Here is a 57671-nt window from a genome sequence, read left to right as displayed (position 1 = left end):
ATTGCCGAGTGGTTTTCAATTGTAATGACGCCTTTTTTCGATTCCTTAAGAGCTTTGACAACCCGTTCATCAGTAAATGGTTTTAAAGTAGAAATATGAAGGTGTTTCACATGAACGCCTTTCTCTTTTAATAAATTGACTGCCTTCATTGCCTCTTCTGTACAGATACCACTAGACAATACAGTAATATCATCACCTTCATTTAATATTCTTGCAGTATTAAACTTCAATGGTTCATTTTTCGGAAACAAACGAGCCAAACGTCCGCGTAACATCCGGATGTAGACGGGTCCATTGATATCATCGGTGGCATCTAAGACGGTTTCAACGTCGGTCGCATCACCTGTTTCAAAAATCGTCATATTTGGGACACTTCTTAGGACAGAAATATCCTCGATCGCTTGGTGAGTAACTCCACCTGGTGTCATGATACCCGGAAGGAATCCAACTAAACGCACCTTTAAGTTTGGGTATGCGACCGACATAGATAATTGGTCATATGGCCTTCTATATAAGAAGACAGCAAACGTATGCAGGAATGGAACATAACCTTCCCTCGCCAAACCACCAGCCCAGCTTAGCATGTTTTGTTCAGCCATCCCCATGGAAACAAATTTTTCAGGTAGTTGTTTTTTGAACTCAGCAATCTCTGTTGATCCTGTTAAGTCTCCAGATAAGACAAGAACGTTTTCTCTTTCCTTTCCATATCTCACCATGTTTTGGGAATGTGGATTATTTACAAATTCAACCATAATTACCGAACCCCTTTCTTCATTTTTTCAAGAATCGCTTTAAATTGTTCAACTTCATGGTCGCGAAATCTTACAAAGTGAAGATTTGGCTTTCGATAATCCAACTCTGGTAACCCTTGAGCAGAATTGGTATAACATAAAACGAACAATGGTTTGCCTTCAGTTGGTGCTTGACTCGCCTTCACTAATTCCTTTATATTGTGTCCATCAACAGTGACACAAGTTCCACCAAATGCCTCAATTCGAGAATTGATTGGTTCGATATTCATGACGTCTTTAGTCCAGCCATCGTACTGTTGACCATTAACATCGACATAAACAACAAGATTATCTAATTTATAATGAGCAGCAGCTTGGATCCCTTCCCAAGTTTGCCCTTCCTCTAACTCTCCGTCAGACATGAACAAGAAAACGCGTCCTTCTTCATTCCTCATTTTTCTAGCATGAGCAATTCCTCCTGCCTGGCTTATCGCTTGACCAAACGAACCTGTTGTCAATTCAAAACCAGGGGAATGTTCCGCACCGATTTGTTCGACAATGCTTCCATCCACATTAAATTCTTTCAGTGAGTCTGGCGACAATCTTCCCGATTCAACCAAAGCCGCATAAATCACGACGGCATAGTGTGCAGGTGAAATTAACAAACGATCGTAACCTGGTCCAGTTGGTCCGTTATAAGCGGCACCTGTAACATAGTCTTTATTGCTGTTTCCAGGTATTCCCCCAAAAGCAGGAGCATCAAACGGAGCTTGGCTTTCTCCTAATTTCATTAACCCGCCATATAAAACAGCAACCGTTTCGGCACTAGAAAGAGCTTGACTCAAATAACACCCATTTTTTTCAATGGTTAATTCTAATACCCGTTGGCGAATCCCATGAGCCATTTGTTCCATTTTTTTATATTCATATTGTTCATCCAGTTTTAGCTGCGTGCTTTGTACAACATTTGATCCAACATCCATGTCCTTGCCTCCTTAATGATTTCCATGCTATTTCTGCTGTTGTCGTTCCACATTTCTAATCCAAAAGGTCCATCGTATCCAGCTTCGAAAAGGGTCTCAAACACAGCTTTGAAATCGACGATTCCTTCACCAAATGGAGTTCTTCTAAATACCCCTTCCTTCGTATCTTTAAGATGGATACCAATGATATGATTGATGTTTTCTGCTAGCGACTGTTTGACATTAAAATGATGCGCCGTTAAATTCCCGACATCCGGATACATCTTTAACCAAGGTGATTGAACTTCTTCGACGATTTCTTTTATTTGTTCAAGAGAAATGATGTCTCTGTCGACATTCTCAATACCGAGCATCACCCCTGCTTGACTGGCAAGTTCAGCGGATCGATACATTCCTTCTAAAAACCTTTTCTTTGAATCATCCGTTGTAACTTCATGTTCAAGCGTATAGTAACCGGCAATTTGGATTGTACGAATGCCCATACTTGATGAGAAATCAATCGCCTGTTCCATAATTTGCATTGCTTGTTGTCGAATCTCCACTTCTTTACTTCCGAAAGGAAAATCACGATGGACACTTAGAACCATATTGTAGAAACGGACTCCACTGTTTAAGCTAGCACGAAGCCACGTTGCTTTCTGTTCTGTAGACCACTGAAACCTTGGTAAACGGTCTTTGTCTAAAGCCATTTCAAAAAAAGAATATCCAGCATCAGCTATCGAGTGTAAAACGTCTTCAATATCCTTATTGAGTGGCAACGCCTTCTCATAGATTCCTAGTTTTATTGTTTTCATGAGCAGCTCCTCCATCATCCAAACACATGAATAATTTCATCTTTATATTGTTTTGCTGCTTGAAAAGGTTCAGGGGAATTAGCGATTTTCCTTCCAGCAATAAAGCAATAAACCGGGACATCTTTAAATAGTTTGATTTCGTCAACGGATAATCCGCCAGTAATACTCAACTGAAAGCCTTTGTCAGCTAAATTCTTTAGTTCAAGGATGACTTCTGGGGTCCACTTCACTTCTTCCTCTACCACTTCGCTGGAACGGTGATAAATTAACTGGGTAATCCCTAAAGATCGCCAGTAATCGGTTTGTTCACTTGTGAAAGATTGATTTATTTCTATCTGTACGTCTTTATTTTCGCGTGATTTTACTTCCTTAACTACTGCCTCAATCGTATCATTTGAAGCATCACTCATGACCGTTACCCAATCAGCACCGGAGTCGAAGGCCAATTTGGCCAGTTTTCCCCCAGCTTTAATAATGCGAATATCCGCTAACACGATGTGCTCTGGAAATAGGCTTTTCATGATACGAACCGCCTTCATTCCATTTTCAAAAGCTAGCATCGTGCCTACTTCCATCACATCCACTTGTGATTGAGCTTTTTGAGCAGAAGCTAAAGAATTCGACAAATCATGATTATCTAAAGCTAGCTGTAATTTGGGTCTGCTCATTTTTGCACCTCTACTTTTCCATTTGGTAAACTCTTGCAGGGTTATGAATCATAAACTTATCAAGCACTTCTTGACTGAATCCTTCATCAAGCAATCTTGGTAAGAAACGTTCTTTAATCCAGTTGAATCCTGGGCCATATCCGTATACTTTATGGTGTGATCTTCTTCCCATATCATTGGAAAGCATGATTTGATCTTCGTAACCATCTGCAACTAATTGTTTAAGCAATTCAATTCTCATGCTATCTGGATAATATTTTGCTTTTCCTGGACCATCATAGATGATATTTGCACCCGTCTTTAAAATTTGACGATGGTACCATAAATCAGGAACACGGTCTACGTGGGCAACGATAAATTTACTCATATCAAATCCTTCGTCTAACACAATTTCACATTGCTCAATCCCCATCGTTCCAGCCGTTGTATGAGTGTGGAAACATGTACCGGCTTCTGTCGCTGCACGCGCACCTGCTCTTAACACTTTCTCTTCGTTTGGGGTAATGTGATTATAAGCAGTACCAGCTTTAATCCATCCAGCTTTAACAGTCGTACCATCCATCCCTACCTGGACATCACCTAACATTCTCTCTGCAACATAGTTAGTTGACCATTCATTTAGTTCTGGCTCCATGCCATGCTCTTCACAAATGTACCCTGTACACGCAACAACATGTACGCCTGATTCTTGAGAAGCTGTGACCATTCCTGGAGTATTTCTTCCCCATGATTCTGGAGTTGTTTCAATAATAGCTCCACCACCTATTTCTTTAAATTCTCTTAACATTTGAATTGCCAATGGAACACTGTCTAAATGGTGGTCCAGATTATTTTTTGTTCCTTCCCCCTGTGGATTTGTCAAAATATGTTCATGTGCCATTGTAAAGCCCATTTCTAATGCCTCGATATCTCCTAATACTGTTCTAACTTTTCCTTTTGCCATACAAAAACTCCTCCCATTTTTTGAACAAATGTTCACTCGTTTGAACAGATGTTAAATATAAATCTAATATAACATATAAAAAGCGTTTGCAAAATACCTTTTTTCAAAAAATTTACTTCATTACAAAAGATTAAATATTAATAATATTTAATCTTTATTAACTGCGGATATAGAAGAGTAGAAGTAGTTTTCAGGAAATATAGAAGCTTAGTGTAGGGAGGTAATTAATATAGAGAATAGGAGACCGTAGGACAATAAACATCCATTTATACATCAAAAAACACAACATAAGTGGAAAATATGTTGTGTTTAAATAGTAAATAAATTCTAAAGCCTTTATTATAAATTATAGTTGTCAGGAAATTCGTTGTTCATCATACCTTTAGACGAGTATCACTGAATACATTTAAGTATCCTGCATTATCCGCTCCCCTATTTTTACCGAACCTTGATCTTCCTTCTGCCGTAAAATATTTGCCACTCTCTTCAATAAAACGAATCACTGTATCAGTATCGTCCATTCTGTAATACTTGGGAATATATACATGTTATCCCTCCATCTATCTTAATATATATTTCAAGGGACACCCCCAAACTCAAGCCCACCACATATCAACAGGCCTCTCCCGAATCAACACATCCTTCAAATTCCCAACAGCCGCCTTAAACCCTTCATCCACAGACATCAGCGGATCCTCATGTTCAATACTCACCACATAATCATATCCATATGTCCTTAAAGCACTAATAATATTGGACCATTCCTGCGCGCTATGTCCATAGCCGACACTTCGGAATGTCCAAGCGCGTGTCTGCACATTGGAATATGGCTGCATGTCTGTTAGGCCGTACATGTTTACATTATCCCAATCAATGTAGGTGTCCTTTGCATGGAAATGATGAATCGCATTTTCCTTGCCAAGGATCTTGATCGCTGCAACTGGGTCAATTCCTTGCCACCATAAATGACTCGGATCGAGATTTGCGCCAATAGCATCATTTGTCGCTTCTCTTAATTTAAGCATCGTGTATGGCGTGTGCACAAGAAAACCAGCATGCAGCTCCAGTCCAACTTTTACACCATGGTCTTTTGCAAACTGTCCCTGCTCTTTCCAATATGGAATCAATTTTTTCTCCCATTGCCACTCGAGAATATCCGAATAGGCTGTCGGCCAAGGTGTTACCGGCCAGTTCGGATATCTGGAATCCTCATTGGAACCCGGTGTTCCTGAAAATGTGTTCACAACTGGAACATCCATCAACTCTGCCAAGCGGATGGTTTTTATAAAAATGTCATGTGAATCCTGTGCATGCTTTTTGTCTGGTGACACTGGGTTATCATGGCAGCTGAATGCACTGATCGTTAAACCACGTGAGTGAATCTTATCTAAATATTCCTTCCGCTTATCTTCACTGTTTAAAAGCTCATCAACGTCGCAATGGGCATTTCCTGGGTTGCCGCCAGTGCCAATTTCCACTGCATCCACGCCAGCTTTCTTTACGTAATCGAGCATTTCTTCTAATGGTTTATCTTGAAATAATACGGTGAATACGCCAAGCTTCATACTCTCTCCGCCCTTCTAAAAATTAGTTTTGTCACGGCAGTCAAGGGATGGCCCCTCCGAAAACTGCCTTCTAACATGTCTTATCTAAAATTGACACTTGATCTCGTCTCACTGCTTCTATAAATTGCTTCGATAATTTTGGAAACCTTCATCGCTTCTTCAGGCTTCACAACTAATTCCACCTCACCAAGACAGCTCTCAACAAAATTTTTAGCCTGGGCAAGTCCTGCTGCAGTTTCATCATGCTTCGCTTCAGCAGTGCTTTCCATCATCTTGCCAAGCTTCGGCTGGTACAATTCAAATGGGTACACATTCAAACCACCGTCAGATCCGGATAGGCTGAGATGAATTTTATCTTCTTTTATATTCGCAGCCCATGAACATTCGAATTGAAGGGAAATGCCATTTTCAAACGTCATGTAGGCCGAAACGTGATCATCCACCTCAAATGTTTGATGGTCAAAAATTCCCCAGTCGTTAATTTGGTTCGGGGATTTGCTTAGCCGGTTATATGTCGTTCCCATCAATTCCACAGGCTCCTGTTCACCAAGCAGCCAGATTGCTAAATCAAGCATGTGACAGCCAAAATCAATTAAGCTTCCACCGCCCTGCAGGTCTTTATTTGTAAAAACTCCCCAGCCGGGAACCTTTCGTCTTCTTAATGCCTGAACTCTTACAACAAGTGGATCGCCTATTTCATTATTCATCACTGCTCTTTTGGCAAGCTGACCAGCCTCTGTATAACGGTAGTGATAGCCAATTAAAAGAAGTTTTCCTGCTTTTTTAGAAGCTTCGAGCATCCTTTCACATTCTGCTGTCGTAATTGCCATCGGCTTTTCACATAGTACGTGGACTCCTGCTTCAAGTGCCGCTACGGATATTTCACAATGGAATTTATTTGGCGTACAAATCGCTACTGCATCCACTTCTTTGAATAAATCATGGTAATTCTCGAACACATAAGGAATGTCATATTTTTCGGCAACCTCACTGGCACGCTGCTGATTCATATCATGGACTGCTGTCAGCTCAACCTTGTCCTGTAATTGCAAGAAGGCAGGGATATGTCTGCTTTGAGCAATCCCGCCAGCACCGATGATACCCATTCGTAATTTTTCCATCGTATCACCCCTTCACACTGCTGATTTTCCGAGTTGCACTTGACTCCAAAGCACCTAAAATAACTTCCAAAGACTTCATGCCCTCTTCGCCGTTTATCAATGGCTCGCGATCTTCCAGAATGCTTTCCACGAAGTGATCGATGACATGTGTTGTCGTCTGTCCACCGGACTCATTGGTTTGGATACCGCCAAGTTCATAATTCACCACTTCACCTGTTGCATATTGGACAACCAAGGAATATTTCGGATCATCCTCCAGCCGCAATATGGCTTTTTCCCCGTAGATAATCGTGGAATTATCTTCTTTCGCGTTGTATGCCCAGCTTGCAGCGAGCGTTCCGATAATACCGCTTTGCGTCTTCAGAACACAAACGGCATTATCATCTACATCGGTATCTCCCTTTGCACTTGTTTCAACAAATGCCGCTACCTCGGAAAATTCCTCCCCAAGCAGATACCGCATCAGATCCGCCTTATGTACACCAAGGTCTCCCATTGCACCAATAAAGGCTTTTTCCTTGTCAAAAAACCAGCCTTCTCTCCCATCAGCACTCCATGTTTCAGGTCCGCCATGGCCAAAGGTTGTCCGGAAGCTGTAGATTTTTCCTGTCTCACCGCTTTCAATTAATTGCTTTGCTTTTTGATGGGAAGCAACAAAGCGCTGATTATGTCCAATCATCAATTTTTTACCGTTTTCCTTTGCTGCTTGAATCATATTCTCTGCTTCTTCACTTGATGTTGCCATCGGCTTTTCGCATAAAACATGCTTGCCAGCATTCAGTGCCAGAATGGAAACAGGTGCATGCAGATAATTTGGCAGGCAAATACTTACCGCATCCACATTCTCGGTTTCAAGCAACTGTTTATAGTCTGTATATGCTTTGGCGCCGTACGTTTGCGCCATTTCCTCCGCACGTTCCTCCACGATATCGCAAACCGCTGTGATTTCTACATTCGGATTCGCATCATATTCAATCAAATGTCTCTGTCTCGCAATGCTTCCACAACCAATTACTGCAACCTTTAATTTCGCCATTGCTGTCACCCCTATTTCGATAATTTCTCAAGTGGCTGTCTGTTGCCATATACATGCTTTGGTGTATTGGTATTTGCAGCCCATTTCACGCCATTTTGGATTACCTTCTGAATTTCCTCGTTGTGATAGGTTGGATAGGTTTCATGCCCAGGACGGAAATAAAAGATTTTGCCACGTCCACGTTTGAAGGTTGCCCCACTTCGGAACACCTCGCCACCCTCAAACCAGCTGATAAAAATCAATTCATCAGGCGTTGGAATATCAAAATGTTCCCCATACATTTCTTCTTTTTCCAGCTCGATGTATTCTCCCAGCCCCTCTGTGATTGGATGTGTCGGATCCACAACCCAGAGTCGTTCTTTCTCATCCGCCTCGCGCCATTTCAAATCACAACCAGTACCCATCAGCTTTTTGAACACTTTGGAAAAATGCGCCGAGTGAAGTACGACAAGCCCCATGCCATCCAGCACACGTTGCTTAACTCTCTCCGCAACTTCCTCACTGACTTCTTCATGCACTTTATGCCCCCACCATACGAGCACATCTGTTTCAGCCAGCACTTCTTCTGTCAATCCATGCTCCGGCTCATCGAGTACAGCTGTTTTTGTTTCATGACCAGCTTCTTTTAGAAAGGCTGCAATTGTTTCGTGGATTCCATTCGGATAAACCGCCGCAACTGCAGCGTCCTCCTTCTCATGTCGAAATTCATTCCATACGGTTACTTTCATTTTGTTCACTCCTTGATTTTTATTGTATTCATCTAGTTTCAAGAGATATTTTAATCAAAATATACTGCCTTGCCAGTTCTCGCAGATTCATAGATTGCCTCCAAAATTTGTGTGACAACCAATGCTTCTTTCGGCTTCACAACCGGTTCTGTATCATGCAAAATACATTCAATCCATAAACGCATCTCGAGATCCGCTTCACTTTCAGTTTCTCCTTCAAAAAAAGCGACGCCACCAGGTTCCAGTTCGACATTTGTCGTATATAATTTACCGAAGTCCTCGCCATGTATCCGGAGGCCATCCTTCATATCAGCGCCACCCCTGGTTCCGCTTAAGGAGCACTTCGCCTCATCCACATCAAGTGAATTCAGTGCCCAGCTTGACTCCAGGACAATAGTCGCGCCGTTTTGCATTTTTATAAAACCAAATGCAGAATCCTCTACCGTAAATTCATCGGGATCCCAGGATCCAAAAGCATTTGCAGCGTCTTTTTGTTTCCCAAGCTTATGGAAGACAGAACCCATCACCGATTGCGGCTGATAATTATCCATCATCCATAACGTCAGATCGAGGGCATGGGTCCCAATATCGATAAGCGGGCCGCCTCCCTGCTTTTCTTCATCCAAAAACACACCCCATGTAGGAACAGCTCGTCTTCGGATTGCATGGGCTTTTGCATAATAAATTTCTCCCAAATCTCCACGTGATACGGCTTGATGCAGGTACTGGCTGTCCGGACGGAAACGATTGTTATAGCCGATTGTCAGCTTTTTCCCGCTTCTCTTGGCTGCTGCAAGCATTTGCTCTGCTTCTTCTGACGTCTTTGCCATCGGTTTTTCACACATCACATGCTTTCCAGCTTCAAGCGCAGCTATCGTAATCTCCGCATGGGACACATTTGGTGTGCAAATGTGGACAACATCAAGATTTTTATCCTTTAGCAGCTCCCTGTAATCCGCATAGACTTTTGCATCAGCTGTTCCAAATTCTTTTGCGACTGCCTGTGCTTTTTCAATGTTTCGATTGCAAAAGGCCGTAACCTCAACCTGGCTGATTTTCTGTAGACTCTTGAGATGCTTTTCCACCGCAATTGCTCCACAGCCGATTATTCCAATTTTCAACTTGTCCTTCATATGAAATCAACCTCATTTTCCGTGAACTATTCTTTAACAGATCCAGATGTTAACCCAGAAACAATTCGTTTTTGGAAAAATAATACCAATATAACGATTGGAATCGTCACAATGACCGTTGCTGCCGAAATATCACCCCATGGGATGGAATATTGACTCTGATACATCGAAATCCCAACTGGAACGGTTCTCCATGCATCATCACTGTTAATGGTCAATGCGAATAAATATTCATTCCAGGCTGCAATAAATACAAGGATTCCGGTTGTAAAAATGCCAGGTGCTGCTAATGGCAGGATAATTTTCCGGAATGTCTGGAATGGACTTGCTCCATCCAGCTTGGCAGACTCCTCCAGCTCATATGGAATCTTTTTGAAAAAGGTCGCCAGAATCCAGATTGCTAGTGGAAGACTGATCGTAATATAAGGGATAACGAGTCCCATGTAGCTATTTCGTAAACCAAGATCTGTTACTAGATTGAACATTGGCGAGATAATCGCGATTTGCGGGAACATCGATGCAGCAAGCACCAGTCCCAGGATTAAGCCTTTTCCTTTAATCGGCAATCTCGTAACTGCATATGCCGTAAATGACGCAAATACGAGTGATAAAATGGTCGTTAAAGCAGATACCGCAAAACTATTAATCATATACCGCACCAATGGTCTGTTCGTTAGCGCTGCTTCATAGGAGTCCAATGAAGGGTTGCTTGTGAACCAGCTGAAAGACGAGAATATTTCTCTTGGTGGTTTGATCGATGTTAAAAATACCCAGATGAATGGAAACATCACAAGAAAAACAAAGATGATCAGAAACAGATAAAATCCAATTCCACCGCGTTTATTCATTTATACCCCTCCTCATTTCGTACGGCCATCAAATAAATCAGAACCGATTAATTTCACATAGATTAAACTGATGATCGCCACACTGATAAATACAATGACAGAAAGCACAGAGCCTTCCCCGAAATTCTGCTGGGCGAATAATGTTTTATAGGCATAAACGGAAATCGACTCCGTTGCGTTTGCCGGACCTCCACCTGTCAATACATAGATCAGGTCAAATACTCGGAATGCATCAAGCGTTCTGAACAACAATGCAACGAGGACCGATGACTTCAAAAGTGGCAATGTAATGCTCCAAAATTGCTGAAACTTGTTGGCTCCATCTACACTTGATGCCTCATATAATGATTGTGGGATAGTCTGCAGACCTGCCAATAATAGCAGTGCCATGTATGGTGTTGTTTTCCAGACATCTGCAAGAATAATGGAAAACATGCCGCCATTAGATGTCGTCAATAGCCAAGAGGATCCAGGAATTAAATTAAGCGTTTCCAAATAATGCGCAATAATCCCTGACTGACCGTCATACAGGAACCCCCACATCATCGCTGCTACTGCGGTCGGAATCGCCCACGGGATTAACACAGATGCACGGATAATTCCTCTTCCTTTAAATGCCCGGTTGATCAGGAGAGCAATTGCCAGACCAAGGGCCAGCTCAAATGCCACGGAAATAACTGTGAAAAATACGGTATTCCCCATCGCTTTCCACATCCGCTGATCCTTCATGTACTTTCCGTAGTTATCCAATCCGATAAAGTTTGAGTTTAATATATTGCTTGCTGTCGATGCGAGCAAATCAGAGGATTGCTGGAACTGCTGTCCAGACGGATCATCGTTGCTTGAAGCCGCAATTTCAGCAAGTGCTGCAGCATGAGATTCCAGCACGTTCTGGTACTCTTCAGCAAACGCATTATCGACCTTGGAATATTTCAAGTCCGAATCTCTCACAGGGGTGAAGCTAGCCAATAGATCATCAATTTCCTCTACCTTTTCCCTAATCTCCTCATCGCTGATCAGTTCAGAATGGTAGTTTTCAATGTCCTGTTGGATTTCCTTTACTGCTTCAGCCTCACCTTCATTTTCAGCACTTTCTAGTAAACTATCAAGCTGACCCCCTATGTAAAAATGATTATCCACATATCGCTCCAGGTCAATCGTCGCACTGAGCATGAGCTGAGAACGAGAGGGATCGTTCAGCCTATAGTCAAATAAACTATTGTAAAAGGATTGTGCAACCGGCCAAAGCACCACAACAATAACCAGAACAAGGGACGGGATGACCATGGCATATCCTAGCTGTTTTTCACTTAGTTGAAAGCCGCGCCTTTTCTTGTTTTTCATGTTTAACCTCCTCGTTATAAAGCTAGCTTTCTGACCCTATTACAAGAATAGCAAGATGAGTTTTGCGCCCATCCTGCTATTTTGACTACCTACATTATTCAGCCATTGCTGCTTCAATTTTTTCCTGCATATTCTTCGCAGCTTCTTCTGAACTTTGGTCACCTGTTAATACTTTTGAAATTTCAATTTGCATAATATCGGAAACTTCCGGATAAATAGGCGAAACCGGTCTAGGAACTGCTGACTGCAATACTTCTCTAAATTCAGGGTTTGCGAATAACTCACTTACACCCTGTACTTCTGAATCGTCATATAAAGCATTTAATGTTGGAGCGCGTCCACCCTTCAGGGCACTAATTTTTTGCCCCTCTGGGCCGGAAATGAATTTTACAAATTCCCATGCTGCTTCTGGATGTTCAGAATATCGATTGATCATTGTCATCCATCCGCCAAGTGATGCTGCAGTACCTTCATCACCTGCTGGCAGTCTGGACATTTCTACATTGTCTACGATTTCAGATCTTTCTTCGTCATTTGAAGAAGCCATCATGTACGGCCAGTTTCTAGCAAAAACGGCATTTCCTTCAATCCAGGCATTTTCCGTTTCGATTTCCATGAAGTTCACAATATTCTTAGGCACAAAATCAGATGTTACAATTTCTTTCATCTTATCGAGTGCTTTAATTGTTTCAGGGCTGTCCACGACAACATTATTATTTTCATCCACTACTTCACCGCCATAAGAAGCGATAAATTCAATGGCATTTGTAATCAAGCCTTCATATTGTGCAGCCTGCATGAGGTAGCCATGTGTTGTGCCATTTTCCCCTTTCAGCTCGGTAGCCATTTCAATCAATTCATCCCATGTTGCTGGGGGCTCGTCCACAATGTCTGTACGGTAGTAAAATACACCAGCATCTGTGTACTGCGGCATTGCCCATTGCTTTCCATTAAAGTTCGCTGCTGCAACTGTTCCAGGGAAGTACTCATCCATGTTGATTCCATCCTTTTCAATAAAGCGATCCAGCTCCAGCACGTAGTTAGCCTGAGCAAATTCTGCTGGCCAGATTACATCAGCGTTAAACACGTCTATCTCCGAACTTTGAGAGCTCAAAAGCGTCACATATTGGTCATGGGATTGACCTGTATCTGCTGGCATTTCACGCTGCTCCACTTTTATGTGCGGAAACTTTTCCTCGAATGCTTCGATTACTGCTTCTGTACCTGGTGTTGTATCAACTCCTCGCGCATACACAATGGTAACGGGTTCTTCTTCACTGCCTTCTGACGATTGCTCACCATTTGCATTTGATGTATCCGATTCATCGTTATTGTCTTGATCCGATGAATCTGAATTACAAGCTACTAAAAAGAAAACCAGAGCGATTAACAACATACTGCTAAGTGCTAACTTTGAAAACTTCAATGTAATGCCCCCTTTTTTTAATGTCGATTCCACTCCAAAATATATTTAAGGAATATTCTTGAAAATGAAATCGATTACATTTGGTTATATTATACGATAATTTTTTTTGATGTCAATGCTATTTATAGAATTATTTTTGGGTAGATATTTGTTTGCTAGAATATAGAGTCTGTTCGCGCCAAGAACGTTACTGCCTTAAAAATCCGCCTTCAGAATTGATAACTTGTCCCGTAATCCACGCTGATTCTTCACTTGCCAAAAACGCAATCAGTTTTGCAGCATCCTTCGCTTCTCCTATCCGTCCCAGCGTAAATTTCGGCAATAATGCATGCTTCAATTCTTCTGACATCCAGCCCGTATCGGTTGGTCCAGGATTGACAGCATTAACCGTGATACCAAGCGGCCCCAGCTCCGCAGATAAGGAAAGCGTAAACGCAGAGATAGCCCCTTTTGTCGCTACATAGGCAAGTTCTTCAACCATCGGACCTTGCGCCTGTCCAGAAGTCAAATTAATAATTCTTCCCGCATGATATCCTGCCTGTTTAAACCTCCTTGCAAACGCCACTGAAAGCATCATCGCAGCTCTGATATTGACTGCATAGTGCGCATCCAGCTCTGCCACATCAAGCTTTTCATACCCATCTCTCGTAGAATAGGCGGCATTATTAATTAAAATGGAAGGCACTCCCAGCGACTTTTCGGCACCTTGAAGAATCTGCAGGTATGCCTCAGGTTCGGATAAATCAACTTCAGCGTGGGCACACTTCACCCCCAGCTTCTGAATTTCCTTTGCGAAAGTATCCGGCCACCCACTGTCCGATTGCCAATGGGTAAAAAATATGTCCATCCCTGCTTTTGCAAGCTCCAGACACGTGGCTGCACCAATTCCGTAATCATGGCTTACACCTGTAACAACAGCAATTTGATTTGCCATATTCATACACCTCACTTTTCATTATGTAGACTCCCTAATAATCAATTCATGATCCAATATCAGGCTTTCCACTTCTTTTCCTCTAATTTTATTGATAATCATATTCGCAGAAGTACAGCCCATTTTGTACATCGGCTGGGCAATTGTTGTGAGCGTCGGGTTGGTCATGTTGGAAAAACTAATCTTGTCAAAACCAATCACTGCAATATCATCGGGTACCTTCAAGCCCTGCAGCTGAATTTCTTTCATCGCACCAATCGCAAGCACATCGGAAACCGAAAAAACCGCGTTTGGCTTATCCGCTTCATTCAATAAAGAACGCATCGCCTGCTGTCCGCCTTCAAATCCAAGATGCCCTGTTTCTCGCATCCATTTTGACTCAATCGGCAAATCAAACTCCTGTAAGGCCTTTTCATAGCCCCTCCTGCGTTCACGGGCATACAAGTATTTCTCATCTGTATTAATCAAAGCAACTTTTCTGTTCCCTATTTTAATTAAATGTTTAACGGCCTGATATGCAGCCAGTTCATTATCGATGGTTACGTAGGAAATTTCCCCCTGTTCATCAAACTCACTGCATTGCACGATTGGATGCCTGCTTGCAAGATCATACAGATTCTTCCGATTGACAGTCGGGTCCATTAAAATAATCCCGTCTGCAAGCCTGTTCCGTACCATATTAAAATAAATCGCTTCTCTTTTTGGGTTAGAATCCGTTTCACAAAGGAGAATATTATATCCCTTGCTAATCGCTGTATCCTCAATCCCATTAATAATTTCCGTATAAAATGGATTTGAAATGCTGGGAATCAAAACAAGAAGCAGCCTGCTTTCAGAGTTCCTGAGGTTACGCCCAAGCGCACTGGGCTCATATTTTAATTCCTGGATAGCCTGCTCGACTCGTATTCTTGTTTTTTCTTTAACCGTTTCCCTATTATTGAGCACCCTTGAAACAGTTGCAGTAGAAACACCTGCCTTTTTAGCCACTTCCTGTATGGTTACCATTTGATCACCTACCTTACATTTTATGAAATCGATTACATTTATGTTATATTTTACAGCTTGTTTTGTCAAGATTGTTAAAATTCTTCACGTGAGTCCATATTGAAAAGCAGGAAAACATTTCTGTCTCCCTGCTTGTTATCTGTTCATGTTCATTAATTCAGCTATTTTTACATCTAAAAAACTGTTCGAATTATACATTATCCCCCTCTATTAATTCGACGCGACCGAAGAAGCGGTTGCTTGATCAGCCTTCACACAATCAATTGCGATAACGAGAGCAAGAATGGGCGTCTCCATCTCTTCGTTCCATACTTGTACTTTATAGCTGTCGCCCCAAGTGAACCATTCCTTGCTTACTTTCCCGACGACTTCACCATGCTGGTACACCTCAAAGTTCATGTCCCACCAGTTTCCATGTACTTCAATACCTGCCGCATCAATGGTATAGCGTGCTTTAAAGAAAGATAACTCCTTCTTAATCGTTAACACCTCTCGACCATCTACCTCAACCATAAACTTTGGCAAAAAGCTGAACGTCTTTTTCGTAATAAGTGCAACTTCACTTCCTGCATTGTTAGTAATGGAGAAGGTCTTTGGAATCTTCATAAAACTACCCTCAACAAAATAAACATCCTTTTCCTGCTGATCTTTTACCGTAAACTTACCGCTTAGACTGAATACCTTTTGCTTTATATAAAGTTCTTTCATATCATGACTCCTTCGATAATATGGATTGTTAATATGCAACCTTTATCAGAGATTAATAAGAATGGAACGTTTTTTAGTAGAAGTTCTATTTGTTAAGTAAAGCTATTATCAAAGTATTCAACTTTGCTCCTTCTTTATTCAATCGGCAAAACAAACCCTTGCGCCTCTTCTACATTAAAATATCTAAGATATACAATGACATTCCCATTTGCTTCATCAATTATTGGCCCGGCACCAATTCCATTTCCGAAGGCGTACTGATCTTTTACTTCACCAGTTTGGGAATCAATTACTGTAAGAAAATTGTCACCTTCTCTAGCGACATTTGATTTCTCCGTAAATGCATAAATATGATTATCTGTAATACCTGCAGAGAACCAATAATTATAGTCATCACCTGTTTCAGAACGATCCATTAAATCACCAACAGAAACCGACCATAATGGCTCATGACTATTCATATCATACGTTAAAATCCCATTTTCGACAGTAATGTAAAGATTGTCATGAACTAAATCTAGTTTTATCTCTCCAATATCATACGGTTGTTCTACTTCTGGCGCTTCGATTATCGTTTCTTTTCTTCCTTCTTGATCATCAAATTCCACCACTTTGTAAAGTGAATCTGCAAACACATCAGCTTCATCAACTAGAGCATAGAATGTGCTGCCAGCTACAGCAACATCTCGGAATACTCCTTCTTCTTCAAATAACTTTGTTCCATCATTCAAATCGAATGCTGTTAATCCGTATTGGTCTTCATAAACAAGTGAGTGATCAGTCACATGAAGTTCAGCATACCCCATACTAAGCTCAACATCTCCCGTGGTTTCCCAAATTGTTTCTTTTGTATTTGTATCGAATGCAAATAGCCTATCACTGTTGACAAAATATAAAATGCCATCTTTTTTTACCATGTCCGATGCGCCATCTGTATCTACCAAGTATTCAATTTCTCCGGTCGAGAGATCAACTTGAACAATTTTATTTGTTCCGTCTTCATAGCCTTGAAGATAGTAGTAATGATCGAATAAAAACGGCCACGTACCGCTAGAAGAATTTACAATAGATGATTCTGCTCTTCCTTCCAACCATTCGACATCGGTTTCTAAACTTAATCTATCTCCAGTTTGATAATCAAAAAATACACTATGATTTTCATTTCCCATGACCAATGCTCCACTTGATGCAAATGAATAATAATAATCATTCGGTGCTAGAGCCGATTCAAAGTCTACCACTTCAAATAATGACTCATCAAAGGGCGTTTCTTCTACAGTAAGTAAATCGATATGATGGCTTGGCCCTCCACTTTCTTCAGTATCGTCATCCTTCGTTTCGTCAGAACTATCATTATTTCCTTCGTTATCGATTTCATTTTCATCTGTGTTATTACAACCCGCTACGATTAAAATCATCATTAGTAAAAGTATGGGCAGGTAAAATCGCTTGAACAATCGAATCGCTCCTTTTTTATTTTGTTAATTTTCTTACGATTATCGGTTATAGAAGGTTTCAATTTTCGTGGAAGATAGTTCCAAATGACTAAAAATCGGGTCTATTGGGGTATGAATAAAGGATTAGGGAAGCGCTGAGAACTCAGTGATGATAGACGCTAACTAGATGTTAGCCGCAAAAAATAACTCCATGAGTGGATTTATACTTCAAGCACAATCATATACAAAACGAAATGGAACTACTATCATAACCATAAAGCTGACCCTTAAGGAGGAAAGAAATATGAATCCAAACAATCACGATCTATTTACTCCATATCGTTTTAAAAATGGAGTTGAATTGAAGAACCGAATCGTAATGGCACCAATGACCAACTATTCATCGAATCCCGATGGTACGGTTACAGATGAAGAGATAGCCTACTATGCACGTCGTTCCAAAGGTGTAAGCATGGTCATTACCGCTTGTACATATGTTACGCCAAACGGAAAAGGTTTCCATAATGAATTCGCCGGTGACCGCGATGAAATGATTCCAAGTTTAAACCAACTAGCCAAGGCTATTCAAGATCAAGGCGCTAAAGCCATCTTACAGATTTTCCATGGTGGAAGAATGTGCCCGCCAGAACTGGTTCCTCATGGTGATATCGTAAGTGCCAGTGCTGTTCCTGCAGCAATGACAGGAGCTAAGATACCTAGAGCTTTAGCGGAATCAGAAGTTGAGGAAATCATTGATGCTTTTGGAGAGACGACGCGTCGTGCGATTGAAGCAGGCTATGATGGAGTCGAAATACACGGGGCAAACGGATACTTAATTCAGCAATTCTTCTCTCCACATTCCAATCGACGTGAGGATCGATTTGGTGGAAGTATCAAAAAACGAATGACCTTCCCACTAGCTATCGTCGATAAAATAACGAGTGTAGTGAAAGAACATGCCGACGATTCCTTTATCGTAGGATACCGCTTTTCACCGGAAGAAGCCGAGACTCCGGGCATCACCATGGCAGATAGCCTTAAACTAGTGGATACGTTAGCAGAAAGAGACTTAGACTATTTGCACGTCTCCTTACAACATATTTTTTCCAAAGCAAGAAGAGGCGTGGAGGATGTAAATAAAACACGCATTGACTACCTACTTGAAACGATCGATAATCGCGTTCCTTTAATTGGTGTAGGTTCGATTTACACTGCGGAAGATGCCTGCAAAGCTTTCGAGACAGGGGTTCCACTTCTCGCAATTGGTCGAGAACTTATTATTGATCCGGACTGGGTACAAAAAGTAGCCGAGGGACGAGAAGACGAAATTGTGACAGAAATTAATAAGGATAAGCAGGAAGATTTAGTAGTACCAGATCCATTATGGAATGTGATTATGAATACTCCTGGATGGTTTCCGGGAGTTTAAAATAAAGTCAGACCTTTACATACGAATGTAGGGTCTGGCTTTTTTATTGTGAGCAGGAATAACTATCTTGATTGCAATTTTTTATCCCATAGAAAATAAAAACCTCTTTACATACATACAGTATGTATGTTTAAATGAATGCATAATATGAAAGGGGAATGTTACCAATGAAACCAAACAGTTTTTACCCGGTAATTCTAACCAAACAGATTGCTTTAAGTTCTAATTTTTACACAGATTTATTCGGATTCGAGATTGTTTATCAAGCTGACTGGTATGTAAGCCTGAAAATGGAAAGGGACAATACTACCTATGAATTGGCCCTTTTGGATTCCACACATCCAACCATACCATCCGCTTACCAAAAGCCGGTACAAGGCATGATCCTGAATTTTGAAGTGGACGATGTCGATAAGGAGTACAACAGACTTATTTTAAGTAAAAAACTTCCTTTACTGCTAGGTATTCGTGATGAAGCGTTCGGACAGAGACATTTTATTACTTGTGATCCAAACGGGGTTCTAATAGATGTTATAAAGGTCATTCCCCCTTCTCAAGAGGAAAGTGACAAATATACCTCACAAGTATGGTCAGATCACGAATGAGCGGGAAAAAAACAAATGAGAAAGGAGCATTGAAATATTATTTCGGGACAGATTTAGCCTTACATCTTTCTAGTTTAATCCAACCTCATTATAAGAATTTTCCTGTGAATAACTTCGTTAAGCTCGTTCAAGAACAGGTAGAACCACTAGAACTGAAGGATCGAGTTGCTGTCATTTCGGAAGCATTATTTGTTGCTCTTCCATCTGATTATCCAAAAGCACTGGACATTCTCCTGAAGATTGTCGGTCCAGAGAACGAAACCGAGGAAAGAATGTTTACGAATGGTTATTTTTTAATGCCGGTAGCATACTTTGTGGAAAGATTCGGTATAAACCATTTTGAAAATTCCATGCATGCCCTTTATGAAATTACGAAACGCCATACATCGGAATATGCCATACGGCCCTATTTAGAACGATACCCTGATGAAAGCCTGAACTATTTGCATAACTGGCTGCATGATAATAACCCTCACGTTAGACGCCTTGTCAGTGAGGGGACACGTCCAAGACTCCCTTGGGCAAAGCGAATAAAAGTTATGAAAGATGATCCTGCCATTAATCTGGCTTTATTGGATTCCTTGCTAACTGACCCTTCTTTCTATGTAAGGAAATCAGTAGCTAATCACTTGAACGACTTGTCAAAAGAACACAGAAATATTACACTCAATTGGATGAGCGACCAATTAGACAGAAAAAAGAACGATATTAACTGGATTATTCGCCATGGGTTAAGATCACTTGCTAAATCAGGTGACCCTAAGGCTCTGGCACTATTGGAAAGAATCTAAGTGACAAAGATACAGGAGAATTAACACCATGAAGAGAAATAAAGAAGAAACTAACGCAACCATTAGCCAACTGAAGGAAGTGGCCAGAAAACATTTCACCGAACAAGGTTATGCAGCTACTGTGTTGGATCAAATAGTGATGGAAGCTCAATTAACACGTGGGGCAATTTATCACCATTTCGGAAGTAAAAAGGGACTTTTTCTAGCTGTCCTAGATTCTGTGCAAAATGAAGTGGCAGAACGAGTTGAAGCAGAAGCTGCTCTGAGTGACGATGTCTGGGAACAACTAATCCTCGGATGTCGTGCCTTTATAACAGCAGCTGTGGAACCAAAAAACAAACGAATTATGCTCATTGATGGCCCAGCAGTTCTAGGTTGGGAAACATGGCGAAGCATGGATGAGCAAAGCTCGATGCGACTTTTACACGAACAACTTCAATTAATGCAGCAGGGAGGACACTTCATTTCAATTTCCATTGTTGCATTAACTCATATTCTTTCAGGAGCGCTGAATGAATCTGCCCTATGGATTGCACAGGTGTCAGATACCGAACAAAAAGTAGATGAAACGATGGAAATTATTTCACAATTACTAGAAAAGTTTAAGTCATAAAGCGGCTTGGTATGTTTTAAAAGAATAAATACTAGAATGCTCGAACATTTCCCATTAAACCATTTATTCTTAAATAGATGGGACCTTTTCGGTTAAACTAACGAAAACTAACCATATGGCTTAGGAGTGATCACATGTTGCTATCAGGTAACATTATTTCAGGTGAATTTGATGAACTCGTGAATGAATTTTCGATACAAAAAGTAAAGCATTTCACCACAGAATCAAGTATTAGAGAAAACCAGCTAAAAAGCCTTTATGATTATTTGAAAAAACACCAAGATGATACAGATGGTCAAATCATTACGCTATATGATCAAATGCCGATACGGTTGAGCCAAGAGGAAGTGAACCTCTTTATAAACGATCTTGAAAAAATTCAGTCGATGTACCATTGATGAAACGATAAGCAAATTAAAATTACCAATAAATATTGACGACCAGGGATAAACAAGGTGATCATCCAATTTGATCGCCTTTTTCTTTTGGGGTGGTTAGCTAATATTTCGGAATATTATGTTATTATATAAATGTAAAACATAACAGTTTATTTTAGTAAGAGGAGGGATCATGGAGAAACACTTACTACTAGTAAAACAATCAAATTATAAGGGTGTTTACAATGATTACGTTTTTTGAGTATAACTGGCAGGTTAGAGATGAGTGGTTTGACTGGTGTACCCTACTAACACCTGATGAGTTGTTAAAAGATCGCAAAGGTGGAGTAGGAAATATTTTATATACGCTTTTTCACATTGTTGACGTGGAATATAGCTGGATTCGGGCTATTCAAGGGAAAGAAGATATCGTATTTTCATTTGCGGATTATCATACACTTGAAGAGGTTAAATCTCTATCCGATACACTTCGAAGTGAAATTGCGGTCGGTTTAAAAACAGATTTAGAAGAATTAAAAGAAGAACTCATACATGTTCCTTGGGATGAAGATGAATACACGAAGGATGAAATACTTCACCATATTATTGCTCACGAGATTCATCATATTGGTCAACTTTCTGTTTGGGCAAGAGAATTAGATCACAGTCCTGTCTCTGCTAATTTTATAGGTAGAAGATTAAAATCTGTTGGGGATTATTAAACAATCTAACGCAGCCATAAGAAGGAAATATTAAGAACTATATGGAACTTATAAAGTATAGATATTGAAAGGGTGAGATTGTTGAAATTATCCATTATTAATAGCATAAGAACGAATAATTTTAATGATGCACGTGCAATGGAAAAAATCATGGAAATGTGGAAAAAGGCTTCTGATCATCTACCTAAAAATGAAACGGTATATGGTGTATATCATGAATATGAGAGCGACTATAGAGATGATTATTCATTAAGCATTGCTATTGAAGAAAATATTGACGAATCTATAGAAATACCAAAAGACGAGATATATAAAATCTTTAAAGTGGATACTACTGAAGAACAAGGTATTTTTAATACTTGGAGTAAAATATGGAACCAAGAAGAATCAGTTTTATTAGAGAGAGCTTATTCATATGATTTCGAAAAATACTACCCTAATGGAAAAATTGAAATCCACATAGCCATAAAATAATTGATATTTCTCCTTATACTAAATGCAATATAAAAATCATCATTGATAAAAAAATAATAAGGTTAGGGGGACATATATGATTTCTGAGCTAAACAAGGAAGAATTCTATAAATGTAAATACTTATTATCTGACCAAGGACTGTTAGAAGCAAGAGCAGTAACTGAAGGGGTGAACCCTGGCCGTGTCTTTGTAGATAATATAGAAACCCCTGCTTCTGCGCTTATATGGTTAGGAAATAACAATGGATTTATCTTTATTGGAAATGAAAAGAATGAGCGTTTCAATAAAGATCTAAACCATTTTATTGATACGATCATTGTGCCTCAGGCGACTAAAGTTGGGTTGAAATGGTTTGAAGGTATTGGTGATCACAGTAGATGGGATGCCACGATTAAAGAAGTGTTTAAAAAACACAAATTAGGAAGCTGGAATCAAAGGGTCTATATGATACATAAGGACGACTATAAATATCATGATGAGCTTCGTATAGCGACCGGATATAAACTAACAAAAGTTTGTAAAGGCACCTTTGAAAACAAAGACAATTCCATTAAGAATATAGAATTTTTAAGATCCAATATTTTAGAATCTTGGTCTTCATCTGAAACGTTCTTTCGTAATGGGATAGGATATTGTATGATTTATAAGAATGAAATTGTAAGTATTTGTTTTTCAGGGTTTGCCGCTGGAAAGGTACACGCTGTAACGATTGAAACGTTAGAAGAACATCGAGGAAAAAAGTTAGCACAAAACATAGCTAAAGCTTTCGTAAACGATTGTCTAACTAATAATATGCTACCTTATTGGGATTGTATGGAATCAAACAAACCTTCTATTGCAGTTGCAGAAAATATAGGATTCAGAAATATATTTAACTATGCAGGATATGAATTCTCGTTAAATAACGAATTGTAAGGTGGCCATAATCATGACGGATGCATCAAGCTCATATGTTCAAGAACTCATTAATCTCTATTCCAAACACACGGATGTTGAATTTTCCAGGTGGTCAAACGACTATTTCAGAAACCAATTCGACTTTTTGGGTATTCGAACTCCTATTCGTCGAAAATTAACGAAGCAATTTATCAAAGATAACGGTTTACCTAAAAAAGATAAACTAAAAAATGTTATTTTTATGCTTTGGGATCTGCCAGAACGTGAATATCAAAAAGCAGCCCTTGATATAATTGAAATGGCAAAAAAGGATTTAAACAAGGAGGATATGTCCTGGTTATCTAGTTTGATTGTGAAAAAATCGTGGTGGGATACGGTAGATGTACTTTCCCCTCATGTTATGGGATATATGTTTTCGATTCATAATGAACTTATTGCATCCTATGCTGAAAAATGGATTGAGGATGGGAATATTTGGTTACAACGGTCAGCAATATTGTATCAGCTACACTACAAAGATAAAACAGATGAAGATCGGCTATTTCGATACATTTTAAGACGCGCAGACAGCGATGAATTTTTTGTTCAAAAAGCAATTGGATGGGTATTGCGTGAGTATGCCAAAACTCGCCCAGAAAGCGTAAGAACCTTTGTCAGTAACCATACCTTAAAACCGCTTAGTAAGCGAGAAGCTTTGAAACATCTTTAAGGCGACGCACCCACTAGTACAGATGAGCACACATAGTCAATCAAGAACCGCAATTTCATTACTAGACAACCAGTCTCCTCCTAATCACACTCTTCAAGCAAGAGAGGTTAACCCTTTTTATTCTTTAATGGGAGACCCTGCAAACAAAGAAGATTAAATACATCTGATTCGTTCATTAAGCAACTAAATAGTTGCTTATCATTGACACGCAACCATATAGTTGCTTATAATAAAAAGCATGTGGGACAAAGACGCTATTTTCAAAGCACTCGCCGATTCGAATCGTCGGCTCATATTAGATGAACTATCCGAACGCAACGAGATGACGTTGTATGAACTTACGGGACGCCTTATTATGAAGCACAGCCTTTCCATTTCACGACAGGGTATAGCTAAACATCTTTCTGTATTGGAAGAGGCAGGACTTGTAACATCAAAACGAAAGGGGAAATATCGAGTACTGATATTCAACAACGAGCCGCTTCAAAACTTGCTGAAAGGCTGGATAGATTAATTTTACAATACGCAAAATACATTATATCTGTAGAAATAGGAAAGAAAAAAGTGGATGAAGTCTTTCTGTGCGCTTCGAATAATTGCCTATAGAAATATTAGAACAGGCTTCTGCCGAACAGCGCGGTTTTGGTTTACAACACAAACCATACATCACAACAATCAGGAGGTATAAACAATATGAAAGTCATTGTTACGAGTATATTTGTAGAAGATCAGGACAAGGCATTACAGTTTTATTCAGAGACGCTTGGCTTTGTAAAAAAGCACGACGTTCCTTCCGGAGAATTTAGATGGATTACGATTGTATCCCCAGAGGATCAAGATGGTACCGAGATTGTACTCGAACCGAATAACAATCCAATTGCCAAGGATTATCAGAATAGACTATTTGAAGAAGGTATTCCAGTAACCATGTTTGGTGTAGAGGATATTCAAAAAGAGTATGAAAGGTTATTGCAGCTAGGCGTTAAATTTACGATGAAGCCAACAAAAATGGGCGAAATCAGCATCGCTGTATTTGATGATACGTGCGGAAACCTTATTCAGATAATACAGCAATAACCTTGAACTAAACTACAAAGTTTAGTTTAACAGCTTTATGTATAACCCCGTCCTATTTTTTAGGATGGGGTTGTTTTTTTAAGAAACTGGAATATTTGCATTTAGTATCTGCCTCTATTTTAACAAGTGGTTTTGCATTAAAGGACTATATTGAATATCCGACCCTTAATCTTCTGTAAAAGGACCGATTGTTTTATAAGCGGCTCCTTCTTCACCTAACTGGGGCGATCGTTCAAGAAGGGCAGTCGCTTTTTGTGCTAACAACGCAAGTATCTGAATCCTAGAGAAATAATAATCAAGGAGTTGCAAGAAAGCGGGCTAGCACAATCCTCACTGTCTACCTGTACTGTTACAAATGTTTTTCAATTTGTGTTAGAACTGCTGTGGCTAGTTTGTTTGTATCTTTAAAATCTCTTGAATCGATGGGATCAGAGTAATGGACAGAAACTTTTGCTGGTGTATTCTTACCCTGTTTTCCTATCAATTTGTAAGAATCCTTGATGGTCACAGGAATGACTTTAACCCCTGATTTAATCGCAATTCGGAAACTACCCGATTTAAAGTCTCCAATTTCAGGACCTTTACTTCTAGTTCCTTCTGGAAAAACTGCTATTGAATGACCTGATTTTAAACTTTCTATCGCTTGGTTAATAGCCTTTAGAGAACTACGAGCGTTATCCCTGTTGATAAACACGCATCCTCGTTCTTTCATCCAATAACCTAACAACGGAATTTTCTCCATTTCTTTTTTGGCAACAAAAGCCATCGTTTGAGGAGCTGTTGAATATAAAATTGGAATATCCATATTACCTTGATGGTTGCTAACATATAATACAGGTTCATCTAAAGGAATATTTTCTGTTCCTGTTATTCTAAGGTCGGCACCCGATATTCTAATTAAATTTTTGGTACATTTTAGAATGATTTTATCCATCAGTTCTAATTTTTCTTTGTTCTTACCTGCTTTATTTAATTTATTAATAGTAAATGATTTGTTTGCTTTACTTAAAATATAACCCCACATGTATCCTTGAAATAATAAAGCACGCATTTTTTTCCTCTTTTCCATCATGTTTAATCTATTACAATCATAAAAGACATGAACAAATAAAATAAGTCACAAATGTCACATTGTTTTTTGTGAGAACGGCATCCGTTTGCTCCCTAAAATTTTGAGTCAGTTAAGTATGCTTGTGAAAAATTGTATTTACAGTAAACTGGTACGTTAATTCAAGAAGGATTAACGCTATTTTATGTAGAAGATATTTTAATAAACAGAGTTTAGTTGAATAGAGTTGTTTTAACCTGCGTTCAACAATCAATCCAGATTATGGAGTAAATGGAGGATTTTTATGAAAAGAATTATTTTAGTTGTTTTCCTTTTAGGTATTACAGTATTTGCATCATTTTTAGGGTTGTATGCTCAAGATATAGCTTATTATTTCAAAGAACATTTATTTTATGAATACCCTTTCAAAACACTTGTTATAGTAACAATAACAAGTGTCAGCCTATTTTTTATTGTATTCGTAATAAGTACTATTTTATTGTCTATTCAAAAGTTAAAACCGAGAATATACATCGTGCTATTGGCAGTCAATGTCATCGTTGGTCTATTGGTATCATCGTGGTCTTTGTTTGTATTGTTGATGTGGTGGCACTAATTGCAACAAACTGGTGCTTTAAGACAACAATAGGATTGTCACTATGGAGGCCTTTTAACCAAAGGGCAGAGCAGGATAGTTTAACAAGATACCTTCCACCTGTTTAATTGTGTTTCAGCTCATGTTATAATGAGCATCTTAAGAGAATTACGACTTTTAATTGAACGGATGCCAAGAAAGCCTCCGCCTATCGATAAAATATGGAGGTGTAAGAGAATGAATAAACGATGGACGATTGATAAAATTAAAGAATTTGTTGAGAGTAATTCAGAAAGCAAGTTGCTAACGACGGAATACCACGGTTTTTCTCAAAAGTTACTATTAAAATGTGCATGTGGCAGTAACTTTGAAAAAACATTTAAGAAATTTAAAAATAATAACCAACGTAAGTGTGATGTATGTCAACCTCCAAATGCTTCACGCTAAACATATAGCGAATAAATGTAGCGCCAACTTCTCTTAAAAAGAAGTTGGCGCTTATTTCGGTTCTGGATCCTTTAATTTGTAAAGGTTTGTACTTTAACTACCGGAGAAAGAATTGAATAAGTGAGATCATCAAATGATGGTATTATTTTGTTAATTTCATAAATTCGCAATAAATGATTGGGTACTATGTTATCATTTTAGTAAAGTTACTGATCTAACGAGGCTGATTAGTAAAAGAATGCCTCCTTAAAAAGGATGGTAAATATGAAGAATAAAATCGTTCTTGTTCTATTAACGATAAGTCTAGGAGTAAATTTGTATATATTGGGGAAATGGTTTCTGTTTGAACAATGGTATGAACCCACCCTAGAAGAAGAAATTATTTTAAGTGAAATGATTCAAAAAACGGTTGAAAGTGAAGATTATAAACAAATAGCAAACAAAGAGAATATTATCGCCATTGGGGCGGGGATTGATAGAAATAAAGGTGGAGCATTTCCTTACTATTTTGGAATTAGTGTACGTACTGATAAAAAAACTTATATTTTTTCTTGCAGTGATGATCAATGTACTGAAATGGAGAATGAAGGATCGACTTACTCGATCTATCAAGATGAAGAACCCCGGCTTCCATTTGAGCAGTAGAGGGAAATTAAGCAACAATATCATTTCGTGTGAAGTTATTGTATTAACAGGCAGCAATATTTAATAAGAATCAGAGTTTATAGTAATAGGATTTATAAGAATATTTTTTAGTTTTGCAGGAGTGTTAAAATGAGCAAAGACAATGATACACCTAAAGTTTATATCTTTAAGTATTTCAAAATATTTATATTTATGCTGGCAGGTCATTGTACAGTACGTTTTTTATTTCAACAGCAACCCTCTTATGAAATTATATTTGAAGTAATTGGTGCTTCATTATTAACAGCTTTTTTTTGGTGGTTATATGATTGGACAACATCAAAAGGAAAAGATTGATAATTTTATTATACTGCTGGTTCCTTAACAAAATAAGTAGTTCATCAATTGCGAGTTCCACCTTTGATTAATAGGCAGTATTTTGTTTAGGAAGAAAACTGGAAATTCCAGGTGGTTTTTCTTCTTTCACAAAAGATCGAGTCTATTTCCATTCTTTCTGCATAAATCATCTTCTTTCACCTAAAATAACAGTGTGTTATGAACAACATGGCTCCCATAACTGTAAAAGGAGATGAATAGATGAAAGAGCGGATCGTGAAGTGGCTTTTGACTATTGGGTTTTTATTTTGTTTTTATCTAACAAATGATTTTTCTGTAAATGCGAATGAGGGACCTTTGGAAGATTCTTCGCAGCAAGTAGATGTGCAAGATAATCCAGAAGAGGATTTTCCTGATCTTCGAGGAGGCCCTGAGAATCCCGAGCGAGAACGTCAGCAGCCTGTTGATTTAAGAATCTTACAGCAACGGTATCCAGATGTATTTTTCTTGCAGGGCGTTTCAGATCAAAACCAAGTTGCTTTAACATTTGATGATGGGCCAGACCCACGTTTTACAAATGAAATATTAGATGTATTAAACCAATACGATGTACCGGCAACGTTTTTCTTATTAGGTTCAAGAGTTGCTGCTTATCCTGATATTGTAACGCGAATTCAAAATGAGGGACATGTGATTGGAAACCATACATACTTCCACCCTAACCTTGTTGATGAAGCTGACATCGGAACACTAGAGCGGGAAGCAATTAGAACGGAAGATGAGCTTTATGACATGATCGGTTACCGAACACATTTATTCAGACCTCCATACGGTTTCCTGTACGATGAATTAGTCGAACAGCTTGCGAGGATGAACTATTCCGTAATTGGCTGGACTGTAGATTCTTTGGATTGGCAGGAAGACCCGCCAGAGGTTATCGCATCCAATGTATTAGACATCATGCATCCAGGTGCAATTATTCTCATGCACGATGGTGCAGATTGGGATGGTGATCGCACGAATACAATCGAATCCCTTCACCAAATCATCCCAACACTGCAAGAGCAAGGCTACGAATTTGTCACCGTACCAGAGTTATTGAATATTCCATTTGAGAAATAGAAGATGCCTCTTCTATTTCTTTTTATTCCTATAAGAACTTATTCAGTTTCTCATAAATAACCAATAATTGCTGTACTTCCTCTTCCGTTAGCCTGTCAAATAGATTTCCGCGAAGTGCTTTCCCTTCGTCATGTGCTTTATTTACCATTTCGATTCCTTCATCGGTTATCGCTAAATAGATGATTCGGCGATCATTCTCATCCACAAGTCGAACTGCTAATTTTCGTTGGACAAGCTTTTCAGATAAGTGTGTTAAAGATGGAGGTGTTAACCCTAGCGTCTTGGCGATATCGGATGGCCTGCTTTTACCGTTTCGCTTCAAATGGCCGAGAACAAGAATGTGCGAGATTCCAAGGTTTTCTTTAAATAGTTTATTCCACTGAATGATTAAATTGTTCGTCACTTGATCCATGGAATGAATCAGTTCAAAAATCGTTCGTTCTTTCATGTGCGTATAACCTGCCTTCTATAAACGAAGTGCCCCCTAAGAATAGAGGACACTTCCTGTATATTTCTATACTACTGTGCAGAAAAACCACCGTCAATCACTAATTCGGAACCAGTGATATAAGAAGATTCATCAGATGCTAAGAATAGTGCAGCATTTGCGATGTCCTCCGGTTTTCCTAATCGTTGCAGTGGGGTTGCTTGAATTAAACGGCCAAGCAGCTCTTTTGACGTGCTGAGCGCATCTGTCATTGGTGTTTCAATAATACCAGGAAAAAGTGTATTTACACGTACCCCCTGACGCCCAAAGGTTGTTGCTGCCGCTTTTGATAGCGCACGTACCGCCCCTTTTGATGCAGAATAATGATTAAACCCTTGTCCGATTTGAGCCGTATAGGATGAAATATTTACGATAGACCCTTTATGTTGTGCTGCCATATACGGTGCAACATGTTTGATACCAGCAAATGGCCCAAATCCATTAATGGATAGCATCTTTTGCCAATCATCTAGGTCAATCTCTTCGTATGGCTTTTCAGATGATATTCCAGCGTTATTTACGAGGATATCAATTTCCCCAAAGCGATCATTCACTTCCTTAGCAAAAGCTTTCCAATCTTCATCAGAGGCAACATTTAATTTCATGCCCACTACATTTTCTTTTTCGCTTACTTTTTCCAGTGCTGCCTCATTAATATCAGCCGCAATGACAGTTGCTCCTTCTTGACTGAACAGCTCTACCATCCGTTCACCAATACCAGAAGCTCCACCAGTAATAATCGCAACCTTGTTATCTAATCGTCCCATTGTATCTTCCTCCTTAACGTAATTTAATAGACCCACCATCGACCATGATTGTTTGACCAGTAATATAATCCGAATCACTGCTTGCTAGGAAGACAGCAGTTCTGCCAATATCTTGCTCTGGGTCACCTAGCCGACGAAGGGGGAGTTTATTTATCATTGCATCATATAATTCAGGTGCATTGTCTCGCCATTGTTCAACACCAGGTGTCAGGGCAATTGGTGATATTAAGTTCACATTAATTCCATCCGGTCCCCACTCATTTGCTGCGACTCGTGAAATTGCGCGAATTGCCTCCTTTGCTGCAGCATAGGATGTTTGGGTAACTTGTCCATCAATCCCAGCACCAGATGCAAAGTTAATAACCTTACCATGTGTCTTCTTTAGCTCTGGATAGGATGCTTGCATGAAATGGAATGTAGGATAAAAGCCCGTTCCAAACGATAAGTCAAAGTGTTCCAGTGTTGTTTCCATAAAAGGAGCCTGTTTGGATACGTGTGCATTATTCACTAGGATGTCCAACTTGCCAAACTTCTTTACAACTTCGGTAACAATCTCCTCGATGTTTTCTTTAATCGAGATATCTTTTATAAAAAGTAAGCCTTCTGCAAATTGATTTATTTCAGCAAAGGTTGCTTTTCCCTTTTCTTCATTTACATCAACAATTGCAACATGCGCGCCTTCTTTTGCCATTGCAAGAGCAATCCCTCTACCAATACCAGAAGCACTGCCTGTAACAATTGCCACTTTATCTTGTAATCTCATTCCAATTACCTCTTTCGTATATATTTAGACATCTAAATATTTAACACCTAAATAATAACATGAACTTTTGTTGGATGCAATTATCGTGCTTACAAATTGTCATAAGATTGGACATATAAATAGGTACATCCTTTGAAGGCTGGCATACCATTACATGAATCAAGTAATCGCCTCTTAGTATACGAAGCTGTCCCTCAGATTCATCCTGCTACCCCATTATGGGTTATAATGGAGTAATGACGGAACAATTACAGGACGGTGTTTTAATGGTTGGAATGGGTTATCGGACAATAAAAACTGCAATAGGTGCAGGGTTAGCAATATGGATTGCGAGCTTAATCGACTTGGAATTCGCAACGTTTGCAGCGATTATTGTCATCATGTGTATTGAAAAAACAAAGAAAAGAACATTACATACAATTAAAGAAAAGTTCTTCGCATCTCTTTTATCTATCATTCTTGGTATGCTATTCTTTGAATTATTAGGGTACAACCCGATCGCCTTTGCTGGATTTATCCTCTTATTCGTCCCAATTCTTTTGAAAGCTCGTATTCAGAATGGATTTATCACAAGCATGGTAGTCGTTCTGCATATTTATACGTTACAGGATGCGAGCCTAGAGACTTTCTTGAATGAGCTTTACATTATTTTAATCGGAGTGGGAATTGCTATCCTTGTTAACAGCATCATGCCAAGTTTTAAAAAGAATATTAACAAGAACATGTTCGAAATTGGAGAAAAATTTGGCATCATTCTTTATGAACTAGCTGCCTACTTAAGAGATAATGAAAGGAAATGGGATGGGAAGGAAATCATTGAAGCAGAAGACATCATTCATAAATCTAAAAGCATTGTCATTCAAGATGTAGAAAATCATCTTTTCCAAGCTGAAAATAAAGATTATTACTATTTGCAGATGCGGAGGGATCAGCTGGAAATCCTAAAAAAAATGGTAACGATCGTTCATATTATTTCTTCATCGGATTTGCATGTTAAACAAAGGGGAATGCTTGCTGAATTTTTTGAGTATGTGAGTCAAAATGTGCATTCAGGAGATACCATACATATCGCCCTTGAAAGATTAGAGAACTATGAAGCGTCTATTCGTGAAACAGAGTTACCAAAAACAAGAGAGGAATTTGAAGTTAGAGCAAACTTATTTTATTTAAACTTTGAGATTAAAAATTATTTAACAATTAAAAAGAAGGTTTTCGAGGGACAATGAATCTGTCCCTCTGTCCCCTAGCCGACGCTAGCCTATTTTCACATCCAAATCTTCATGGTTGCTGGCTTTTTTATGTTTAATAAGCTGCCTAACAAACCAGACGAATACAGCCAACCAAATAACCATTCCTAAAATCAGAGAAATACCATAGTCCAAATTAAATCCTTCTGGTGCGTAGAACCAATACGTACTTACTACAGCCGTCATGAATAAAGCTGGAATACTACAGATCCAATGGAATTTCTTCCTTTTCATCAGATAAATCGTTGCTGTCCATAACATGATCGCAGCAATGATCTGATTCGTCCCACCGACATAGCGCCAGAGGAAGCTATAATCGATGGTACTAAGGTATAGCGTTATTCCTGATAGAGGTACGATAAGTAATACAAGTTTTCCTTTTCCTGTAAAGTCAATCTTTGTCTTTTGAGTTAACAAGTCGGCAACGATGATTCTGCAAGACCGTAATGCCGTATCACCCGTCGTTATTGGAAGAATGACAATACCTACGATCGCCAAGGTTCCACCAAATATTCCGAGCGTGGTTAAGCTAATTTCATTAACGACTCCAGCAGGTCCCCCCACAGCCAGCGCTTCATTCAATGCACCTGTACTACCGAAAAAGGTCATTCCTGCCGCTGCCCAAATCATGGCGATAATCCCTTCTCCAATCATCGCCCCGTAAAACACTTTTCTACCTTCACTTTCTTTTTTCAGTGTTCGTGAAACAATTGGACTTTGTGTACTATGAAATCCAGAGATCGCTCCACAAGATATGGTTACCATTAACAATGGCCAAATTGGCAAATCGCCAGGGTGTAAATTACTTACTGTTAAATTTGGAATTGGATTATCAAAGATAAACAACATCCCAAATGCAATGGAAACCGCCATAAAAATTAAAATGGCTCCAAAGATAGGATACACCCTGCCAATTACTTCATTAATTGGTAGGATCGCTGCAATGACGATATAAGCGAAAATAATTAACAGCCATGTCATAAAGCCAACTGGGGTTATATCTGCTAGTAACTGAGCTGGTGCCGCAATAAAAGCTGCAGATACTAAAATCATTAGAAATATGGAAACAATCGTCGTAATAAATTTCATTTTTTCACCTAAGTATTTACCAACAATTGCCGGAAATTGTGCTCCATTATGCCTAAGTGATATCATACCTGAAAAGTAGTCATGTACCGCACCAGCGAAAATACAACCGATAACAATCCAAATAAAAGCTACTGGACCATAAAGTGCGCCCATTATTGCGCCAAAAATCGGACCGGTTCCAGCGATGTTCAGAAGCTGAATTAAACTCGCTTTCCACCAACTCATTGGCATATAATCAAGACCATCGTTGCTTGTATAGGCAGGCGTTGGATTCTGATCATTAATCCCAAAAATACGTTCAACCACCTTCCCATAAACGATATAACCAACAATTAACAATAAGATGGATGCTATAAAAGTAATCAACGCTGAAACCCCCTTTTTCTAAAAATTTAAATACAATAATATACCGAAATGAAAGAAAAATCAATCATTTATTCGACATTTTTCTACAAATTCTACTATTTACAATAGGGCATTCTCCTGTACTCGGCTTTTCTCAATAATAGACCTTCGAGAACTGGGTAAGACACCATATCCTCCAACGAATTACAGAATGTGGTATTAAACTACTACATTATCTTAGAGGTTGGAGCCTTCCCCTCTAATAAAGATAAAAACTGCACCTCCAAATGTTTTTAGCCCTAACATTTGGGGTGCAGTTTAATATAAGTAGCTTTTATTTAACTAAAGTCGGCACTGTTTTCCTATTACATCGGTGGAAAATAACCATCCGCATCAAACTTCATTTCATGTAAGTCCTCTAATACCTCGATATTTTCCTTATCCTTCAATTCATTGAAAATCACTTCTGATACAAACAGTTCGCCGATATGGAGAGTGTTTGGAATTCGTACAATTCTTGCCTCGTGTGCTGGTACACCCCAAGTAGCGCGGAGAGCCGCTTCCAACGCTTCATGATCGCTATCAAGGACAATCGGAATTTTAGCTCTATCTAAAAATGTACTTGTTACAACATTTTCGTTCATTGTTTTTAAATCAATTTTGTCAAATAGTCGCTTCGTTGTTAAATCTGATAGGCCAATTCCTAATGCATTCCCATGGCTTGCCTCACTTAAATTAGAAGCAATAACATATTTTACACTAGGCTTTTCTGGCTCTTCTACACCTAATACACGGATTCGCCCGATGATATTCGTATCCATACCGGTTCCACTATAATTTTTACCGATTTCATCAACGACTAATATATCCATTTCTTCAACTGGAAGACTTGGCATCAAAGCAAATGCTCGTTTCAATAATTCTCTTTCGCGATTTTCAATTTCATCTGGATGGATCGCTTCAATGATTGCCGTTTCTTCATGAGCATTTTCTACAATTGCTATTCCAAATAATGTATTGGAATTACCAATGGCTACTTTACCAACCTCAGGCATCATGTCACGGATTCCTTTAATACCATATGTGTGAAGGGCTAATGCTTGCTTATGTTTACCCATGCCAATCGATGCCATTTTTAAGACGCCACTTTCAATATCCTTTTTAAAATCAGTATGTGGCTTCACACGGCCCATTACGATAATCCCATCGGCATGATAAGCATGCTGATCAACATAAACAGGAATACCTGCAGATGTTTTGCCAACCTCTACAACTTCCATGGACGAACGGATTTCGCATCCGGTAGATTCCTCTGTTACACCAAGTCCATCTAGTACTTCAATTTGTCCTTCAGCAGTTGCTCCACCATGACTTCCCATTGCTGGGATGATGAATGGTGTTGCACCTCTTTTTTTGATTTCATCTGCTACACTCTTGACGATCAGTGGAATATTAGCAATCCCCCGGCTTCCTACGGTAATCGCAATTTCCATGCCAGGTTTGATTTTTCCATCGGCTTTTACTTGGCAGAATTGGTCTGAAATGGCTCCAGTAATATCGTTCAAGCTTTCTACTTGAAATTTTTGTCTTATTTTTGCGAACTTCGGTAAAGACATTGAATGTCACTCCTTCCGTATTACTTTTATCCAGTTTTTAAGAAATATCCCTTGGGTAATGCATCTATTCTTCAAAAAAATATTTATACACGGAAAGCAAGAGGTCGATGTCAACCTCCTGCTCGATCATTTTTCATTAATTTTCGGGAGCTAGTTCAACTGCCATACGAAGCGCCTCTTTTAGGGATAGCTCGTCTGCAATATTTTTGCCAGCGATATCAAAGGCTGTTCCATGGTCTACACTTGTACGGATTGTTGGAAGACCGACTGTAATATTTACACCAGCTTCTAGACCGAGAACTTTAATTGGACCATGCCCTTGATCATGATATTGTGCAACAACGATGTCAAAGTCACCACGTTTTGCTCTAAAGAATAAAGTATCTGCTGGAAGTGGTCCTTGTACATTAATCCCTTCTGCTTGTGCTTTTTCAACAGCTGGAATAATTTTTTCTTCCTCTTCGCCATTTCCGAAAAGTCCATTTTCTCCAGCGTGTGGGTTAATTCCACAAACAGCGATGCGTGGAGATTCAATTCCTGCTTTTTGCAACGTTTCCTGTGCAAGCTTAATCACTGTATATTGACGATCAACATTATTGTTTTTGATGGCATCAATTAATCCAACATGTGTTGTTGCATGGATTACTCGTAATCCTGGAGCAGATAGCATCATTGCGAAATCTTTCGTATTTGTTAGTTCTGCTAAAATTTCTGTATGTCCAGGGTAGATGTGACCTGCTTTATGGAGCGCTTCTTTATTTAAAGGTGCTGTACAGATCCCTTGGATTTTCCCTTCATTTGCATAAGCAATCGCCTTTTCCAAATAACGGAATGCAGCGTTTCCAGCCTCTGGTGAAACTTGTCCCCATGGTAAATCGGCAGAAACTAAATCTAAATCAATAATATCGATTGTGCCGTATTCGTACATTGCATCCTCTGGTTGTGTAATGCTATTTATTTGAAGCGCTACATTGGCTACGTCAAGTGCTCTTTTTAAAATTTTTGCATCACCAACTACAAATGGACGACATGTTTCATAGATATTTTTATCATTTAAAGACTTGACGATAATCTCAGGGCCTACTCCTGAAGGATCACCCATTGTAATTGCAATACTTGGTTTTTTAGTGGCCATCATTATTTCCTCCTATTATCCTTTTCTTTTTTGCCAAGCCTATTGTAAAAGGCAATCATAAGCTTGGCGTTATACGTTGTAAAAATCATCCATTACTGCTTATCGCTTGTCCATGGACTTCCGTAACGGTTTGAAGCGCTTTTGAAAGTGCCTGTTCGGTACCAAATGCACCTGCCTTTGTTACAACAGGAATGCCATCATACAATCCACCGAATAACTTACCATATGGAATACCTGCTTCTACTTCGCCGATGACTCGAATTCCTTCACCTTTTAAAGCTTTACAAGCTGCACCGGCAATATCCCCACCTGTTAAAACAGCACCACAGATGTCCTTTGTTTCAATTAACTGACCGGCAATGATTCCCATTGATTCGGCAATCGTATGCCCTACCTCAAAGTTTGATAAACCAAGTTCACGTTTCAGTTCCTTCACTCGATTCATCGCCTCTTGTCCACGATCGGTCGTTATTACTAAATCACTTTTTTCCAGTAATGCTTGGCCTGATTGAACAATACGATCAATCTCACGCTTCCGCTCCTCTTCATAAAAGAACGCTTCAGGGGAAATAACAATCTCTTCTACAGTATTCCCTTTTCGTAAATCACGAATCTGTTGATGGGTAATCGTGTTCACACTACCTGCTACCACCAATACTGGCGGTCGTTCATCTGTTTGCTTGTTAAGCACTACCTCTTCATGGTTACCTGTGCTTGAAAGGTGAGAGGCGACTCCTGCCGAGCCAACCCAAAGGAAGTTCTCCTCAAGCATTTCCGCAGCTTCAACAATCACCTTTAATTCCTCATCTGTTGTAGCATCTATAACGATAATTTGGGAGGGAGACTCTGCAGTCATCGCCATCATTTTTTCAAATACGTGATGTTTTCCTTTTCGAACTTCCGAAATGGAAATCAATTCAACGTCTCGCTTGCTTTGCTCCTGCAATAATGTTGGAAGGTGGCTTTCTTTTACAGGACAAGAGGGATCGTTTGCAATTTCCGACTCTGCTAATAGTACCCCATGAACATAGTGCTTACCATCCACGGTTGTTCGCTTACTTTTCGGGAAAGCTGGTACGACAAATGAGGTCTTAAATTGAAATACGTCCATTACTGCATCAATTTCTTGACCGACATTCCCTCTCATCGTTGAATCGATTTTCTTAAACACTTTTGTTACACCTAATTTGTTTAATTCTATTGAAAGATTGAAAACAATATCATAAGCCTTTTGAAAATCGAGTGCACGACTATCTGAATTTAAAACGATGACATCTTCACTAAGATGCACTGACTGTAAGTGTGTATCCGAAAAAAGCACCGTTGTGCTTAGCCCTTTTTTCGCAAATTGCACGCCTGTATCATTTGCACCTGTTAAATCATCTGCTATCACTGCCAGTTTCAACTCTATTTACCTCCCTTCTTAACAATCTCAGCATATACTTTTTGCTTCTTCACTTTATTTCTACTTCTATTGTCTATCGCATTATATTTATTTCTCTTATATATACTAATAACGCTTTCAATAACAATCATAAACCAAAACGTTGCATTTAGCAATATTTTAGTTTATTTAATTTTACTTTTTTACATAATGTTGTATTATGCATCAAAAATGAGCATTTTTGCATAGAAAAACGCAAGCTATTATTTAAGCTTGCGCCATAAGGTCGAACGATTAATTCCTAAGCGTTTAGCCGCTCTGGATTGATTCATTCCTTCATCTTTAAGGACTTTTGTGATTACTTCTTTTTCGATTTCATCTAGTGTCCCACTAATGTCAATATACGATAAAGCATCATTCCACTTTGCTTGGTGCTCCAATCGCTTAAATACAATGTCCACTGCTGCTTTCTCAATATAATAGGATTGTGCTTCTAAAAATAATTGCTCCATTACATGTTTCAGCTGCGCCACATTTCCTGGCCAATCATAGTGGACCAGCTGCTCCAGTGCATCATCCCGAATCCCGACGACTTCATTCCCATATTTCGGATGCAAATCGGAAATAAATACATGAACTAAATCCTCAATATCTTCTCTCCGTTCGCGAAGCGGTGGTATTTGAATCTGTGATTGCGCTAATACTTCGAATAACTCACGGTGGAAGTCTCCATTTTTAATCTTTTTATCCATATTATCGCTAGAAGACACGAGCCATTGTAGCTTCTTTTCATTTTCATCGTGAAGGACACTTAATAACTCCTTTTGCATATAAGAATTAAGTTGGTCGATATGCTTTAAGAAAATTACTTCATTGGCGTACCTTTGAAAGAAGCCTTCCTTAATGAGCTCCTTCAATTGCTCTGCACTTATCACATCACAATGCAATGTAATCAACGGTTCACCCAAAGTTTTCCTTGTTAAATAAATGGAATGGGCAACTAATTCCTTTCCATTCCCTTGCTCCCCCGTAATCCAGACAGGCTCATCACGCTTCCCGTATTGGTCAATTTGATCCAAAACCTTCTGGGTTGCCTGGCTTTTTCCCGAAATTGGAGTCCGAGAAGGGGACGTATGCAATTCAATTGCATTTTGCTTCCCATGCTCACTTTGCGCAATCGTTTGATTGGAATGTGCCTTTTCAAAAAATAATGCCGTTGCACCATTTACCGGGCAAGTTGTTATTTTCCATAATTCATTATTAATGTAAAGTGTTTTTACTTGCTTTTCGTTTGTTAAGATTGTTTCCTGTACAAGTTTGTTTACATCGGTAGCATTATCTAATTGTAACCAATGAAATTCATTATGAAATCGCGCATTACCATAAGTCAATTCCGCTGCTTGATCGAAAACCCCAATTGCCTGTTCATTACTATCAAGAATCGTTTGCACTAACGAAATATCTTGCTGTAGTCTTGAAAATAAACGATAGGATCTTCTTGTCTCTTCTAACGCATCGATGATCGCTTCTTTACCAGATGTAATCAGTACTCCTGTCATCCCTAGTTGTTTAGCAGCCTGCATCGTTATTACGTCTCCAATTACTACCTCATAACCTTGCTTTTTTAAGCCCAACAATTTTTCTTTAACTTCATTATCCTTTGTAATCGTTAATGTTTTAACATCTAAATCTAGCAGTTTACATATTGTAGCTGCACCTTGTGTAATATTTGAAAATCCAACAATTGCAGCTTTGCCAGAAAATCCTTTTACAAGGGTTAGAATGCGTAATACATCGTATCCAGAAACTTGAATATCTATTACCGGAATGGATACTGCCTCTTGTATCATCGAGGCCGTACCACCACGGCTGATGATAACATGATAACCTTCATTTTCAGCATTCTTTGCAATTGCGACACCTTCATATAAGTTACCTAATTCAATGTGTAACTCAATATCTTCAATTTCTTGACTGATCTCTTTCATCATTTCAAGCAATCCCTCATAAGGGACGATCACCAACGCTTTTATCATTTACTTCACCTTCTACCCGCAAAAATCAAGTTATGTATTTCTTTTATCTTTTAATTACAATGAGTTTACCACTTATAATTTAAACCTATCATAGATTTCCCATGAAAAGGGTCCTTACTGTATATCTTGCAAACTACGAAAGAAATCGAATACATTGTCTAATATTCAGTTTCCTTTTAATTTACTTTGAGAATTATTGTATGCAAATTGCAACACTACTAATTATAAGCCATATTCCCTTAAAGTAAAAGTAATTGGTAAAGCGATTTCAATAGTAATTGGAATATCAGCGTTCCACCGTGTTCTATTGAAGCATGAAAAATGGCACATAAAAAACAACCATTTTATAGAATAGAATCTATAGAATGGTTGTTTTTGTTCTTGTCTTTAAATAATGATATCTAATAATAAAGTAAATACTAAACCGGATACAGCAACGATTGTTGAAAGTACGGTATATGTTCCAAATGCTTCTTTTAATGTCATACCTAGAGATTCTTTAACCATCCAGAAGCCAGCATCGTTAACATGTGATGCAATGGCACTACCTGCTCCTGTCGCAAGCGCAACTAGTTCTAGGTTAACGTCTGGAATTCCAGCAAGTGAAGGAATAACCAATCCTGCTGTTGTTAACGTTGCAACCGTTCCAGATCCTAAACAAATACGTAATATTGCTGCGACCATCCAAGCAAAGAAGACCGGAGACATTGCAGATCCTGCAAAGATATCAGCAACATAATCGCCAACGCCACCATCTATAAGCACTTGTTTTAATGCACCGCCGCCACCGATGATTAGCAGTAGCATACCCAGAGCATTGATTGCGGAAGAACAAGAATCCATTAATGTCTTTATTGGAATATTTCTTCTCAATCCCATTGTATAAACTGCCAGTAATAAAGAGAGCAACATAGCAGTAGAAGAATTACCAATGAAACGAATCAAGATCACTAACATGTTATCGGAAAAGCCTAAAACTGGCTGAACCATATCAACGATAGCACCTAAAGCCATTAGAATAACAGGGAATAGTGCTGTAAATAAACTAATACCAAAACCAGGTGTTTCTTCTAATTTAAATGTCTTTTGGACACCAAACGATTCACTGCCTTCTCTCGTAAATGCAGTCGGAACAATCTTTTTCGCAAGCTTTGGATACAAGATACCCGCAAAAATAACCGTTGGGATAGCGACTATTATTCCGTAAATTAAAACCAAGCCAATATTTGCACCATACTCCGCAGCTACCACGGTTGGACCTGGATGCGGAGGTAAAAATGCATGCGTTGCCAATGCAGCAGTAACCATTGGTAGTCCTAGTTTTACAATAGAAACTTTTAATTCCTTTGCGATCGAGAATATAATTGGAACAAGCAATACAATTGCTACTTCAAGAAATAATGCGATACCAACTATAAATGAAGCAAATAAAACAGCCCATTGAATTCGTTTTTCACCAAATTTGTCAATTAGCGTTATCGCAATACGGTTCGCTCCGCCTGCATCTGCAATTAATCTACCAAGCATTGCACCCATACCAAAGATTAATGCAATGTGACCAAGCGTCCCACCTAAACCGCTTTCAATCGACCCAACAACTTCCTCTAAAGGCATTCCAAGTGCTATGGCTACGATAAACGAAACTATAATTAATGAAACAAATGTGTTCAATTTAAATTTCATAATGAAAATAAGTAGTAACAGTACCCCTATTGCAACAATTAATAATGGCATATATTAGCCCCCCCAGTGTAATTTTTAGCAGTTCTGTTCGTTTTATATAAAGATGTTGTAATTCGTTTCTTTACAGACGGCATCTAGGTCTTGCCCCGCGTTGTACAATCTCAATAAATGTCCAAACTCATTCATCTCGAACTCAATTGGTAGTGCTTACAAAATGAATTTAAAAAGAGAATTAGCATGCCTATTTTTCTTCTCTGTTCGCCATTTGCGAGACGTGCATAGTCGACATATGTGCTAAATAGCAACATTTCCCTATGATGCTAAGAGAAAATTCACAACACTTATTTCTATCCACTGCTTGAAATAGTTTAGAAAGTGTTTAAACTGTTGTTTTTCGCATCAAAATCATTTTATACTGTGTTTATATTCTTGTCAAGAGAGTAAATAGAGTTGTTTGTGTTTGTTTTTTCAACAGTTTTATTGATTTAGGGAGAGAGATTCGTGTAGCGCTTATTCTGCACTGTTCAAAAAGAACAGAATTATATCTCATGGCACCCGTACGACAACAGCGTATAATAGTGTTAGCGGAAGTTTTCTCATGCTCTTGTATATGTACAATTTGTAGTTTAGAAGGAGAGATTCAATTGAGATGCGGCGAAAAATGCTTTCTTGTGGAAACTGAAATAAATGGAAAAAACTGCTTAAACCGGTAAATGCCAGAACACCTGCAGAGGCAAGAAAAACAATTCGAAAAGAACATGGTGCAACAACAGCTATTATAGCTGTACGAGAAAGAAGAAATAGTCGCTAAATTACTGAGTAAGTGGTTATTCTTCATTCTAGGTTGGCTTACTAGTTGTGCATTGAATCGTTGTAAAACCCAACTGAAGTTTTAATTCGGATGTGTGCGTAATATTGAAAAAGCAGGGAATCTGTTTCTGATTCCCTGCTTTTCGATGTTACCGATTTACGGACTATCTAGAACTGTTTAATTAATTTATCCCTGTTTAAAATAGCGTCTAATTGAAACTTAATATTTATAAGATTGTCCACCATCAATTGGCACAACAGCCGCATTAACAAATCCTGCTTGGTCAGACAGAAGGAAAGCGGTTAAGTAGCCCACTTCTTCTGGTTTACCGAAACGTTTCATTGGGTTTGGCTCAACGAATGATTTTCCTACTTCTTCCCAACCATCTTCGCCACCGATTTGTTTTAATGACCCTTCAACCATTGGTGTCATAATTGCTCCTGGTGCAATTGCGTTAATTGTAATACCGTATTGGCCATACTCAATTGCAGAGTTATGTGTTAATCCAACTACACCATGTTTACTAGCAGCATAGCCTGATTGGTTACCAACACCACGAATACCACCAACGGAAGCTGTATTTACAACATGACCACTACCGTTATCTTTCATCACTTTCAGAACATATTTTAAACCATAGAAAACACCATTCAAGTTAATATCCACAACTTTACGGAATTCATCAGACCCGAAATCTTCTGTCAGATTTTGTGTTCCTTCAATTCCCGCATTATTAAAGAAACCATCAATCGTGCCAAATGCTTCTACTGTTTTATCTACATAATTTTTTACTTCGTCTTCATTAGCAACGTTTGCTGTTACTAAAAGAACCTCAGCACTAGGCGCTACCTCAAGTACTTCCGTTTTTGTTTCTTCTAATCCCTTTTCATTTAAATCAACTAAAGATAATTTTGCCCCTTCTTTAGCTACTTGTAATGCAACAGCACGACCCAGACCAGATCCCGCTCCAGTAATAAGTACTACTTTCCCTTCGAACCTTTCCATATATGTCATCCCTCTCTGCTGTTTTTATATCCAAATACATTTAATTCAATTATATTTAATTAAGGTATTTTTAATATAATATAATTTTATCGTATTAACTTACTTTCGTCAATTTAAAGGATTTGAGATTAATCCTCTTCTACTTTCTCCGATTTAATGGAGCATATTCATTTTGGAGGGTATTTCTTTATACATTTTTAATCACCTAACAACGTTACTATACTTCCCTTCTTAATCAGCAATAACGCTATTTAATAGTTTTTTAATAATTACTTTCATTTTTTATAAGATATTCCATTTATCATATGAATTGTAATGAAAATACAAGAAATGAGGTCGTTAATTATGACGAACATTAATAGACATAAAATATTCAATTGGAAACTTATTACCACGCTTTCCATCCTTGCATTTATTAGACCGCTTATGAGCATTTTAGGAATATCAGATGCTATTGGAAAGCCACTGGTCAGTATAACTGCAACAATAGTTATTTCCATCATCTGGATAGCAGCAGTGTATATAAAACAAGATTCCCAGCCATTACTCACATTGGTTTTTGTTGGAATCGCCTACGGTATATTAGCAATTGTGATCAGCGGGCTACTATCGCCCATTCTAACCGGACAATTACAAGGACCCTTAACAAATCCATTTGCAATTGTTAGTGTCTTGGTAACAAATTCTATATGGGGATTCATTACAGGGGCTATTGCTGCTGGGCTTTTGAAAGTGAAAAGAGGTTAAGTGAATATGTAAAACGCAATCCTTTAGGTTAGAGAGGATTGCGTTTTCTGATGAACAAAGGTTAATCGGGCATATCAAATCAAGTATGTAATTTCTACCTATCCAATATTTGAAATCCCTATCCCATTAAGTTATATTTGCTTCTTGCACCTTTACTCATTTATCTGTTTATGCTTCACTTTATTTCATCTGTCTTCTTAATCAACTCTTCTAATTCTAATGCAATCTCGTTTAGTGTCGAAATGAGTGTTGATAGAAATTCAATTGACGATAGTTGTACATCTGATGAATCAGCTACATGTTGGGCGTTACCTGTGGCAGCCTCAGCAAAAGACGTCATTTCCTGAATAGATGCAGATGCTTGCTCTGTCGCAGCGGATACTTCTCCAGCTGATAAAGAAATATGCTTAATTTGCTCTGTAACACTCTCAATCGACGTATTTATCTTGCCAAATATATCCCCTGTGTCTTGCACAATACGGAGTCCCTCATTCACTTCCACAATTACCTTTTTCATCGACTCTTCTGATGAGACTGTATCACTTTGAATCGTCTGAATGAGCCCAGTGATTTCACTTGAAAAGTCTGCAGATTGATTAGCTAATTTTCTAACTTCATCCGCAACGACTGCAAACCCTTTTCCATGCTCACCAGCTCTTGCTGCTTCAATTGCTGCATTTAATGCAAGCAAATTGGTTTGAGAAGCTATTTCGGTAATTAATCCTGTAATCTTGCCAATTTCCTTTGACCGGTTATTTAAATGCTTCACTGTATCAGAGGTTTCCGTGACGGTTCCACTAATAGAATTCATTTGTTGAACGGCTTCTTGTATCATTTCATAACCATCTTTTGCTTCATTCGTTGTTTCTAATGATGACTGAGAAACATCAGATGAAACACTAGCAATATACTGCACTCCAGCTACGATTTCTTGAATTGCGCTAGAGCTTTCTTCGGTCTGTATCTTTTGCGTATCTGCCCCACTTGAAATTTCCTTAATTTGAGAAACAATTTCCTCCAATGTTTCCTGGTTGGTATGGTAATTAACCTTTAACTGTGAAGAGGCTTCAATCAATTTATCTGACGTAACAGACAATTTCCCGATAATACCATCTAAGATTCTTTGTTTTCCCTCTTTTTCATCCAGATTTTCTACTAGCTTCCTCTTATGTTTGGTTTGCCAAATAATTGCACTCGACGTTCCAATTAAAAAGATCGCATGAATAATCATCATGGAGAAAGGATATGTATCTGTCCCAAAAACATATTCGCTCATAAAAAAGAATCCCGCTAAATGTTGGACAGCAAAGATGGATGTCATCATGATGATTAATTTAATTTGCTCATAGTAACCAATAATTGCTACCACCATAAAAATGGAAAAATGGTATTCAACCATGCCTTCTCCACCAGCAATCATCGATATACTGCTAAAAGTTATCGTTAGTGTATTAAATAGCGGTAGTAATGGGTGGCCTCTTTCTGTTTGATAGAAATAGAATGAAACTGCAAAGAGAACAATAGGTATCACTAAAAAAATATTTGTAATAAATGGTAGCTGTTCAATGGGGTAATGACCCCACATATTGGATATATTTAATACCCGATGAAGTATATGAACAATCAACGACACGATTAATACCAATGCTGATAAAATTAAGATCACACGGTTTTTTACACTTATTAACAACTTACTCCCCCCCTGGATAACACTCTGGACAAATTGACTTTATCGAATCGATTTACATGAGTCTATATAGCCTTACTAATATCACCGTACATTAATTTGCAGTAGTATAAAATTGCATTATTATGTGACAAAATAACTATAAAATAATTAGTTCAATAATACCATTTATACCAAATATTTACAAATTATCTTTATCCTTTTTGAAGAATGGCAACCTATCTATATTATGAATGAAATCGATCGACCCGCTCGTAAAAAATTGTTAATTCAACTTACTTAAGGAAAGCTATTTATTATATAGTAAAACTTGCTACTATAATTTTTAGAACAACAGTGTTGACTACGAGCGCAGTAAGGGTGATCTCTATTGGGAAAGGAAGGAGATTGGAAAGTTGTCGGTGTACTATTGTAGTAATAGTGGTTCAAAAATAAATGAAAAGCAACATACAAAAACATGGCCTTAGCTCTCTATATCTTTCAAGAGTTAAGGCCATGTTTTGATATTCATTTATTTTGCTAAACGATTCTTTTGTGATATATTGATATCCAAAATGCAATGTTTTTAACCTAGAGTCATCCTGTATCCTAGTGTTTCAAAAATACCACTGCTTCTCCACCATGATAAGGAAGGCTTTTAACCTTCTGCGTTAGTTTCACAATACTTTTTAAAATTATCAAGTATCGCTTGCCACCCTGCTCTCTGCATCTCAATGGAATTGGTGTTTTCAGCTTCGAATGTTTCTACTACCTTTGTATCGTTTTCTTGACTAATAAACGAAATTTCAACCTTTCTTTCGTCATTCAACGTGTAAGAAATAAACTCATTCTGCCTCACTTCATCATAAACGCCTGAGAAATCAAATCCGAAGCTACCGTCCTTCGCTTCCATTCGTGTAAGGAAGTTTCCTCCCGCTCTTAAATCATTCTCCGCATTCGGTACATGCCAGTCATCAGAAGCATTGGACCATTGTGTGATGTGCTTTGGATTCGTCCAGCATTCCCACACTTTTTCACCTGGTTTTTGAACTGTTGTTTCAACCGTTAAGGTTTCTTTTTTACCTGATTCCATTCTTAACACCCCGATATAGTAGAATTAAGTTAATCATATATGTAAACGTTTTAATGTTCAACTTAGACTAGGTGAATTTTAGGGTTGCTAGAAATGTCTTTTATATAGGTCGAATGTATAAACCTTTATATATTTTCGACTTCATTACATATAAAACCTCCATTTCATTACTATATAAAAAATTAATGGCAGTAATTCCCTAGCTGTTGGAACGAAGAGATAATCATTTCTATCCAACATACTTCTTAACAATCCGGTCGACTGATCCTCCATACGATTCACCGAACATGTTTAAGGTTGGCAGTATATTTATTCCAGTAACAGATATTGAGAAATCTACAGCATGGTATCAAAAACATCTAGGCGCAAAGAAAATTGAAAGTTGGGAAGATGGCGCTGGTTTTTATTTACCAATTGGTTCAACACAATTAACCCTGGTAAAGGTTGAATCCCCACAGTCCACTGAGTTTATCATCAAGGATAATCAGAAGAACTCCTATTATAATTTTGTCGTTGATAATATTGAAACTCCCCATCAACACTTTAAAAACAATGGCATCGCAACTACTGAAATTAATGCTTTCGGTGTATCTATTACAAATGATTAAATAAAGCGCTGATAAAGTCAGCGCCCATTTTTACTATTTGATATTTAACTTATATACTCGTGCTTCATATGGTCTTAACGTAAATTCATGTACACTTTCCATTAAATCTACCTCATAATTAGAAAGACACAGTTCATAGGAAAGGTCCTTTAGTTTTGACGGCATGGTGAACCTTGCTTCTTCAGAAAAGAGGTTCACTATTACTAACACCATGGCATCGTCCTGTGACCTTGTGTACGCATAAATCTTATCATGTTCTGGCAAAATTAAATTATAATGCCCATAAACCAGTACATTGTATTGTTTTCTTAGATTAATAAGCTTTTTGTAATAAGAATAAATGGAGAGAGGGTCTTGCAATGAATCTCCCACATTAATATCCTTATAATTTGTATTAATCTTTATCCAAGGCGTTCCTGTTGTGAATCCCGCATTCTCCCCATTATTCCACTGCATTGGAGTTCTGGAGTTGTCACGCCCGTTTTTCCAGATAATCTCCATGATTTCTTGATGCGTTTTACCAGCTTCTTTTTCATGTTGGTAAAGATTTTTTGTGGAAACATCTCTATAATCTTCAAGTGAACTAAATTGAACATTTGTCATACCTATTTCCTGTCCTTGATAAATAAAAGGGGTCCCTTGCATCAGAAAGTACATAGTCGCTAAGCCCTTTGCCGATTCCACTCTATATTCGTCATCATCTCCCCAAGAGGACACTGAACGGGGCTGATCATGATTCTCAAGAAATAACGCATTCCAGCCAACCCCGTCTAGACCGTTTTGCCATTTTGTCAGCGTTTCTTTTAATGAATGAATATCGAGGCCACCTGTGCTGCTTTTTCCCCAAAGATCAAGATGCTCAAACTGGAAGACCATATTAAACTTCCCCTTTTCTTCACTTACCCATTCATCTGCTTCATCCACACGAACGCCATTGGCTTCTCCAACGGTCATAATATCGTATTTATCAAACGTTTCCTTTTTCAGTTCCTCCAAAAATTCGTGAATACCATCTTGATTCATATGTCTCGCAAAGGATGAAACATATTTTAAATTGTTTGGATTCGGTAAGTCTGGTAAGTTAGGAGCCTTTTTAATATGGGAGATGGCATCGACACGGAAGCCATCAATCCCTTTATCTAACCACCAATTAACCATTTCATATAAATCTTCACGCACTCTAGGATTTTCCCAATTTAAATCCGGCTGCTTTCTTGAAAAGACATGCAGAAAGTATTCATCTGTCTTTTCATCATATTCCCAGGCAGATCCGCCAAAGATAGATTCCCAGTTATTCGGTTCCTTTCCGTCTTTCCCTGAACGCCAAATATAATAATCCCGATAGGCATTAGTTTTAGAAGACCTTGACTCAATGAACCATGGATGTTCATCAGATGTATGGTTAATTACAAGGTCCATAATAAGTTTCATACCACGAGAATGTGTTTCATCTAATAACTGGTTAAAGTCATCCATCGTCCCAAATTCGCTCATAATCCCTTTATAGTCGCTTATGTCATACCCATTATCATCATTTGGGGATTTATAAATCGGACAAATCCATATAACATCAATACCAAGCTCTTTTAAATAATCCAGCTTGGAAATAATACCTTGAATATCTCCAATCCCATCTCCATTCGAATCCATAAAGCTTCGTGGATAAATTTGATAAGCTACCGCTTCTTTCCACCATTTTCTCTTCATTTATATTCCTCCCTGTAGTTCATGAACAGTTTTAACTAGCACTTGTTTCTTTAATTATGGAAACGGATAGTGCACCAATGATAAGTAGAATACCTGAAATTAAAATCATTGCAGGCATGGATGATCCGATTGCTGGGAATAAAATAAAACTTAAACAAGAAGCAATTATTTGCGGTAAACAGATACTGCCATTAAATAGTCCAAGATAGGTTCCCATTTTTTCGCCTGATAAAGCATTCGTAAGTATAGTAAAAGGAAACGTCATCATCGCCGCCCAAGCTATACCAATTAAGGCAAATGAAACAATTAGTAACCATTGATTATGAATAAAGAACACGGAGCTAAAGCCGATACCTCCAAGAACTAGACTAAGTGCATATGCTGGTTTACGCTTATCACTCTGTACTCGAGACAAGACAAGTGACCACAGTACTGCAGCAATTGCTTGTACAGCCGATAGCACACCAAACCAGTTACCAGCACTCTGGTAAGCAGTTGTAGTTGGATCAGACGTATTCCAAACATTTGCGGAAATTGCTCCTGTACCATATGTCCATAAATATTGGAAGCCCATCCAGCAGAAGAATTGCACAACCGTAATCGTCCAAAATACTTTTGGCGCGTTACGAAGCAATTTCAGCATGCCTACTTTCTCTTTATTCGACTCTTCTGTAATGCCGTGATATGCCGCATATTCAGATGGCGAATATTCTTTAACCTTAAGTATTGTAAACACACTACAAATAATCAGGATGATTGCCCCTACATAAAAAGAAATAACAACAGACGGTGGTACAACCCCTTTTGGAGCACTGTTAGCAACACCCATGATCGTTAAAATAAAAGGGAAAATACTAGCTAATACAGCACCACTGTTTGATAGAAAACTTTGAATGGAATAGGCAAACCCTTTTTGTTTTTCGTTAACCATGTCACCAACCATCATTTTAAAAGGCTGCATCGCAACATTAGATGATAGATCCATAAAGAGAATAGCAACTGCACCAAAGGTCAGTGCCATCAAGGAACCAAACCCAAAGCCAAAACTACCGGCATTCGGGAGTAGTATCATAACAATTGCTGCCACTATGGTACCAACAATTAGATATGGGATACGACGGCCCAGTTTTGGAATCCATGTGCGATCAGATAGATACCCCACGAGGGGCTGGACAACTAAACCAGCGAGTGGTGGCAGAATAAAGAAAAATCCTAATTGAGTTGGGTCAGCGCCAAGCGTCTGGAAGATTCGCCCCATATTTGAACTTTGCAATGAAAATGCCATTTGTACACCCAAAAACCCGAAGCTAATCATCCATATCGTGCTAATTGGTAAATTAGGTAGCGATTGTTTAGGCGCATGTACATTATTGTCAACCGATTTTGCTTCATGCATAACTTTTACCTCCTGTGACTTATATAATAGTAGAATCCTAGACTCGGCTATCTCCATGCCTGATTCGGTGATAGTCATAACTGCACCTACACAAGGAGAAAGCGTTTTACTTTCCGTCTATAAATAAATGGTTTTTAAACTAGAATGCAATGTTTTAACACCCTTAGTAGTTCGCAAACTATATGCAATCGTTTGCATTGAAGTACATAATAATGACGATGGTTATAAAGGCAGGTTACATTCCTATAGACAATTTATGTAAGCTAATTCTAGATACGTGGTTAATCTAATATTTTGATATTATTATATATTATTTTTTAAATAAGTGCAATCGATTGCGCAAACTAGTAGAGGAATGAAATATAACAGATATCCTGATATTTACCATGCTTACTTGTAGCTTAATATCGCCTATAATACCTTATCAACTAGAAAAATCTTACACTTGAAAACGAATAGAATACCTAGTAAACTATTCAAAGTGTTCATCAAAAATAAATATCAACTGTATAACCTCAAGAATATGGCTTGAGGGTCTCTACCAGGAACCATAAAATCCTGATTACAGAAAATGAATTGATCATTTTTTGTAATCAGGATTTTTTTGTTTTCTAGTAGGATTTTATAAGAAGGGAAGTAACGGGATATGAATTTGAAAGTTTTTATATTAGCATTATCCACTGTTGCAGTTGGACTTGTTGAATTAATCGTTGGTGGAATACTCCCAACTATCGCAGCGGATTTAAATATTTCATTAAGCTCTGCTGGACAACTTATTACCGTTTTCGCACTTATTTACGCAGTTTCCGGTCCAGTATTACTTGTACTAACGAGTAAATTGGAGCGTAAAAAATTATATCTCGGTTCCTTGAGTGTATTTTTCATTAGTAATATCATGACTTATTTCAGTCCAGATTTTACATTTATCATGATTGCAAGGGTGTTAAGCGCAATGAGTACAGCACTGATTGTTGTATTATCGTTAACGATAGCTGCAAAGATTGTCGCACCGGCTCATCGAGCAAAAGCTCTCGGTCTTATTTATATGGGGATTAGTTCATCCCTTGTTATGGGAGTACCACTAGGAATTCTTATTTCCGATAACTTTGGCTGGCGTGTGATCTTCTTAGGCATTGCTATTTTATCTGTCATTTCCTTTGTGCTTATTTCCATCTTTTTAGAACGAATTCCTGGAGGGAAAACAGTTCCATTGTCACAACAATTAAAGGCTGTGGCCAGCTTAAAAATAGGAAGTGCACATCTTGCAACGGTATTTATGTTAGCAGGACATTATACGCTGTATGCGTACTTCACTCCATTTTTAGAAACAGAACTTAATATGAATTCCTATTGGGTAAGTATTTGTTATCTATTATTTGGAATTGCTGCAGTAAGCGGTGGAGCATTCGGAGGATTTCTATCAGATTCGATTGGTGCAAAGAAAAGTATTATTCTCGTAATCACTGCATTTGCTGCTATGCTATTCTTATTACCATTCACTACATTCTCTCTTATTCTATTCATACCAGTAATGATGATTTGGGGAGCATTAAGCTGGAGTCTATCTCCGCCACAACAAAGCTACTTGATTGAAACCGATCCAGAAACATCGGACATTCAGCAAAGCTTCAATAATTCAGCATTGCAAATAGGTATTTCTATAGGATCCGCATCTGGTGGGCTCGTGTTAAATCAAACAGGTACAGTTTCTAATGCCGCCTTTTTCGGAAGTGCACTAGTTGTCATCGCACTATTGTTCGCAGTTCTCTCGATAACAAGACAGATAAAAGTAAAAGAAACAAGAATGGCTACGACTGCTGCAGGAGCTCAGTTACAGGATTAGATTGAAATTTAGCAACGTGTGGCAGAAAAATCTCTAAATGATAATTGCTACAAAAAAAAGAAAAGGCATCCACAAGGTGCCTTTTTTAATAGGTTTGAAGCGATGTAATTGAAACCATTACTCCACTTATCTTCTTAATTAACCATTCTATCCCTGTTTTTCCAAAATTCATTTCGCAAATATGCCTTTTGTATTTTGCCCGAACCTGTTTTAGGCAGTTCTTTTACAAAGCTAACAGATGTTGGAGCTTTATAGTGAGCGAGCCGTTCTCTTGCAAAAGCAATGATTTCTTCTTCCGTTACCGTTTCATTATCTCGGACAACCACAACGGCATGTGGGGTCTCTCCCCATTTTTCGTGAGGGATGGAAATCGCAGCCGCTTCTATTACCGCTGAATGTTCGTACAAGATATTTTCCACCTCAATGGATGAAATATTTTCTCCGCCGCTAATAATAACATCCTTTTTCCTGTCGACAATTTCGATATTTCCGTCTTGGTCGACAACTCCCATATCTCCAGTATGAAACCAGCCATTCCTGATAACTTCATTTGTCGCCTTTTCATTTTTCCAATAGCCTTCCATCACACCATTGCTCCGAATTACAAGCTCACCAATTTCCTGACTATTAGGCGCAACCTCTTCCCCTTCTTCATTGACTACTTTCACGTCAGTTAGGAACATTTGATAGCCTGCCTTTGATTTCATCCGGTACTGAACTTCTTTTGGCTCATCCACATGTTGGGCGCGAATAAGCGATGTTAAGGTAAGCGGGGACGTTTCTGTCATTCCATAGATTTGTATAAATTCCCAGCCTAATTCTTCCTCCACTTTAGCTACAAACGTAACGGGTGGTGCGGAACCACCAATGATAACCCTTACATTTTGATTTAGGTTCAGTTTACTTTCATCATAATATTGGAGCAGAGAATTCAGCACGGTAGGGGCCATGTGCATAATCGTCACGTCATGCTTTTGCAACTTCTCGAAAATAATATTCGGCCGGGTTTTTCTTAACATGACCTGGGTTGAACCGTTGCCTGTATAATAAAATATCGAGCCCCATCCATTGACGTGAAACATAGGCAAAACATGAAGCACTACGTCTTGATCACTTACACGTAAATGATGCATCACTTGAAGGGCTTGCAGATAATTGTTTCGGTGAGTGAGCATAACGCCTTTCGGATCTCCTGTTGTGCCACTTGTGTAAAGCAGACTGGCAATATCTTTTTCATCCATTTCTGCACGGTCAAACGGCTTTACCGAAAATCGGTCCAGCCATACTTCGTAATTAAGATCGTTTTCTTCAAGTTCGATTTTGCTGCCCCCGTGAACAATGATCTGTTCAACATTTAACTGATCTCGGACCGGGTCGATAAGACCGTATAATTCATGGTCCACTAATAACACTTTGGTTTCACTATGATTTAAAATAAACAAATAATCATTCGGCTTTAACCGAATATTTAGCGGGACGGTAACGGCTCCCAATTGAAATGCTCCGTAGAATCCTTCTAACATTTCTAATGTATTCGGTGCCAAGATAGCAACTTTGTCACCTTTTTCAACCCCTAGTTCTTGCAGTCCATGGGAAAGCCTGTTCACTCTTTCATTCAGTTCGAAATAGGTGACAACCTTTTCGTCATCAATGACTGCTGTCTTTTCGCCATATAGCTTAACAGCTCGATCTAAAAAATCCGTCAATAATAGTGGTACGTACACGTTAACCCCTCCAGTAACTAACTTTGAAATATATCACATTATATTGTATTGTCTAAAAAGTATCCTCTACTTTTGACTTGTCCAAAAATAACCGATAACCACTATGCGGCATCTTCTTTCGAATGAACCTTCCGCATGAACGAGTTTACATCTGCCGGCACTTTTCCATCCAGTTTTGATACGATAATAACGGATAAGAAGCCGATAGGGACCGTAATGATGCCAGGAACTCTAAATTGCAACGCTTCCGGTAGAACGGATGAAAAAAAGATCATGAACATGGAAGCTAAAAGTCCCATAACTAGACCTGCGATTGCTCCTTTTTCCGTGATCCCCCGCCACCATATGCCAAGTATAAAAATAGGTGCAAATGTGCTTGCCCCGACGGTAAAAGCAAGAGCAACTAGGTGGCCAATAGACGCTTCTTTAACCAAAATACCAAGGATTCCGTAAAGTACTCCGAGAAATACAATTGCCCATTTTGCGGCACGAACACGTTGTTTTTCAGTTAATTCTTTCTTTGAAAACTTTGCATATATGTCATGAGCGATCGCTCCCGAACTGGCAATAAACAGTCCTGACAAGTTGGAGAAAATTGCCGCAAATGCGCCCGCAATAACGAATCCCAGAAGCCATTGGCCTCCAAGCGCCGTTGCAATGGACGGAATTACCATGTTATCGCCACCGGTAACCAAGTTATTCATAACCTCCGAACTTGCATTCCCTTCCAAGAAGATTGCCCGGCCGACAACACCTAGGTATACGGCAAGTCCAAAGAATAAGCTGGCGATACCAATCGACATAACTGCAGACTTACGCGCGGCTTTGGCATTTGGATTTGTGTAAAAACGCAATAAAATATGAGGCAATCCAATTACTCCCAGCGCAAGCCCAATTACCATGGACAGGCTATGCCAAAAGTTTGGGTTAAATGCTCCAGTTTGGTACCATGTTGCTCCGTTAAAAACAATATCCTTTCCGTCTTCTGTAAAGGCTCCTGTGTTGATGATGGTTCCGCTGAATTCACTAATGGTCGCTAGAATTTGCTGGTAATGGAAACCACCATAAATGGCGGCCGCAACCATAACAATAAAAGCACCTAATCGGATCCAAAGCTCCAATGCCTGATTTAATGTTGTTCCTTTCATTCCGCCGACCCCGACATAGAATATCATGACAACCGTTGTGAAAATAATTCCAAATTCATAAGAAGTCCCGAAAAACATGCTTAAAATGGATGCAGCCCCAAGCAGCTGCGGTGCTGCATAAAAACCGGAAATAGCCAAAACAACGACTACTGCAATAATCCGGGCTCGTTTGCTGTGAAAACGATACGCGACAAAATCGGCTACGGTATACGCTCCCAAACGGCGCAATGGACCGGCAACAAATAATGCTAAGAGGGTTAACCCGATTGAAAAGCTAAATGTGTAAAAGGCTCCGTCATAACCAATGGAGAAGGTAAGACCTGCGAGTCCGAGAAATGTGGCAGCGCTCAAGTAGTCTCCAGCAATTGCTGAACCATTTGTAAACCACCCGAATACACGGCCGCCAACGAAAAAGTCGCTTGAATTATCATTCCTTTTTGATAAATAGGTAATATAGACAATAGTTCCTAGCAGAATAATGGTAAAAAGATATTTTGGGTCCAGCAAGATTTCCATCATACAATAGTCTCCTTCTCTTCTTCATTTCCGGCTGAAGGTGTGAGTGCTTTAACTTTCTTTTCCCATCTCTCATAGAGCCTGGTATGCACATAAGCAATGACAAAGGCCATGACCATGGCGACTATTGATGTTAAAAACCAGCTGGCGGACATTCCACCGAACAGTTTGGTAAATGCCCAATCCGGTTTATACCAGTTCATTACCGGAACCGAAATAATAAAAATAAAATAAATAATGGTCAAAGATAATCCGGTTCGAAACTCGGAACTAACAATATACCTTGTTTCCCTATCCAGCTTTTGCAGCTTTTTGATGTCAATCGTTTCACAGGGCTCGTCCGTCATGACAAATTCTTGTTCTTTCAAATCAGATTCAACTCCCTTTGTATTTTGTATCTGTGCCGGATCATCCAGTCAAAACACGTGAGGTTGCCGGCTTTTGCTTTTCTTTAAGCCCCTGATATTCTTTCACGTCAGTTTCATAAAATGCCGGAGCCTAGAACTCAATTGATAAAGCCGTTCATCATTAATCGCCTTTTTGTTGGGAAATAGTTCCAAAATGTTCCTTACGCCGCACCTACCTTCAACATATTTTAACGATGGACATGTCAAAATAATCTTTCCCTAAAAAATCTCCTCTACTATCTATGTCCAATAATTTTGTCTTGTCATCACCCCTTTCTTTGTTAACTAATTTTTGCTTCTCGCTAATTATGACAGGTGATTCACTTTTCTATTTTTGATTATACTAAATTTTTTAAAAATTTTCAAGATGGTTTTTTCAGTATATTTACAAAGATCAGATCCTACCTTAAAATGAGAGATAATTTACGTGTCATATATGGATGAAGATAAACTAACAAAAAAGAGAGGTGATTTACGTGTCACTAAAAACTGAAAAAAAATTAACGAAAAAGGGGCTAAACACGCGAAGAAAACTATTAAAAGCAGCTGAAAAGATTTTTGGTACGAAGGGGTATTTTGAAGCGTCAATTGTCGAAATTACCCAAGAATCGAATGTTGCGCAAGGAACGTTCTATAAGTATTTCCCTTCAAAAAAGGCCATTTATGATGAATTAGTTAAGCAAATGAGTCGGGATATGCGCCTTTTTATTAAACAGGCAATTGAAAAATCGCCTCAGGTCCATGTGCATCGGAGAGGTTTTGAGGCATTTTTTGAGTGGGTAAATGACAACCGAAACTTATACAGCATTGTTTTGCAGACAGTCATTGTTGATAAAGATTTATACCGCTGGTACTACGATAAATTAGCAACTGGTTATATTAGAGCTTTAAAAGAAGCTGATAAAACAGGTGAATTTAAGTTACTAAATCACGAAGCGTTGGCTTATAGTTTAATGGGCATCGGTCAGTTTCTCGGGATGAGATGGATTTATTTGGAAGATGAAGAGGTCCCTAAGGATGTATTGGATGTAGCAATGGAGATGGTATTACACGGAATTTTGAAGTGAGAAAATTATAAGGTAGATGGGAATAAAATGGGGCTGGGACATAACTAGCCAAATGAACTGAAAAATGGTTCCAATCATCGGTTTTTGATGATTGGAACCATTTTTCGTTGG

Annotated in this window: 56 protein-coding genes and 1 riboswitch (1 of these 57 running past the window's edge); of the genes, 21 read left to right on the top strand and 35 right to left on the bottom strand. The window is 38.7% G+C overall.

Annotation, left to right across the window (positions count from 1 at the left end):
- The 17 genes from F1560_RS05195 to F1560_RS05115 all read right to left on the bottom strand — a co-directional run.
- Nucleotides 1-752: the 5' portion of a transketolase family protein gene (locus F1560_RS05195; protein ID WP_149473577.1), read on the bottom strand. The gene continues 268 nt to the left of window position 1, outside the view; the window shows 752 of its 1020 coding nt (coding positions 1-752); the start codon lies at nt 750-752; its stop codon lies beyond the left edge, outside the window.
- A gap of 2 nt (nt 753-754) precedes the next feature.
- A complete protein-coding gene (locus tag F1560_RS05190; protein ID WP_210095943.1) occupies nt 755-1714 on the bottom strand; it encodes a transketolase in 960 nt (319 codons plus the stop codon).
- On the bottom strand, nt 1675-2508 hold the full coding sequence (locus tag F1560_RS05185) for an L-ribulose-5-phosphate 3-epimerase (protein ID WP_187773635.1): 834 nt from the start codon (nt 2506-2508) through the stop codon (nt 1675-1677). Before F1560_RS05185 ends, F1560_RS05190 begins: the two co-directional genes overlap by 40 nt.
- A gap of 14 nt (nt 2509-2522) precedes the next feature.
- Complete coding sequence (locus F1560_RS05180) at nt 2523-3176, bottom strand: orotidine 5'-phosphate decarboxylase / HUMPS family protein (protein WP_149473575.1); 654 nt, start codon at nt 3174-3176, stop codon at nt 2523-2525.
- A gap of 10 nt (nt 3177-3186) precedes the next feature.
- Complete coding sequence (locus tag F1560_RS05175) at nt 3187-4119, bottom strand: phosphotriesterase family protein (RefSeq protein WP_149473574.1); 933 nt, start codon at nt 4117-4119, stop codon at nt 3187-3189.
- A 596-nt stretch (nt 4120-4715) separates the two neighbouring features.
- The gene (locus F1560_RS05170; protein ID WP_149473573.1) at nt 4716-5684 is read right to left on the bottom strand and encodes a sugar phosphate isomerase/epimerase family protein; all 969 of its coding nucleotides are present in this window, start codon (nt 5682-5684) and stop codon (nt 4716-4718) included.
- Nucleotides 5685-5764: 80 nt separating this feature from the next.
- A complete protein-coding gene (locus tag F1560_RS05165) occupies nt 5765-6805 on the bottom strand; it encodes a Gfo/Idh/MocA family protein (RefSeq protein WP_149473572.1) in 1041 nt (346 codons plus the stop codon).
- Nucleotides 6806-6809: 4 nt separating this feature from the next.
- The gene (locus F1560_RS05160) at nt 6810-7841 is read right to left on the bottom strand and encodes a Gfo/Idh/MocA family protein (RefSeq protein ID WP_149473571.1); all 1032 of its coding nucleotides are present in this window, start codon (nt 7839-7841) and stop codon (nt 6810-6812) included.
- Nucleotides 7842-7852: 11 nt separating this feature from the next.
- Nucleotides 7853-8569: a ThuA domain-containing protein gene (locus F1560_RS05155; protein WP_149473570.1), complete on the bottom strand. Its 717-nt coding sequence runs from the start codon at nt 8567-8569 to the stop codon at nt 7853-7855.
- 50 nt (nt 8570-8619) lie between these two features.
- Nucleotides 8620-9702, bottom strand: a complete 1083-nt coding sequence (locus tag F1560_RS05150) for a Gfo/Idh/MocA family protein (protein WP_149473569.1) — start codon at nt 9700-9702, stop codon at nt 8620-8622.
- A 26-nt stretch (nt 9703-9728) separates the two neighbouring features.
- Nucleotides 9729-10550 (bottom strand): carbohydrate ABC transporter permease, encoded by an 822-nt coding sequence (locus F1560_RS05145; protein ID WP_095310172.1) that lies wholly within the window; start codon nt 10548-10550, stop codon nt 9729-9731.
- A gap of 12 nt (nt 10551-10562) precedes the next feature.
- Nucleotides 10563-11894, bottom strand: coding sequence for a carbohydrate ABC transporter permease (locus F1560_RS05140; protein ID WP_149473568.1), 1332 nt, complete (start codon nt 11892-11894; stop codon nt 10563-10565).
- A 94-nt stretch (nt 11895-11988) separates the two neighbouring features.
- Nucleotides 11989-13320 carry an ABC transporter substrate-binding protein gene (locus F1560_RS05135; RefSeq protein WP_420874458.1) on the bottom strand — a complete coding sequence of 444 codons (1332 nt, stop codon included), beginning with the start codon at nt 13318-13320 and terminating at the stop codon, nt 11989-11991.
- Between the two features lie 187 nt (nt 13321-13507).
- Complete coding sequence (locus tag F1560_RS05130; RefSeq protein WP_149473567.1) at nt 13508-14260, bottom strand: SDR family oxidoreductase; 753 nt, start codon at nt 14258-14260, stop codon at nt 13508-13510.
- Nucleotides 14261-14275: 15 nt separating this feature from the next.
- Nucleotides 14276-15259, bottom strand: a complete 984-nt coding sequence (locus F1560_RS05125) for a LacI family DNA-binding transcriptional regulator (protein ID WP_149473566.1) — start codon at nt 15257-15259, stop codon at nt 14276-14278.
- Nucleotides 15260-15469: 210 nt separating this feature from the next.
- A complete protein-coding gene (locus F1560_RS05120) occupies nt 15470-15967 on the bottom strand; it encodes an LURP-one-related/scramblase family protein (RefSeq protein ID WP_149473565.1) in 498 nt (165 codons plus the stop codon).
- A 134-nt stretch (nt 15968-16101) separates the two neighbouring features.
- Nucleotides 16102-17424, bottom strand: coding sequence for an outer membrane protein assembly factor BamB family protein (locus F1560_RS05115; RefSeq protein ID WP_149473564.1), 1323 nt, complete (start codon nt 17422-17424; stop codon nt 16102-16104).
- Nucleotides 17425-17707: 283 nt separating this feature from the next.
- Here F1560_RS05115 and F1560_RS05110 point away from each other — a divergent pair, with 283 nt between their 5' ends.
- The 11 genes from F1560_RS05110 to F1560_RS05060 all read left to right on the top strand — a co-directional run bounded on the left by F1560_RS05110 (nt 17708) and on the right by F1560_RS05060 (nt 25098).
- The gene (locus F1560_RS05110; protein ID WP_149473563.1) at nt 17708-18832 is read left to right on the top strand and encodes an NADH-dependent flavin oxidoreductase; all 1125 of its coding nucleotides are present in this window, start codon (nt 17708-17710) and stop codon (nt 18830-18832) included.
- A gap of 167 nt (nt 18833-18999) precedes the next feature.
- Nucleotides 19000-19437 carry a VOC family protein gene (locus F1560_RS05105; protein ID WP_149473562.1) on the top strand — a complete coding sequence of 146 codons (438 nt, stop codon included), beginning with the start codon at nt 19000-19002 and terminating at the stop codon, nt 19435-19437.
- Nucleotides 19434-20228, top strand: coding sequence for a DNA alkylation repair protein (locus F1560_RS05100; protein WP_149473561.1), 795 nt, complete (start codon nt 19434-19436; stop codon nt 20226-20228). Before F1560_RS05105 ends, F1560_RS05100 begins: the two co-directional genes overlap by 4 nt.
- A gap of 28 nt (nt 20229-20256) precedes the next feature.
- Nucleotides 20257-20841 (top strand): TetR/AcrR family transcriptional regulator, encoded by a 585-nt coding sequence (locus tag F1560_RS05095; RefSeq protein WP_149473560.1) that lies wholly within the window; start codon nt 20257-20259, stop codon nt 20839-20841.
- Nucleotides 20842-20975: 134 nt separating this feature from the next.
- On the top strand, nt 20976-21239 hold the full coding sequence (locus F1560_RS05090) for a hypothetical protein (protein ID WP_149473559.1): 264 nt from the start codon (nt 20976-20978) through the stop codon (nt 21237-21239).
- A gap of 224 nt (nt 21240-21463) precedes the next feature.
- On the top strand, nt 21464-21940 hold the full coding sequence (locus F1560_RS05085) for a DinB family protein (RefSeq protein WP_149473558.1): 477 nt from the start codon (nt 21464-21466) through the stop codon (nt 21938-21940).
- A gap of 81 nt (nt 21941-22021) precedes the next feature.
- Entirely contained in the window at nt 22022-22414 is a 393-nt protein-coding gene (locus F1560_RS05080; protein WP_149473557.1) for a GyrI-like domain-containing protein, read from the top strand.
- 76 nt (nt 22415-22490) lie between these two features.
- Nucleotides 22491-23330 (top strand): GNAT family N-acetyltransferase, encoded by an 840-nt coding sequence (locus F1560_RS05075; protein WP_149473556.1) that lies wholly within the window; start codon nt 22491-22493, stop codon nt 23328-23330.
- 13 nt (nt 23331-23343) lie between these two features.
- Nucleotides 23344-24021 carry a DNA alkylation repair protein gene (locus F1560_RS05070; protein WP_149473555.1) on the top strand — a complete coding sequence of 226 codons (678 nt, stop codon included), beginning with the start codon at nt 23344-23346 and terminating at the stop codon, nt 24019-24021.
- Between the two features lie 238 nt (nt 24022-24259).
- Complete coding sequence (locus tag F1560_RS05065; protein WP_149473554.1) at nt 24260-24535, top strand: ArsR/SmtB family transcription factor; 276 nt, start codon at nt 24260-24262, stop codon at nt 24533-24535.
- Nucleotides 24536-24714: 179 nt separating this feature from the next.
- Nucleotides 24715-25098 (top strand): VOC family protein, encoded by a 384-nt coding sequence (locus F1560_RS05060; RefSeq protein ID WP_149473553.1) that lies wholly within the window; start codon nt 24715-24717, stop codon nt 25096-25098.
- Nucleotides 25099-25447: 349 nt separating this feature from the next.
- Here the strand turns inward: F1560_RS05060 and F1560_RS05055 are convergent, their stop codons facing one another.
- Complete coding sequence (locus F1560_RS05055) at nt 25448-26149, bottom strand: lysophospholipid acyltransferase family protein (protein WP_187773634.1); 702 nt, start codon at nt 26147-26149, stop codon at nt 25448-25450.
- A gap of 301 nt (nt 26150-26450) precedes the next feature.
- Between F1560_RS05055 and F1560_RS05050 the strand changes: the two genes are divergently transcribed.
- From F1560_RS05050 to F1560_RS05030, 5 genes are all read left to right on the top strand, one after another.
- Nucleotides 26451-26762: a hypothetical protein gene (locus tag F1560_RS05050; RefSeq protein ID WP_149473551.1), complete on the top strand. Its 312-nt coding sequence runs from the start codon at nt 26451-26453 to the stop codon at nt 26760-26762.
- A gap of 216 nt (nt 26763-26978) precedes the next feature.
- Entirely contained in the window at nt 26979-27188 is a 210-nt protein-coding gene (locus tag F1560_RS05045; RefSeq protein ID WP_118888636.1) for a hypothetical protein, read from the top strand.
- A 264-nt stretch (nt 27189-27452) separates the two neighbouring features.
- Nucleotides 27453-27833, top strand: a complete 381-nt coding sequence (locus F1560_RS05040; protein WP_149473550.1) for a hypothetical protein — start codon at nt 27453-27455, stop codon at nt 27831-27833.
- A gap of 129 nt (nt 27834-27962) precedes the next feature.
- Nucleotides 27963-28169: a hypothetical protein gene (locus tag F1560_RS05035; RefSeq protein WP_149473549.1), complete on the top strand. Its 207-nt coding sequence runs from the start codon at nt 27963-27965 to the stop codon at nt 28167-28169.
- Nucleotides 28170-28409: 240 nt separating this feature from the next.
- Nucleotides 28410-29270: a polysaccharide deacetylase family protein gene (locus tag F1560_RS05030; protein WP_149473548.1), complete on the top strand. Its 861-nt coding sequence runs from the start codon at nt 28410-28412 to the stop codon at nt 29268-29270.
- 28 nt (nt 29271-29298) lie between these two features.
- On the opposite strand, the gene F1560_RS05025 is transcribed toward F1560_RS05030, so the two are convergent.
- From F1560_RS05025 to F1560_RS05015, 3 genes are all read right to left on the bottom strand, one after another.
- Entirely contained in the window at nt 29299-29718 is a 420-nt protein-coding gene (locus F1560_RS05025) for a MarR family winged helix-turn-helix transcriptional regulator (RefSeq protein ID WP_149473547.1), read from the bottom strand.
- A 71-nt stretch (nt 29719-29789) separates the two neighbouring features.
- Nucleotides 29790-30524: an SDR family NAD(P)-dependent oxidoreductase gene (locus F1560_RS05020; RefSeq protein WP_149473546.1), complete on the bottom strand. Its 735-nt coding sequence runs from the start codon at nt 30522-30524 to the stop codon at nt 29790-29792.
- A gap of 13 nt (nt 30525-30537) precedes the next feature.
- Nucleotides 30538-31287: an SDR family NAD(P)-dependent oxidoreductase gene (locus tag F1560_RS05015; RefSeq protein WP_149473545.1), complete on the bottom strand. Its 750-nt coding sequence runs from the start codon at nt 31285-31287 to the stop codon at nt 30538-30540.
- A gap of 236 nt (nt 31288-31523) precedes the next feature.
- Between F1560_RS05015 and F1560_RS05010 the strand changes: the two genes are divergently transcribed.
- Nucleotides 31524-32513: an aromatic acid exporter family protein gene (locus F1560_RS05010; protein WP_187773633.1), complete on the top strand. Its 990-nt coding sequence runs from the start codon at nt 31524-31526 to the stop codon at nt 32511-32513.
- A gap of 27 nt (nt 32514-32540) precedes the next feature.
- Here the strand turns inward: F1560_RS05010 and F1560_RS05005 are convergent, their stop codons facing one another.
- The 7 genes from F1560_RS05005 to F1560_RS04975 all read right to left on the bottom strand — a co-directional run bounded on the left by F1560_RS05005 (nt 32541) and on the right by F1560_RS04975 (nt 43638).
- Entirely contained in the window at nt 32541-33989 is a 1449-nt protein-coding gene (locus F1560_RS05005) for a carbon starvation CstA family protein (protein WP_149473543.1), read from the bottom strand.
- A gap of 344 nt (nt 33990-34333) precedes the next feature.
- On the bottom strand, nt 34334-35584 hold the full coding sequence (locus F1560_RS05000) for a nickel pincer cofactor-dependent isomerase, group 22 (protein WP_149473542.1): 1251 nt from the start codon (nt 35582-35584) through the stop codon (nt 34334-34336).
- Nucleotides 35585-35720: 136 nt separating this feature from the next.
- A complete protein-coding gene (gene pdxA, locus F1560_RS04995) occupies nt 35721-36719 on the bottom strand; it encodes a 4-hydroxythreonine-4-phosphate dehydrogenase PdxA (protein WP_149473541.1) in 999 nt (332 codons plus the stop codon).
- An 85-nt stretch (nt 36720-36804) separates the two neighbouring features.
- Nucleotides 36805-38124: a four-carbon acid sugar kinase family protein gene (locus F1560_RS04990; RefSeq protein ID WP_149473540.1), complete on the bottom strand. Its 1320-nt coding sequence runs from the start codon at nt 38122-38124 to the stop codon at nt 36805-36807.
- Nucleotides 38125-38366: 242 nt separating this feature from the next.
- Entirely contained in the window at nt 38367-40139 is a 1773-nt protein-coding gene (locus F1560_RS04985) for a PrpR N-terminal domain-containing protein (protein WP_149473539.1), read from the bottom strand.
- Between the two features lie 387 nt (nt 40140-40526).
- A complete protein-coding gene (locus F1560_RS04980; protein WP_149473538.1) occupies nt 40527-41873 on the bottom strand; it encodes a gluconate:H+ symporter in 1347 nt (448 codons plus the stop codon).
- 979 nt (nt 41874-42852) lie between these two features.
- Complete coding sequence (locus tag F1560_RS04975) at nt 42853-43638, bottom strand: SDR family oxidoreductase (RefSeq protein WP_149473537.1); 786 nt, start codon at nt 43636-43638, stop codon at nt 42853-42855.
- Between the two features lie 345 nt (nt 43639-43983).
- Between F1560_RS04975 and F1560_RS04970 the strand changes: the two genes are divergently transcribed.
- Entirely contained in the window at nt 43984-44385 is a 402-nt protein-coding gene (locus F1560_RS04970) for a hypothetical protein (protein ID WP_149473536.1), read from the top strand.
- A 175-nt stretch (nt 44386-44560) separates the two neighbouring features.
- Here the strand turns inward: F1560_RS04970 and F1560_RS04965 are convergent, their stop codons facing one another.
- Nucleotides 44561-46075 carry a methyl-accepting chemotaxis protein gene (locus tag F1560_RS04965; protein ID WP_187773632.1) on the bottom strand — a complete coding sequence of 505 codons (1515 nt, stop codon included), beginning with the start codon at nt 46073-46075 and terminating at the stop codon, nt 44561-44563.
- Nucleotides 46076-46709: 634 nt separating this feature from the next.
- On the bottom strand, nt 46710-47144 hold the full coding sequence (locus tag F1560_RS04960; protein ID WP_149473535.1) for an SRPBCC family protein: 435 nt from the start codon (nt 47142-47144) through the stop codon (nt 46710-46712).
- 206 nt (nt 47145-47350) lie between these two features.
- Here F1560_RS04960 and F1560_RS04955 point away from each other — a divergent pair, with 206 nt between their 5' ends.
- Nucleotides 47351-47752 (top strand): VOC family protein, encoded by a 402-nt coding sequence (locus tag F1560_RS04955; RefSeq protein WP_245347845.1) that lies wholly within the window; start codon nt 47351-47353, stop codon nt 47750-47752.
- Between the two features lie 33 nt (nt 47753-47785).
- Here F1560_RS04955 and F1560_RS04950 read toward each other — a convergent pair whose 3' ends face one another.
- Both F1560_RS04950 and F1560_RS04945 read right to left on the bottom strand, forming a co-directional pair.
- Nucleotides 47786-49459, bottom strand: a complete 1674-nt coding sequence (locus F1560_RS04950) for a glycoside hydrolase family 13 protein (RefSeq protein ID WP_149473534.1) — start codon at nt 49457-49459, stop codon at nt 47786-47788.
- A 31-nt stretch (nt 49460-49490) separates the two neighbouring features.
- Nucleotides 49491-50855 carry an SLC45 family MFS transporter gene (locus F1560_RS04945; RefSeq protein WP_149473533.1) on the bottom strand — a complete coding sequence of 455 codons (1365 nt, stop codon included), beginning with the start codon at nt 50853-50855 and terminating at the stop codon, nt 49491-49493.
- 485 nt (nt 50856-51340) lie between these two features.
- A riboswitch (purine riboswitch) is annotated at nt 51341-51440 on the top strand.
- Nucleotides 51441-51501: 61 nt separating this feature from the next.
- Between F1560_RS04945 and F1560_RS04940 the strand changes: the two genes are divergently transcribed.
- Complete coding sequence (locus F1560_RS04940) at nt 51502-52698, top strand: MFS transporter (RefSeq protein ID WP_149473532.1); 1197 nt, start codon at nt 51502-51504, stop codon at nt 52696-52698.
- 134 nt (nt 52699-52832) lie between these two features.
- Here the strand turns inward: F1560_RS04940 and F1560_RS04935 are convergent, their stop codons facing one another.
- The 3 genes from F1560_RS04935 to F1560_RS04925 all read right to left on the bottom strand — a co-directional run bounded on the left by F1560_RS04935 (nt 52833) and on the right by F1560_RS04925 (nt 56454).
- Entirely contained in the window at nt 52833-54422 is a 1590-nt protein-coding gene (locus F1560_RS04935) for a long-chain-fatty-acid--CoA ligase (protein WP_149473531.1), read from the bottom strand.
- Between the two features lie 101 nt (nt 54423-54523).
- Nucleotides 54524-56089 carry a sodium/solute symporter gene (locus F1560_RS04930; protein WP_149473530.1) on the bottom strand — a complete coding sequence of 522 codons (1566 nt, stop codon included), beginning with the start codon at nt 56087-56089 and terminating at the stop codon, nt 54524-54526.
- The gene (locus tag F1560_RS04925) at nt 56086-56454 is read right to left on the bottom strand and encodes a hypothetical protein (RefSeq protein ID WP_245347844.1); all 369 of its coding nucleotides are present in this window, start codon (nt 56452-56454) and stop codon (nt 56086-56088) included. Before F1560_RS04925 ends, F1560_RS04930 begins: the two co-directional genes overlap by 4 nt.
- Before the next feature lie 506 nt (nt 56455-56960).
- On the opposite strand from F1560_RS04925, the gene F1560_RS04920 reads away from it, so the two are divergent.
- On the top strand, nt 56961-57560 hold the full coding sequence (locus F1560_RS04920) for a TetR/AcrR family transcriptional regulator (protein WP_149473529.1): 600 nt from the start codon (nt 56961-56963) through the stop codon (nt 57558-57560).
- Nucleotides 57561-57671: the final 111 nt, after the last annotated feature.

The sequence above is a fragment of the Oceanobacillus polygoni genome (genome assembly GCF_008304605.1).
Taxonomy (GTDB): Bacteria; Bacillota; Bacilli; order Bacillales; family Amphibacillaceae; genus Oceanobacillus; species Oceanobacillus polygoni.
The sequence above is the reverse complement of the archived record's forward strand: the minus strand, read 5'-3'. Positions and strand labels throughout refer to the sequence as shown.

Bases quoted from the DNA above. Each gene is read 5' to 3' on its own strand.
- F1560_RS05190 (WP_210095943.1), bottom strand. From the start codon at position 1,714: ATGGATGTTGGATCAAATGTTGTACAAAGCACGCAGCTAAAACTGGAT.
- F1560_RS05185 (WP_187773635.1), bottom strand. From the start codon at position 2,508: ATGAAAACAATAAAACTAGGAATCTATGAGAAGGCGTTGCCACTCAAT.
- F1560_RS05180 (WP_149473575.1), bottom strand. From the start codon at position 3,176: ATGAGCAGACCCAAATTACAGCTAGCTTTAGATAATCATGATTTGTCG.
- F1560_RS05175 (WP_149473574.1), bottom strand. From the start codon at position 4,119: ATGGCAAAAGGAAAAGTTAGAACAGTATTAGGAGATATCGAGGCATTA.
- F1560_RS05170 (WP_149473573.1), bottom strand. From the start codon at position 5,684: ATGAAGCTTGGCGTATTCACCGTATTATTTCAAGATAAACCATTAGAA.
- F1560_RS05165 (WP_149473572.1), bottom strand. From the start codon at position 6,805: ATGGAAAAATTACGAATGGGTATCATCGGTGCTGGCGGGATTGCTCAA.
- F1560_RS05160 (WP_149473571.1), bottom strand. From the start codon at position 7,841: ATGGCGAAATTAAAGGTTGCAGTAATTGGTTGTGGAAGCATTGCGAGA.
- F1560_RS05155 (WP_149473570.1), bottom strand. From the start codon at position 8,569: ATGAAAGTAACCGTATGGAATGAATTTCGACATGAGAAGGAGGACGCT.
- F1560_RS05150 (WP_149473569.1), bottom strand. From the start codon at position 9,702: ATGAAGGACAAGTTGAAAATTGGAATAATCGGCTGTGGAGCAATTGCG.
- F1560_RS05145 (WP_095310172.1), bottom strand. From the start codon at position 10,550: ATGAATAAACGCGGTGGAATTGGATTTTATCTGTTTCTGATCATCTTT.
- F1560_RS05140 (WP_149473568.1), bottom strand. From the start codon at position 11,894: ATGAAAAACAAGAAAAGGCGCGGCTTTCAACTAAGTGAAAAACAGCTA.
- F1560_RS05130 (WP_149473567.1), bottom strand. From the start codon at position 14,260: ATGAATATGGCAAATCAAATTGCTGTTGTTACAGGTGTAAGCCATGAT.
- F1560_RS05125 (WP_149473566.1), bottom strand. From the start codon at position 15,259: ATGGTAACCATACAGGAAGTGGCTAAAAAGGCAGGTGTTTCTACTGCA.
- F1560_RS05120 (WP_149473565.1), bottom strand. From the start codon at position 15,967: ATGAAAGAACTTTATATAAAGCAAAAGGTATTCAGTCTAAGCGGTAAG.
- F1560_RS05110 (WP_149473563.1), top strand. From the start codon at position 17,708: ATGAATCCAAACAATCACGATCTATTTACTCCATATCGTTTTAAAAAT.
- F1560_RS05105 (WP_149473562.1), top strand. From the start codon at position 19,000: ATGAAACCAAACAGTTTTTACCCGGTAATTCTAACCAAACAGATTGCT.
- F1560_RS05100 (WP_149473561.1), top strand. From the start codon at position 19,434: ATGAGCGGGAAAAAAACAAATGAGAAAGGAGCATTGAAATATTATTTC.
- F1560_RS05095 (WP_149473560.1), top strand. From the start codon at position 20,257: ATGAAGAGAAATAAAGAAGAAACTAACGCAACCATTAGCCAACTGAAG.
- F1560_RS05090 (WP_149473559.1), top strand. From the start codon at position 20,976: ATGTTGCTATCAGGTAACATTATTTCAGGTGAATTTGATGAACTCGTG.
- F1560_RS05085 (WP_149473558.1), top strand. From the start codon at position 21,464: ATGATTACGTTTTTTGAGTATAACTGGCAGGTTAGAGATGAGTGGTTT.
- F1560_RS05075 (WP_149473556.1), top strand. From the start codon at position 22,491: ATGATTTCTGAGCTAAACAAGGAAGAATTCTATAAATGTAAATACTTA.
- F1560_RS05070 (WP_149473555.1), top strand. From the start codon at position 23,344: ATGACGGATGCATCAAGCTCATATGTTCAAGAACTCATTAATCTCTAT.
- F1560_RS05065 (WP_149473554.1), top strand. From the start codon at position 24,260: ATGTGGGACAAAGACGCTATTTTCAAAGCACTCGCCGATTCGAATCGT.
- F1560_RS05060 (WP_149473553.1), top strand. From the start codon at position 24,715: ATGAAAGTCATTGTTACGAGTATATTTGTAGAAGATCAGGACAAGGCA.
- F1560_RS05055 (WP_187773634.1), bottom strand. From the start codon at position 26,149: ATGCGTGCTTTATTATTTCAAGGATACATGTGGGGTTATATTTTAAGT.
- F1560_RS05050 (WP_149473551.1), top strand. From the start codon at position 26,451: ATGAAAAGAATTATTTTAGTTGTTTTCCTTTTAGGTATTACAGTATTT.
- F1560_RS05045 (WP_118888636.1), top strand. From the start codon at position 26,979: ATGAATAAACGATGGACGATTGATAAAATTAAAGAATTTGTTGAGAGT.
- F1560_RS05040 (WP_149473550.1), top strand. From the start codon at position 27,453: ATGAAGAATAAAATCGTTCTTGTTCTATTAACGATAAGTCTAGGAGTA.
- F1560_RS05035 (WP_149473549.1), top strand. From the start codon at position 27,963: ATGAGCAAAGACAATGATACACCTAAAGTTTATATCTTTAAGTATTTC.
- F1560_RS05030 (WP_149473548.1), top strand. From the start codon at position 28,410: ATGAAAGAGCGGATCGTGAAGTGGCTTTTGACTATTGGGTTTTTATTT.
- F1560_RS05025 (WP_149473547.1), bottom strand. From the start codon at position 29,718: ATGAAAGAACGAACGATTTTTGAACTGATTCATTCCATGGATCAAGTG.
- F1560_RS05020 (WP_149473546.1), bottom strand. From the start codon at position 30,524: ATGGGACGATTAGATAACAAGGTTGCGATTATTACTGGTGGAGCTTCT.
- F1560_RS05015 (WP_149473545.1), bottom strand. From the start codon at position 31,287: ATGAGATTACAAGATAAAGTGGCAATTGTTACAGGCAGTGCTTCTGGT.
- F1560_RS05010 (WP_187773633.1), top strand. From the start codon at position 31,524: ATGACGGAACAATTACAGGACGGTGTTTTAATGGTTGGAATGGGTTAT.
- F1560_RS05000 (WP_149473542.1), bottom strand. From the start codon at position 35,584: ATGTCTTTACCGAAGTTCGCAAAAATAAGACAAAAATTTCAAGTAGAA.
- pdxA (WP_149473541.1), bottom strand. From the start codon at position 36,719: ATGGCCACTAAAAAACCAAGTATTGCAATTACAATGGGTGATCCTTCA.
- F1560_RS04985 (WP_149473539.1), bottom strand. From the start codon at position 40,139: ATGATAAAAGCGTTGGTGATCGTCCCTTATGAGGGATTGCTTGAAATG.
- F1560_RS04980 (WP_149473538.1), bottom strand. From the start codon at position 41,873: ATGCCATTATTAATTGTTGCAATAGGGGTACTGTTACTACTTATTTTC.
- F1560_RS04975 (WP_149473537.1), bottom strand. From the start codon at position 43,638: ATGGAAAGGTTCGAAGGGAAAGTAGTACTTATTACTGGAGCGGGATCT.
- F1560_RS04970 (WP_149473536.1), top strand. From the start codon at position 43,984: ATGACGAACATTAATAGACATAAAATATTCAATTGGAAACTTATTACC.
- F1560_RS04960 (WP_149473535.1), bottom strand. From the start codon at position 47,144: ATGGAATCAGGTAAAAAAGAAACCTTAACGGTTGAAACAACAGTTCAA.
- F1560_RS04950 (WP_149473534.1), bottom strand. From the start codon at position 49,459: ATGAAGAGAAAATGGTGGAAAGAAGCGGTAGCTTATCAAATTTATCCA.
- F1560_RS04945 (WP_149473533.1), bottom strand. From the start codon at position 50,855: ATGCATGAAGCAAAATCGGTTGACAATAATGTACATGCGCCTAAACAA.
- F1560_RS04940 (WP_149473532.1), top strand. From the start codon at position 51,502: ATGAATTTGAAAGTTTTTATATTAGCATTATCCACTGTTGCAGTTGGA.
- F1560_RS04930 (WP_149473530.1), bottom strand. From the start codon at position 56,089: ATGATGGAAATCTTGCTGGACCCAAAATATCTTTTTACCATTATTCTG.